The sequence below is a fragment of the Burkholderia sp. AU4i genome (assembly GCF_000466765.1).
In the GTDB taxonomy this organism is placed as follows: Bacteria; Pseudomonadota; Gammaproteobacteria; order Burkholderiales; family Burkholderiaceae; genus Burkholderia; species Burkholderia cepacia.
In genome coordinates, this window is record NZ_ASSI01000154.1 from 1 (window position 1) to 46,092 (window position 46,092).

Consider the following 46,092-nt stretch of genomic DNA (forward strand, 5'->3'; position numbering starts at 1 on the left):
TCGCATGGGCCGACTGGCCGCTCGGGTTAACGTCCGGCAAGTACGACGCGGTGATCTCGAACGTCGGCGTGACCGAAAAGCGCAAGGAGAAATACGATTTCACGACCTACCGGCTCGGGCTGCACGGCTTCTACGTACGCACCGGCAGCCCGATCGCGAGGATCGCCGAGCCGAAGGACATCGCCGGCCTGCGCATCATCACGGGCGCGGGGACGAGCCAGGAACGCATCCTCCTCGAGTGGAACAGGCGCAACGTGGCGCAGGGGCTGAAGCCGGCCGAGCTGCAATATTTCGACGACGATGCGACGTCGCGCATCGCGCTGCTGTCGGGCCGCGCCGATGCGGAGCTGAACCCGAACGCGTCGCTCGCGTACGAGGCCGCGCGCACCGGCAAGATCCGCCGTGTCGGCGTCGTCAATGCGGGCTGGCCGGCCAACGCCGACGTGGCGATCGCGACGCGGCGCGGCAGCGGGCTCGCGCCCGCGCTGACGCTGGCGACGAACGCGCTGATCGGCAGCGGCCGATACGGACAGGCGCTCGCGCGCTGGGGTTTGCAGAGCGAGGCGATCGCGCGGGCGGAAACCAATCCGCCGGGATTGCCGTCGTTCTGACGGCTCTCGCTACTCGACCACCCGAATGACATCGCCCCGGCATCCCTCAACGGGAATGCCGGGGCGAACCAAAGCAGCCTCCTGCGTCGCAACGACGCGATGCGCCTACGCAGGCACCGCCGCGTGATGTCGGTCGAGCTCCGCGACCTGCGCATGAATCGCCGGAATCAGGTGGCGCCCGTAATCGAGCGCATCGTCGAGCGGGTCGAACCCGCGAATCAGGAACGTCGATACGCCGAGCCGGCAATACGCCCCGAGCGCACGCGCGACCTGCTCGGGCGTGCCGACCAGCGCGGTCGAATTCCAGCGCGCGCCGGTCAGGTTCGCGACGCCCATCCACAACCGCTCGTCGAGCACGTCGCCCTGCGCGGCGGCGGCCATCAGCCGTTGCGAGCCTGCGTTTTGCGGCGCGTGGCCGTCGATCGGCTGGCCGTTCGCGAGCCGCGCCGCGCGCACGCGCTCGCGGATCGCCTCGGCCTTCTCCCACGCGGCCGCCTCGGTATCGGCGACGATCGGCCGGAACGACACGCTGATGCGCGGCGCACGCCCGAACGGCGCGGCGGCCGCATGCACGCGCGCGATCTGCTCGCGCACCGACGCGAGCGGCTCGCCCCACGTCATGTAGACATCGGCATGCTCGCCCGCCACCGCCAGCGCGGCCGGCGACGAGCCGCCGAAATAGATCGGCACATGCGGCCGTTGCGCGCCCTTCACGAGCGGCGACGCGCCCCGCAACCGGTAGAACGCGCCATCGTGATCGACCGGCGCGTCGGCCTGCCAGATCCGTTTCAGCACGTCGAGATACTCGCCGGTGCGGCGATAGCGCGCGTCGTGCGGCACGAAATCGCCGTCGCGCTGAAGATCGGTATCGTCGCCGCCCGACACGACGTTCAGCGCGAGTCGGCCGCCGCTGAACACGTCGAGCGTCGCGATCTGCCGCGCGGCGGCCGACGGCACGATCACGCCCGGCCGGTGCGCGAGCAGGATGCGGATGCGTTCGGTCGCGGCGGCCGCGAACGACGCGACGATGAAGCCGTCCGCCGCGTTGCTGAAATGGCCGACCAGGATCTGGTCGAAGCCGGCGGCCTCGTGCGCCTGTGCGAAGCGGCGCACGTAGTCGGGCTGGACGGCGGCGCCGCCCGGTACGTCGACCTCCGCGCCGGGCGTCGCGGTGATCATGCCGATGATGTCGACGGGCATGTCGAGGGTCCTTGTCGTTGTCGATCGGAAATGGCTGCGCGCTGCGGCACGCTCACTGCGCGGCGGCCGTCTTCTGCGCGGGCGCGGCGAACGCGCCCGCATACGAGCGGTCGAGCAGCTTCGCCGTGTCGTACGCGGCCGGAATCACGCCGGCCTTGTGCAGGAAGTCGGCGGTGTTCTGCGCATCCTTGGCGGCCGTGTCGTCGACGGGGCCCACGCGCTGGTGCGCATTGTTGAGCCAGCGGTACGCGACGTCCGGCTCGAGCTTCGCGCGCTTCGCCCACAGGTCGGCATACTCGTGCGGATGGCTGTCGACCCACTGGCGTGCGGCCACCACGCGCTTCAGGAAATCGGCGATCTCGGCGCGCTTGCCCGTTGCGGCCTGCTCGTTCGCGGCGACGAAGCTCAGCGCGGGCATCAGCCCCTGCGCGGTCGTCACGGGCCGGGCGCCCTGCCGCAGCGCGAGCGTGCTGACGAACGGCTCCCACAGCGACACGGCGTCGACCGAGCCGTTCGCGAGTGCGTTGGTCGCATCGATCGGCATCAGGTACGCGTACTTGACCGAATCCGCGCGCAGGCCGGCGTGTTCGAGCGCGCGCAGCACGAGTTGCTGGCTCCATGCGCCGCGCCAGACGGCAATGGTCTTGCCCTGCAGGTCGGCGACGGTGCGCACCGGCGAGTTCTTCGGCACGAGGATCGCAACGCCGTCGAGGCTCTGCCGCGACACCGCGACGACTTTCACCGGCGCGCCGCGCGCGGCCAGCGTGAGCAGCGCGGAATCGCCGAGGAAGCCGACGTCGATCGCATTGCCGTTCAGGCTTTCGGCGACGGGCGCGGCGGCCTGGAAGTGCTTCCACTCGATCGTGTAAGGCAGGTCCTTCAGCACGCCGGATGCCTCCATCGACGCCTGGATGTTGAAGTAGTTCTGTTCACCGACGCGCAGCGTGACGGTGTCTTTGGCCATGCCTGGCTGCGCGACAAGCGCCAGCAAGAGTGCCGTGACGATTCGGCTCAGCAACGTGATCTCCCGGAAGGTTGGCGGGCGCCCGCGCGATCGCGGCGCCACGTGATCCGCCGTGCCCGGCGGCCGGCGGAACGGATGGAACCGGTGAAGATACGTCGATCCTCACCATGAAACAAACGCAATATTCTTCTATGCAAAGATGCAAATGTTTTATGACGTGACCGGTATCGCCGGATGCCGCCCGCCGCCCGTCCGGGAGCCCGGTTCGAATGAATCCTCGACAGATATTTCGTGCGCGAAATAAATCCCGGACTATATTTCGCATACGAAATAACCATCCGGAACGAGGACGGCCATGACCTCCCAACCCATCGAGTTTTCCGCCGCCGACGGCTACGCGTTGCACGGCACGCTGTGGTCGCCGGACGCGGCGCCGCGCGCGCTGGTGCTGATCCATCCGGCGACGGCCGTGCCGGAGCGGCTGTATGCGGGCTTCGCGCGCTTCCTGACCGAGCGTGGTTTCGCGGCGCTCACCTACAACTATCGCGGCATCGGTGCATCGCGGCCAGCGCGCCTGGGTGCGCTGCAGGCCCGCATGCGCGACTGGATGGAGCTCGACGTGGGTGCCGCGACCGCGTGGGCACGGCAGGCCTATGAAGGGCTGCCGCTGCTGGCGGTCGGGCACAGCGTCGGCGGGCACGCGATCGGGCTGTCCGCCGCCACGCCGCACCTGCGCGCGGCCGTGCTCGTCGCCGCGCATGCGGGCAGCACGCGACTGATCACGCAGGCGGCCGAACGCGTGAAGGTGCGGCTGATCCTGCGTGTGCTCGGCCCGCTGATGTCGGCGCTGCTCGGCTACGTGCCCGGCAAGCGGCTCGGGCTCGGCGAAGACATGCCGGCCGGCGTGTTCCGCGAATGGAGCCGCTGGACGACGCTGCCGCATTATTTCTTCGACGATCCGACGCTCGGTGCGGCCGAGCGCTTCGCGAAGCAACGGTTGCCGATTCTCGCGCTCGGCTTCGACGACGATCCGTGGGCGAACCCGGCTGCGATCGGCCTGCTGGTAAGCTATCTGACCCGCACGCCGGTCGAACGCCGCCAGATCGATCCGCGCGCGGCGGGCAGCGGCCCGGTCGGGCACATGGGCTTCTTTCGCAGTCGGCCCGGCGCCGTGCTGTGGCCCGACGTGGCCGACTGGCTCGCGCGGGCACTCGACGCACCACGCACCGCGGGCCGCCCCTCCCTTTCCATTGCAGCCGGGAACCCAGCTTGAGCGAAGACCGACGACTGTTTTTCATGTTGAACATCGGCCAGCGGCGCGTGCAGCGCTGGATCGACCGCAAGGCCGAAACCGAGACGCGCGCGAGCGCCGCGCAGGCCGGCGCACTGTTCTGTCTCGCGAAGCAGGACGGCGCGCTGATCGGCGAAATCGGCGCCGCGCTGCAGCTCGCGCCGTCCGCGATGACGGGCCTCGCCGATCGCATGGCAAAGGCCGGCCTCATCACGCGTCACGCCGATTCGGACGACGGCCGCGCCACGCGGCTGTACCTGACCGACGACGGCCAGGCGGCGCTCAAGCGCGCACGCGTGCTGCTGCGCGAGCTGAACGGCAAGCTGTGCGACGGGTTTTCCGATGCCGAACTCGACGTCGTCGCGCGCTGGCTGCATGCGTTGCAGGATCGCTTTCCGGCCGAACGCTGAACCGCGCCGACCGCGCACCGCATCGGCACGAATCCGCGTAATCGATAGCGATTCCGATTCGTGCCTTCGATTCGCGCCTTCGATTCGTTTATTCGATTCGGTTTCCGAACTTTCTAGCGGAAAATCTTGCGTCCCGGAAGCGCTGTCTCGGCAACGCTTTCCGGCTACGTACTGTTACAAAAAATCGCCTCCCGCGCCGCATACCGATCGCCTACATTCAATCCACTTCGACGCATTCGCCGTATGCACGGACTGGCTTTCCCGTCGCGTCCCCGTGGACGCACCCGACAAGCAATGAAAACGAAGAGGTGTCTTGACCGACGTGCTGGCGGCATCCAGCACACGCGGATTGCGATGACCGAAATGGCTTCCTGAACGACACGATCCGACGCGCGGCACGGCATTCGTTGCCGCCGCGTACCGGTGCGCGACGTGCCGCTCGATGCCCGCCATCGCCGCCGCACGTCAACGAGGAGCTGTCCATGCGACGTTCGACCGTATCCCACCCGCTTGTCACCGGCCTGCCCCGCCTCACCCGCCTGTCCGCCGTGGCGGCCGTGGCAATGGCCGCCGCCGCGGCCGCGCATGCCGACCCCGTGGTCGTGTCCGGCCCGAGCCCGTTCGCCGCCTGCACCATCGGCGGCCCCGGCACGAACTACGTGAACGCCGAGGTCGAACCGTGGCTGTCGGTCAACCCGGCGAACCCGATGAACATGATCGGCGTGTGGCAGCAGGACCGCTGGTCGAACGGCGGCGCCCACGGGCTCGTCGCCGGCTACACGTTCGACGCGGGCGCGACCTGGGCCCGCACGCCGCAGCCGTTCAGCGCATGCGCGCCGGGCGGGCTGAAGTACGAGCGCGCGTCGGATCCATGGGTATCGTTCGGGCCGGACGGCACCGCGTATTCGGTATCGATCTCGTTCAACCAGTCGAACAATGCCAACGCGGTGGCCGCGTCGGTGTCGACCGATGGCGGGCAGACCTGGAGCAGTCCGGCCGTGCTGATCGCGAACGACGAACCGACGACGCAGTTCTTCAACGACAAGGAATCGGTGACGGCGAACCCGGTGAAGGCCGGCACGGCCTACGCGGTGTGGGACCGCCTCGAACTGCCGAACGGCAACCCGTACGCGAACCTGCACACGCACGCCTACCGCGGGCCGACGCTGTTCTCGAAGACGACCGACGGCGGCAAGACGTGGAGCGCGCCGAAGGTGATCGTCAACGTGCCGTCGCGTCAGCAGACGATCGGCAACCAGATCGTCGTCGATCCGAAGAGCGGCACGCTCTACGACTTCTTCGACCTGATCCAGCCGCCGTTCAGCAAGGCGGCCGGCAAGGTCGCGTTCATCAAGTCGACCGACGACGGCGCGACGTGGACGAAACCGCAGGTGATCGCGGGGCTGCAGACGGTCGGCGTCACCGATCCGAACACCGGCGAGCCCGTGCGCACCGGCGACATCATTCCGGAACCCGCGATCGATCCGGCCTCGGGGCAGCTCTACGTGGTGTGGCAGGACAGCCGCTTCAACGGCGGCACGTATGACGAGATCGCCGTATCGACGTCGAAGGACGGCGGCGCGACGTGGAGCACGCCGCAGCAGTTGAATACGCCGACCGGGCGCCCTGCGTTCAATCCGTCGGTGCGCGTCGACAACACGGGCGCCGTGATGGTCACCTACTACGACTTCCGCGACCTGCAGGCCGGCAACACGACGACGCTGCCGACCGGTTTCTGGCGCAAGATCTCGCATGACGGCGGCACGACGTTCGCCGACGAGCGGCGCGTCGGCGGCCCGTTCGACCTGAAGCTCGCGCCGAACGCGGAAGGCTTCTTCATCGGCGACTACCAGGGGCTCGACGTGATGCCCTCGTCGTCGTTCCACCCGTTCTTCGTGCAGACCAACGCGGGCAACCTGACGAACCGCACCGACGTGTTCTTCGCGCCGTGATGCACGCGTGAGCGCAGCGTTGCCGCGACGTCCGTCGCGTCGCGGCAGCGGGCCCGAATGCGCGTCAGTGCATGTCGGTGAGCACGATGCGACCGTCGACTTTCCCTTCGCGCAGCCGCGCGAATATGTCGTTGATGTTGGCGAGCCGGTCGCGATGGATATGCGCGCGCACCAGCCCGTCCGCCGCGAAATCGAGCGACTCCTGCAGGTCGCGCCGCGTGCCGACGATCGACCCGCGCACCGTGATGCCGTTCAGCACGCTCGAGAAGATCGGCAACGGGAAATCGCCCGGCGGCAAACCGTTGAGCGCCACCGTGCCGCCGCGCCGCACCATCCCGAGCGCCTGCGCGAACGCACTGCGCGACACGGCCGTGACGAGCACGCCGTGCGCGCCGCCGATTTCCTTCTGGATCACTTTCGCAGGATCGTCGATCGACGCATCGATCGTCAGCTGGGCACCCAGCTCGCGCGCGAGTGCGAGCTTGTCGGGCGAGATGTCGACGGCCGCGACGTGCAGGCCCATCGCACGCGCGTATTGCACGGCCACGTGGCCGAGCCCGCCGATACCGGAAATCGCGAGCCACTGGCCCGGGCGCGTGTCGGTGACGCGAATGCCCTTGTAGACCGTGACGCCCGCGCACAGGATCGGCGCGATCTCGTCGAACGCGACCTGCGCCGGCAGATGGCCGACGTAATCGGGATCGGCCAGCACGTATTCCGCATAGCTGCCGTTGACCGAATAACCGGTGTTCTGCTGCCCGTGGCAGAGGGTTTCCCAGCCGGTGTGACAGTACTCGCAGTGGCCGCAAGCCGTGTAGAGCCAGGGCACGCCGACGCGGTCGCCCTCGCGCACGTGCGTGACGCCCGCGCCGACCGCCGCGACGACACCCACGCCTTCGTGTCCGGGAATGAACGGCAGCGTCGGCTTCACGGGCCAGTCGCCGTCGGCTGCGTGCAGGTCGGTATGGCAGACGCCCGTCGCCTTGATGTTGACGAGGATCTGGCCAGGGCCCGGCGTCGGGATCGGCACTTCCTCGATGCGCAACGGTTCGCCGAACGCGTGCACCACGGCCGCTTTCATGGTTTGAGTCATGCGTCGCTCCTGTCTGGTCGATGACCGCGCCAGTATCCGGGCTCGAAACCGGAACGCATTGATACGCGTCAACGGGGCGGGAATCGTGCGCGCCGGTGGCGGATTCATGGTGGGACGTGTGACTCAAACCGCCGCTGCGCCGCCGGGTCGACGGCCTGCCTCTGCTTTCGCAGCCATTTCAGCCGTTTGTCGGAAACCCTGTGGCGGGTGGCCGTTTCGCTTGGAGTTTGAAATGATATAACATATCATTTCGTGATCTCGCCCACCTGAAACCGTTTCATCCGGGTGGCCGGGTTACGCCGAGTCATATCCAGACGGGTCACTGCGCGCCACAGACGCAACAATATATCGTATCCAGCCGTGACCCGCATGGCTCGCCTTCCGATCGAACTCCAACCCATTCCAACTGATTCACCGACCATGCGCGACCTCCCTCGTCTACCGCTTCGCCCGCTCTCGCCCGTCTCGCTGATGCTGTTCGCCGCCGTCGCGCACGCGCAGGCCGATGCGCCCGCGTCGCCGACACCGACGCAAACCACTGCGCTCGCGCCGATCTTCGTGACCGCGAACCCGCTCGGCGACACCGACCTGATCTCGCCGACCGCGCAACTGTCCGGCGACGCGCTGACGCGCCGCCAGGCCGATTCGCTCGGCGAGACGCTGAACGGGCTGCCCGGCGTGTCGACCACCACCTACGGGCCGATGGTCGGCCGCCCGATCATTCGCGGGATGGACGGCGACCGGATCCGGCTGCTGCAGAACGGCGTCGCGGCCTACGACGCGTCGTCGCTGTCATACGACCATGCGGTGCCCCAGGATCCGCTGTCGATCGAGCGCGTCGAAATCGTGCGCGGGCCGGCCGCGCTGCTGTACGGCGGCAATGCGGTGGGCGGCGTCGTCAACACGATCGACAACCAGATTCCACGCGAGGCGATCGAAGGCGTGACGGGCGCGCTCGACGCGCGCTACGGCGGCGCCAATTCGGTGCGCGCGGGCGCCGCGCAGGTCGAAGGCGGCAACGGCCGCTTCGCGTTCCATGTCGACGCGTTCGACCGCGAAACGAGCAAGCTGCGGATTCCCGGCTACGCGCGCAGCAGCCAGCAACGCGCGATCGACGGCCCCGACACGCCGCAACCGTACGGCAACGTGCCGAACAGCGACGGCCGCGTGCATGGCGGCGCGGTCGGCGCGTCGTACACGTGGGCCGACGGTTTCGCGGGCCTGTCGTACAGCGGCTACGAGTCGAACTACGGCTCCGTCGCCGAGGACGACGTGCGCCTGCGAATGCGCCAGGAACGGCTCGCGCTCGCCTCCGAGATACGCAACCTGAGCGGCCCGTTCACGAAGCTGAAATTCGACTTCGCGTACACCGACTATCGCCACAAGGAAGTCGACAACGGCGAAACGGCCACCACCTTTCGCAACCGCGGCTACGAGGCGCGCATCGAGGCGCGGCATCGCAGGATCGGCCCGTTCGAAGGCGCGATCGGCGTGCAGTTCGGCCAGAACACGTTCTCGGCGCTCGGTGACGAATTGCTCGTGCCGTCCACGCGCACGAACAGCGTCGCGCTGTTCGGTCTCGAGGAATGGCAGGTCGTCCCGGCGCTCAAGCTGAGCCTCGGCGGGCGCTTCGAGCACGTGAAGGTCGATCCCGATCCGGCCGGCGTCGAGAAATTCGCGGGCGCGCAGCCGCGCGACTTCAATGCCGGCAGCGTCTCGGCCGGCGCGCTGTTCTCGCTGACGCCCGTGTGGTCGGTGGCGGCCAACGTCGCATACACCGAACGCGCGCCGACCTTCTACGAGCTGTATTCGAACGGCCCGCACGATGCGACTGGCCAGTTCCTGATCGGCAACCCGAACGCATCGAAGGAAAAGGCCGTGTCGACCGACCTGTCGCTGCGCTATGCGAGCGGGCCGAATCGCGGCAGCGTCGGCGTGTTCTACAACCGCTTCTCGAACTACCTGACCGAGTACAACACGGGCCGCGTGGTGAACGACGACGGCGAACCAGTCGCGCCCGGTACCGACGGTTCGCTCAACGAGGCGATCTACCGTGGCGTGCGCGCCGAGTTCTACGGCATCGAGGCGGACGGCAAGTGGCGCGCCTTCACGCGGCGCGGCCATACGGTCGACCTGGAGCTGACGGCCGACTACACGCACGCACGCAACGTCGATACGGGCCAGCCGCTGCCGCGCATCGCGCCGCTGCGCGCGACACTCGCGGCCGACTACGGCTACGGCCCGTTCGGTGCGCGCGCGCAGGTCACGCATGCGTGGTCGCAGCATCGCGTGCCCGACAACGACTTTTCGACGGACGGCTACACGTCGCTCGGCGTGATGCTGACCTACAAGTTCCGCGTCGGTGCGACGCACTGGCTCGCGTACCTGCGCGGCGACAACCTGACGAACCAGGAAATCCTCTATTCGACCTCGGTCGTGCGCGGCCTCGCGCCGGAAGGCGGCCGCAGCGTGATGGCCGGGTTGCGCACCACGTTCTGACCCTCTCATGGCCCGCGGCGCCCGCCGCGGGCCGCCTTGCGGCGCCTCCACTCCGCCACGAATTTCCGCTTTCCGGACAATTCCGCCCATCGCGCATACATACCGACGACGCGCACCGGTTCCCTCCCCAATTAGAGCGCGAGGGAATTTCGTTTTATTCACCCATAAATAGAAACCAATTCATCAGACAATTATTAGCAAAAATATCTCTTTTGCGTCGCCCGATAAAACCGGTTTCAAATTCCACGTATAAACCTTTGAATCACGGGCGCCTCGGTTCTTTCTGCCCGGGTTCGAGCAAACCCGCCCGAAAAGGATTCCAGCGCTAAAAAAACTAATATCAGGGTTTTCGAAGGGTAAAGAATCATTCCGTATACCCGTTAATGCCGGCACGAGCCCGTATCTGGTCGAACAATAAATTCAATTCACCAACCACACGCGCAGGGGCACAACGTGAATATCGCCAGAATGAGCATCAAGACAAAACTCCTCGGCGGCTTCGGCCTGCTCGCCGCGGTCGTCGTGATCGTGTCGGGCGTGGCACTCAAGGCGCTATCCGATACGAACGCCGAGTTTTCCCGCTACATGAACGGCATCAACGCGCGGGCGAACCAGTCCGCGCAAATCCGAACCGCGGTCGACCGGCGCGCGATCGCCGCGCGCAACATCGTGCTCGTGACCAAACCGTCCGATCTCGAGTTCGAACTGGCCGAGGTGAACCAGGCGCACAAGGACGTGCAGGAACATCTCGCGAAGCTCAAGGAGATGATGGCGAACGCGACCGACACCTCCGATCGCGCGCGCGAACTGGTGGACAACATCGCCCGCATCGAATCCAGCTACGGGCCCGTCGCGCTGCGTATCGTCGGGCTCGCGCAGGCCGGCAAGAAAGAAGAGGCGACCGCCGACATCGACGACAACTGCCGCCCGCTGCTCGCGCAGCTCGTGCGCGCGACCGATGCCTACGCGACCTATACGCATGAACGCGAACTCGCGATCGCCCAGCAATTCGCGGATCGTTATGCGATGGAGCGCAACCTGCTGGCCGGCATCTGCCTGATCGCGGTCGCGCTCGCGGCCTGCGGCAGCCTGTGGCTGACGCGCAAGATCACGGTGCCGATCGGCTCGGCCGTGGACGTCGCGCGCACGGTCGCGAACGGCGATCTCGGCAGTCGCATCCACGTCAGCGGCAATGACGAAACCCGCGACCTGCTCGAAGCGCTGCGGACGATGAACGAGCGGTTGATCGGCATCGTCGGCCGCGTGCGCGATTCATCGAACAGCATCGCGCATGCCGTGAGCGAGATCGCGTCGGGCAACCTCGACCTGAGCCAGCGCACCGAGGAACAGGCCGCGTCGTTGCAGGAAACCGCCGCGACGATGGAGGAATTCACGTCGACGGTGCGGCTGAATGCCGAGAACGCGCAACAGGCGAGCGCGCTCGCCGCGAATGCGTCGGATGTCGCGCATCGCGGCAGCTCGGTGGTCGGCCGCGTGGTCGACACGATGACGGAAATCGGCCAGAGCTCGTCGAAGATCGCCGACATCACGGGCATCATCGAAGGCATCGCGTTCCAGACCAACATCCTCGCGCTGAATGCGGCGGTCGAAGCGGCGCGTGCGGGCGAACAGGGCCGCGGCTTCGCGGTCGTGGCGAGCGAGGTGCGCAGTCTCGCGCAACGCTCGTCGACGGCGGCAAAGGAGATCAAGGAACTGATCACCGCGTCGGTGCAGACGATCCGCGACGGTTCGGCACTCGCCGGCGAAGCCGGCAAGACGATGTCGGACGTCACGCAGGCCGTCGCGCGCGTGACGGACATCATGGGCGAGATCGCGGCCGCATCGGCCGAGCAGAGCCGCGGCATCGACCAGGTGAACCTGACGATCACGCAGATGGACGAGACGACCCAGCAGAACGCGGCGCTCGTCGAGCAGGCCGCGGCCGCATCGAAGTCGCTCGAGGCGCAAGGTCGCGAGCTGTCCGAAACGGTTGCCGCGTTCCGGATGCCGTCCGGCACGCACGTGACGTCGTCGGGCACGCACGCGCAAGAACCCGCCGCGCATCACTGGCAACCGGCCGCCGCGTAGCGGCTACCGCAAGGAGACGGCGATGCGCACGCTGATTCGCCGATCTGCCTGCGTCACGCTTGCGCATACCGCGCGATGGGCCGTGCATCGTCAACGTCCGGCTCGATCCGTTCGCACGCGCGCGTCGCACGTCTCCTTTTCCGGTTCGCTGCACGCGCGCGTGTAGCTCGCGCATCGGCGCAGCCGCGTCGTCGCCGGTCGTTTCTACCGACCGGCGCGGCATCGTGCGCCTATCCGGGAACGCGCATCGTCACGGACGATCGCGCGCGATGCCCGTCCTCCGCATGCCTTCGCGCACGCCGCGTTTGCAGCGTTGCGCAAGTTTCGGTCCCGGCCCTGTATCGCGCGTTGCCACACCGGCGACATGGAGATAACGCCGCGTTCGCACGCACGTCGCTCGCCGACGCAGACTTTTAAAACGAACGAATGACGAGTATGCTTAAAAAAGCACTCCGCGTTCGGACGGCGAATCGCGTGCCCTGACTCCCGTCCGATCGTATTGCGGCCTCATCGCTTCGCGCACCGCGAGCCGATGGCGGCGTCAGCTTCTCGCGCCACGGCCGCACGAACCTTCCCCCAACAATCGTCAGGAGAGCTGGTGAGCCGACTCGTCGTCGTATCCAATCGCATTGCAGATCCCCGTAAAGCCGCAGCCGGCGGGCTCGCCGTTGCCGTGAAAGACAGCCTGCAGGAATCCGGCGGCGTCTGGTTCGGCTGGAGCGGAAAGCTGCGCGGCAGCGACGACCAGCCCGCGCATGGCGACGACGTGCAGATCCAGAACGTCGGCGGCATCCAGCTCGCGACGATCGATCTCGACCCGCAGGACTACGACGCCTACTACCTCGGTTATTCGAACAACGTGCTGTGGCCGGTGTTTCACTACCGGCTCGATCTCGCGCAGTTCGACCGCCGCTTCGCCGACGGCTACCGGCGCGTGAACCAGTTGTTCGCGCGCAAGCTGCGCACGCTGCTGCGTCCCGACGACACCATCTGGGTCCACGACTACCAGCTGATTCCGCTCGCCGCCGAGCTGCGCGCGATGGGCTGTACGAATCCGATCGGTTTCTTCCTGCACATCCCGATGCCGCCGCCGCCGATCATGGCCGCGATCCCGGAACACGAATGGCTGATGCGCTCGCTGTTCGCGTACGATCTCGTCGGCTTCCAGACCGAGTCGGATCTGCTCCACTTCGAGCATTACGTCGAAGCGGAAGCCGGTGCCGCGCGGCTGCCGGACGGCCGGCTGCGTGCATTCGGCCGCACGCTGTCGGCCGGCGCGTTCCCGATCGGCATCAACGTCGACGAGTTCGAGTCGCTCGCGCGCGACCGCGACGGCCTCGACATGTTCGAACGCATGCGCGACGAATACTCGCGCCGCCAGTTGCTGGTCGGGGTCGACCGGCTCGATTACACGAAAGGGCTGCCACAGCGCGTGCATGCGTTCCGCGAGTTGCTCGAACAGTATCCGGAGAACCGCGACCGCGCAACGCTGATCCAGATCGCCGCGCCGAGCCGCGAGGATCTCGGCGCGTACGACGACCTGCGGCGCGAGATGGACAGCCTGTGCGGCGCGATCAACGGCGACTACGGCGAGCTCGAATGGATGCCGATGCGCTACATTCACCGCACCGTCGCGCGCAAGCGCCTGCCGGGCCTCTATCGCGCGAGCCGCGTCGCGCTCGTCACGCCGCTGCGCGACGGGATGAACCTCGTCGCGAAAGAATTTCTCGCCGCGCAGGACGCGGCCGATCCGGGCGTGCTCGTGCTGTCGCGTTTTGCCGGCGCGGCCGAGCAGCTGAAGTCGGCGCTGCTCGTCAACCCGTACGACACGCAAGGCACCGCGCAGGCGATCCAGCGTGCGCTCGCGATGCCGCTCGAGGAACGCCGTCAGCGTCATGCGGCGCTGATGGCGATCGTGCGCAAGACCGACGTGCACTGGTGGCGCACGCGCTTTCTCGACGCGCTCGCCGAAGCGGCCGAAGTCGCGGCCGCGGCCGAATCCTGACGCGCGCTCACACGTCCGTCGCCGCGAATTCGAGCGCCGCGCCGCTCGCATCGCACAGGTCGACCGACACCGGTATGCCTTCTCGCAGGCTATCCGTCAGCACGCAGTACGCATCGAACTGATCGAGCACGCGCGTCGCCGCCGCGAGATCGGCCCATGTCCTGCCGATCGACAGCCGTACCGACATCGCGCCCACGCGCACTCTGCCCGCTTCGTTCCGCACCATGTCGACATCGATGTGCGCGGCAATCGGCTGCGGATCGACATGCTGCTTTTCCAGCGCGAACAGCAGGCTCGCCGCGAGACAGGTCGCGACCGCCGCGGCCAGCAACCGGATCGGGTTCGGTCCGCGTCCTTCGCCGAGCGGCGGCGGTTCGTCGGTGAGCACCGGCGACAGCGTCGTGCCGGCAAACACCACTTCGAAACAGAAGCGCGCCTGCTGCGCGACATCGACCGATATGTGCGCCTCGCTCATGGCGACTCCGCGCGGATCAACCGGGAAAGGAATGCCGGCACGCAGTCGCATCGATGCGCGCCGCCCGCAGGTTCGCGGCACCTTCAGCGCTCGGGTTCGCGTGGCGGCCTGTATGCGACGAAATCGCGCTCGACCGCGGACGCGTGCTCCGTTTCGATCGCACCGCCGCGTGCGCCGGCTTCGTCGTCCGGTGCCGGTGCCGCCGGCGTCGCGGACGACGGTTCGACGCGCCCGTCGATCAGCGCCTGCAGCGCTTCGCGCTCGAGCACCTCGGATTGCAGCAGCCGTCGCGCGATGCGTTCGAGCGCATCGCGGCGCTCGCCGAGCGTCATCGCGACCCGCGCATGCGCATCGGCGAGCAGCGTGCGCACCTCATCGTCGATCATCCGCGCGGTGTGCTCGCTGCAGCGCCCGTCGCCCGCATGCCACGCGCCGGGCATGCCCTGGCGCACATCGCCGTCGTCGAACGTCGCGAGGCCGATCTTCTCGCTCATCCCGTACTGCATGACCATGTGGCGCGCCATCGCGGTCGCGCGTTCGAGATCGTTCTGCGCGCCCGTCGACACGTCGCCGAACACGAGCTCCTCGGCAACGCGCCCGCCGAGCAACGCATCGATCCGGTCGAGCAGTTCGCTCCGGCGCAACACGTAGCGATCCTCGGTCGGCACCTGCTGCGTATAACCGAGCGCCGCCACGCCGCGCGGAATGATCGACACCTTCTTCACCGGGTCGCAATGCGCGCGGCTTTCCGCGACGAGCGCATGGCCGGCCTCGTGATACGCGATGGTCAGCTTCTCCTGCGCGTTCATCACGCGGCTCTTGCGTTCGAGGCCCGTCAGCGCGCGATCGATCGCCTCGTCGAAGTCGGCCATCCCGATCGCCGGCTTGCCGAGTTCGGCCGCATGCAGCGCGGCCTCGTTGACGACGTTCGCGAGATCGGCGCCGACGAAGCCCGGCGTGCGCGATGCCAGCTCGCCGAGATCGACGTCGGCCGCGAGCTTCACGCGCTTCACATGCACGCCGAGAATCTGCCGGCGGCCGTTCACGTCTGGCCGGTCGATCGCGATGTGGCGATCGAAGCGGCCCGGCCGCAGCAGCGCGGGATCGAGGATCTCCGGCCGGTTCGTCGCGGCCATGATGATCACGCCGGAGCCGGCCTGGAAGCCGTCCATCTCGACGAGCAACTGGTTGAGCGTCTGCTCGCGTTCGTCGTTGCCCGACATCGGGCCGACGCCGCGCACCTTGCCGAGCGCGTCGAGCTCGTCGACGAACACGATGCACGGCGCCTTCTGCTGCGCCTGCTCGAACAGGTCGCGCACGCGCGCCGCGCCGACGCCGACGAACATCTCGACGAACGCCGAGCCGCTGATCGAGAAGAACGGCACGGCCGCCTCGCCGGCCACCGCGCGCGCGAGCAGCGTCTTGCCGGTGCCCGGCGCGCCGACGACGAGCACGCCCTTCGGAATCTTGCCGCCGAGCCGCTGGTAGCGGTCGGGGTTGCGCAGGAACGCGACGAGCTGCTGAAGCTCGGCCTTGGCTTCGTCGATGCCCGCGATATCGTCGAACGTGATGCCGGTTTCCTGCTGCACGTACACGCGCGCGCGGCTCTTGCCCATCCCGGTGAAATCCTGCAGCCCGCCGCGCTTGCGCAGCATCATGTTCCAGATGAACACGAACAGCACGAGCGGCAGCAGCCACGAGGCAAGCGATGCCATCCAGCTCGTGTCGGGCGTGCCGTGATAGCGGATGCCGGCCGCGGTCAGCGTGTCGGTCAGGTGTTCGTCGCTCACGCGGTTGGTCGTGAACCGCCACGGCGCGCCGGCCTGCTGCACGGCCGAGGCGTCGGACGCCGGCAGCATCGCGCCGGCCTGCGGCATCTTCAGCGTGCCCGAGATCGACGCGGGGCCGACTTCGAGATCGTCGACGAGCCGTGCGGCGACGAGCCGGTGGAAATCGCTGTACGCGATCGACGCCGACGACGGACGCAGCATCAGCAACTGCGCGGCGAACAGCACGAAGAAGCCCGCCGCGATCAGCAACCCCGGGTAGTCGAATTTCCTGTCCATGGCATCCGGCCGGACGTGCGCGCTACGCTGCGCTGCCGCGGCACGGCGGACGTGCGTGGCTGCGCGCGCAGCCCGCGCGCGGTATCGGCGGCCATGCGGCAGCGGTAGTCGTGCGTGCCATCTCGCCTCGCTCCTGCGCATCAACGATGCCGCGACAACGCCGTCGGCCGGCATCGCCGGGCAATCCTCGCCCGGGCGGCACGCCGCGACGCGCCGCCCCTGATTCAAGTCTAGTTCGCGCGAGTGCGTCGCGCATCGCTCGCGGCGCGACGGGAATCGTCCGACAAACACCTTTCATCCGTCCCCGTTGCCGCGTTATAGTCGCGTTCGTGACATTTTTGTGACAGATGCATCGCACGCGCCGATACGCCATACGGGCCGTTGCCTTCCATCGTTCGGCACGGCAGCCTGTGCGATACCGCCGTGCATCACGCCCCGTCCACCCGCCCATTCGAGGAACCCACGACGTGAACGACACCCCCGATCGCCCCGACGACCTTCCCGCCGATCCCGACCGCCGCCGCGTGCTCGGCGGCCTTGCCGCGCTCGGTGCGGGTGTCGCGCTCAGCGGCTGCGAAACCACCGGCGCGCCGCGTTCCGCCGCCGACCTGCGCGTCGACGAAGCGTTGCGCCAGCGTGTGCGGCACATCGTCGTGATCTACGCGGAAAACCGCAGCTTCGCGAACCTGTACGGCGATTTCCCTGGCGTAAGCCATCCGCTGAGCGAGGTGCGGCCCGAGCACGCGCAGCAGCTCGATCGCGACGGCAAGACGCCGTTGCCCGTGCTGCCGAAGATCTGGGGCGGGCTCGTGCCGCAGGCGCAGGAAGTCGACGGCAAGCGCTACGCGATCGCCGAGCGCGACATCGACAAGCTGCCGAACGCGCCATTCCGGATCACGGACGCGCAGGGCAAGCCGCTGCCGAACGGCGTGATCACGCGCGACCTGTGGCACCGCTTCTACCAGAACCAGATGCAGATCGCGGGCGGCCGCAACGACCAGTTCGCCGCGTGGGCCGATTCGGGCGGCCTCGTGATGGGCCATTACCGCAATTCGGCCGACACGCTGCGGCTGTGGAATCTCGCGCGGCAATACACGCTGTGCGACAACTTCTTCATGGCGGCCTTCGGCGGTTCGTGGATGAACCACATGTTCCTGATCTCCGCGCAGCCGCCGCTGTATCCGGACGCGCACAAGCATCCGCATGCGGCGAAACTGCTGTCGAAGGTCGAAGGCGACGATCCGGCCGGTACGCGCCTGAAGCTCGCCGACGATTCGCCCGCGTCCGCGCTCGACGGCCCGCCGAAGTTCGCGGGCGACGGCCCGCTGACGCCGGACGGTTATGGCGTGAACACGATGGCGCCGCCGTATCAGCCGAGCTACGTGCCGCCGCCGGATCCGGGCAACGCCGCGTACGCGGACCCGGCCGACCATCGCGTGATGCCGCCGCAGGGTTATGCGACGATCGGCGACCGCCTGTCGGAAAAGAACATCGACTGGGCGTGGTACAGCGGCGCGTGGCAGTACGCGCTCGAGCATCGCGACACGGGCACCGTGCCCGATTTCCAGTACCACCACCAGCCGTTCAACTATTTCGCGAACTACGCGCCCGGCACCGAGGCGCGCAGCAAGCACCTGCGCGACGCCGGGCTCGGCGACGAGCCGTCGACCAACCACTTCATCGCCGACATCGACGCGGGCCGCCTGCCGGCCGTCACGTTCTACAAGCCGCAGGGCAACCTGAACATGCATGCGGGTTATGCGGACATCGAAGCCGGCGACCGTCACATCGCGACGGTGATCGACCATATCCGGCGCGGGCCGCAATGGGACAACACCGTGATCGTGATGACGCACGACGAGAACGGCGGCTGGTGGGATCACGTCGCGCCGCCGGTGGGCGACCGCTGGGGCCCCGGTTCACGGATTCCGGCGCTCGTGATCTCGCCGTTCGCGAAGAAGGGTTTCGTCGATCACACGCTGTACGACACGAACTCGATCCTGCGCTTCATCAGCCGCGTGCACGGGCTCGCGCCGCTCGACGGCGTGGTCGCGCGCAACAAGGCGTTCGCCGCGCGCGGCGCGACGCCGCCGGGCGACCTCACGAACGCGCTCGACCTCGGCTGACGGCGGGTTGGCCTGGTTGGCGGCTGAGCGGCTGAGCGGCTGAGCCGCTCAAGCACCTGGGCACTTGGGTGCCCGAAACGACGACGCCCCGGGCAAGACGATTGCCCGGGGCGTCGTTCATTTCCACCCTGCCAACGCTACGCGGCGTTGCGCAGCGCGTCGCACCCCGCCTGCGCGGCGTGACGGCCGGCCTGCCGGCCGAAGAACGTCGCGTCGGCCAGCGACAACCCCGAGCTGTACCCGGCGCCCCAGCGCGGCAGCCCGCAGGTCGTGCGGCCGGCCGCATAGAGCCCCGCCACCGGTGCGCGTGCCGCGTCGACCACCTGCCCGGTCGGCAGCGTGTCGAGCCCGCCGAGCGTGAAGTGCGGATAGAACGCGTAGTCGATCCGGCAATCGAGCGCGACGAACGGCGGCTCGATCAACGGCTGCAGCCATTTCCCGGCCTTGTGGAACAGCGGATCGGCGCCTTCGGCAGCATGGCGGTTGTAGACGTCGACTGTCGCCGTCAGCGTGCCGGCCGGCATCTGCAGGTCGCGTTCGACTTCCTCCCACGTTTCGCCGGCCGCCGCGATGCCGATCCGCGCAATCGCGGGCGGCTCGCGGTACGTCGCCTGGTCGACGAGCAGGTAGATGCGGTCGCCGGCCTGGTGGAACGCGTGATGGCCCGTGCGGCCGTGATAACCGTCCTCGTTGATGAAGCGCTGGCCGCGCGCGTTCACGAAGATCCCCCGGATCAGCGATTCGGGCGCGTAAAACGGCAGGCTGACGAAACCCTGGTCCATATGGATCGCCGCGCCGCCCGCGCTCTGGCCGAGCAGGATGCCCGAGCCGTCGTCGCCGGGGCTGCCGATCGGTTCATCCGAGCGCAGGAACTGCGGCGCATGCCGGCGCACCATGTCGCGATTCATCGCGAAACCGCCCGCGCACAGGATCACCGCGCGACGCGCACGCACGCATGCCGTCTCGCCATACGCGCGCAGCACGACGCCGCGCACCGCGCCGTCGTCGTCGACGATCAATGCGAGCGCGCGCGTGTCGTAACGCGTCGCGACGCCGAGCGCCGCCACGCGTTCGGCCAGCACGCGCATCAGCATCTGCCCGCCGCCCCAGCCCGGCCATTGCGGCGTGTGCCCGCGCGGGCACGGCTTCGCGGCCTCGCTGAACGGCCAGGCTTCCTCGCTGCCCGACCAGATCAGGCAATCGTCGGTCTCCGGTTCGACGATCCGCTCGGCAATGAACGTGTTCTTGTACGTGAGGCCCTGCTCGACGAGCCAGTCGTGGTGCGCCAGGCTTTCGTTCGCGTAGAGCCGCACCTTCGCCTCGTCGGCGTCGCGCCCGCCGGCCAGCATCAGGTAGCGGTACAGATCCTCGGTGTCGTCGGTAAAGCCGGCCTGCCGCTGTGCGGGCGTGCCGCCGCTGCCGCCGAGGTAGATCTCGCCGCCCGACAGCGCGCTCGTGCCGCCGTAGCTCGACGCGCGCTCGACGATCAGCGTGTCGGCGCCGGCGCGCGCGGCTTCGATCGCCGCACAGGCGCCGGCCGCGCCGAAGCCGACGATCACGACATCGTGTTCGGCATCCCAGCGATGCACGTCACGAATGTTCAGGGGGTGAGTCAGGGAATAGTCGGATGACATGAGGAATGGGTCAGCGTGTAGGAAACCTGAGGGAAGCGATGGAAAGCGGTGGACGCGGTGAGGGCCGACAGGCGGCCCGTTGCCGACGTTGCCGCCGCAATGCCTGAATGCCGGATCGGGCGTGCGACGGTGCGCGTGCACGACGCACGCGTCCCGTGCCCGGTTGAAGCCGCGACCCGCATCAAACGGGATCGGCCCGCGCGATGCTTACGACGTGGCCGTGGCGAAGGGCGTTGGTACGCCATCACGCCATCGCGCCGCCACGGCTGCCGGCCTGCGCTGTGCGCGGCCGCGCGGACGTCACATGCCGCGCAGCGCGGCGAAACCGAAGTGCGACGGATCGATCGGCACGCAGCCGGCCGGCAGCCCGTTCGCGTCGACCGAGCGGCATTGCAGGATGCCGGCCGCATACGGCGGCGACGGAACCTGATCGGCGCCGTATCGCGCCATCGCCATGGCAGCGAACGTGCCCATCGCCAGTACGCATAGCTTGCGAGTCGTCAGTCTCATGATCGTCGTCCCCTCCGGTTGTCCGCTGGTGCGGTTCGTGTCCGGCGTGCATCGCATGCGGCACCGGATGACTGCACGGTAGCCAGCGCCCGGCCGTCGGCCATCGTCCATTTCGACTAGGGGCAAACGCTGAGCGACGGGCGCAAGGCGTGTCGCATCGCAGCATCGTGCGCGATGGCTTCGTACACGCGGAGGAGACGCGGCGCGTTGCGCGCCAGTCGCGGCCGGCCGCGCCAATCGTCAGACGCCTGTCGCACGCCGATCGCTGCGCCGCACCATCCGGGCACGATCGCGCGGCACTCGGCGCCCGGCCCCGGTGTTTTCCCCGACGCTCGCCCTGCTCCGTATGGATGATGAGCCGCCATCGGTCCGATGCGAACCTTCGCCTCGACGTCGCAATGCCGCCGCGTCCGCACTCGCGGCGCGGCCGACTCTTTCCGTTCTTCCACGGGAGCCCTGCATGACCGATTCGAATCCCCGCTACGCGCTGTACGAACTGGCGTGCCGCTACGCGCAAGCCGTCGACCGGCGCGACTGGCCGCGACTCACCGCCCTCTTCACGCCCGATGCACAGCTCGCCGGCCCCGGCTTCCGCTTCGACGACCGCGACGCGATCGTGACGGGCATGCGCGTGATCGAGCGCTACGAAGCGACCCAGCATCACGTGCACAACCAGCTCGTGACGCTCGACGGCGGCGAGGCCGACGTCGAGACCTATGGCGTCGCCTGCCACGTCTACGTGCGTGACGGCGTGAAGCGCAAGCTCGACTGGGGGCTGCGCTATCGCGACCGCTGCGTGTTCGACGGCGGCACGTGGCGTTTCGCCGCGCGCACGCTGCACGTCGACTGGTCGCAAGACCTGCCGCTGGAGGGCTGAACGATGCGCACCGCTGCTCCCCTCGACGGCCGCACCGCACTCGTCACGGGCGGCGCCGGCGGCATCGGCGCGGCCTGCGCGCACGCGCTCGTCGCCGACGGCGCGGCCGTCGTGCTGATGGGCCGCCGCCGCGACGCGCTCGAACGCACGCAACGGCAACTGACCGACGCGGTGCCCGGCAGCCGCGTCGCGATCCACGCGGGCGACGCCTGCGACGAAGGCGACCTGCAGGCCGCGCTCGACTGCGCGTGGGCGCTCGACCGTCGCCTCGACATCGTCGTGCCGACGGTTGGCGGTGCGGGTTTCCGGCCGCTGCTGCTGCACGACGCCGACACCTTCCGCGCCGAAATCGACCTGAACCTGCACAGCGCGTTCGCCGCGATCCGTCACGCCGCGCCGCGGCTCGCCGACAGTGGCGGCGGCGCGATCGTCTGCATCTCGTCGACGGCCGCGCGGATCAATTTTCGCTGGCTGTCCGCGTACTGCACCGCGAAAGCTGCGCTCGAAGCGCTCGTGCGCGGCGCGGCCGAGGAACTGGCCGGCGCGAAGATCCGCGTGAACGCGGTGCGTCCGGGCCTCACGCGCTCCGAAGCAACGGCGCCGATGTTCGACAACCGCGCGCTCGTCGACAGCTTTCTCGAGCAGATCCCGCTCGGCACGCTCGGCGAACCGGAAGCGATCGCGCATGCGGTGCGCTATCTCACGGGCCCCGAGTCGGGCTGGGTGACCGGCCAGAGTTTCGCGGTCGACGGCGGCCACGAACTGCGCACCAACCCGCGCGTCGACGACACGATCGCGCAGATCTACGGCACGGCCGCGCTCGACGCGATCAAGGCCGGCCGCGCACCGGGCGCCGCATGAGCGCTCGCCTTCTTTCAACGTCAAGGGAATACGACCGACCATGAATCGAGTCGCAAACATGGTCGCGCTGGTCACCGGTGCGGCAAGCGGCGTCGGCCGCGCGGATGCGCTGCTGCTCGCCGCCGAAGGCGCGCGTGTCGTGCTGACCGACATCGACGAGGATGCCGGCCGCGCGCTCGCGCGCGAGATCGGCGACGCCGCACTGTTCGTCCGCCACGACATCGCCGACGAGGACGGCTGGCGACAGGCGATCGCATGGACGCTCGACCGCTTCGGCCGCCTCGACGTGCTCGTCAACAACGCGGCGATCTGCCCGGTCGGCTCGATCGAGGACACGAGCCTCGACACGTGGCGGCGCGTGATGCGCACCAACGCCGACGGCTATTTCCTCGGCTGCAAATATGCGATTGGCGCGATGAAGGGCAACGACACGCCGGGTTCGATCGTGATGATGTCGTCGGTCGCCGCGCTCGGCGGGCTGCCGATGATGTGCGCATACACCGGGTCGAAAGGCGCGGTGACGGCGCTCGCGCGCAGCGTCGCCGTGCACTGCAAGCGCAGCGGTTACCGCATCCGCTGCAACTCGATCCATCCGGACGGGATCTGGACGCCGATGACGCAGGCGCTGATGCCCGATCTCGACCCGGCCGCGCTCGGCATCGGCAGCGATCCGATGGCACGCATGTGCGACCCGCGGGACGTCGCGAATCTCGTGCTGTTCCTCGCGTCCGACGAATCGCGTTTCGTGAACGGTGCGGAGCTGCGGATCGACAACGCGCAACTGGTGTCGTCGCTGTGACGCGACGCACTGCCCTCCCGTTCAAAGGAGTTCATCGATGATTTCATTCAACGGCAAGACCGTGCTGGTCACCGGCGGCGGCGCGGGCATCGGCCGTGCGTGTGCGGAAGCGTTCGGCGCGGCCGGCGCGCGCGTCGCGGTAGCCGAGATCGACCCGGCCCGCGCACAGGACGTGCGCCAGGCGCTCGAGGCGGCGGGCGTCGACGCGCTCGTCGGCACCGTCGACGTCACGCGCCGCGACCAGGTCGATGCGTTCGCACGAACCGTCGACGCGCGCTTCGGCGGCCTCGACGTGCTCGTCAACAATGTGGGCGATTTCCTGCAGATCGTGAAACCGTTCGACGACTGCACCGACGACGACATCGCACGGCTGTTCGACGCGAACCTGCGCCAGGTGTTCGTCGTCACGCGCGCGATGCTGCCGTTGCTGCGCAAGCGCGGCGCGGGCGGCAGCATTGTCGGCGTGTCGTCGATCGAAGGCTTTCGCGCCATTCCGAACTGCACCGTGTACGCGTCGTTCAAGGCCGCGCTGACCGGCTTCACGAAAAGCCTCGCGCTCGAACTCGGGCCGGCCGGCATTCGCGTGAACCAGATCGCCCCCGAAACCACCGAGACGCCGCAGGTGCCCGTCAGCGCGATGGTCGCGGCCGAGCATCGCGAGCACATCCCGCGCTGGATCCCGCTCGGGCGCTTCGGCACGGCCGGCGATATCGCGGGGGCCGCGCTGTTCCTCGCGAGCCCGCTCGCCGCGTGGGTCACCGGCACGACGCTGCACGTCGACGGCGGCGCGCTCGCGGCGGCCGGCTGGTATCGCGACCCGAACGGCTTCTGGACCAACATGCCCGTCGTCACGGGCAACGGCTTCAATTTCTGAGCGGCACCGCCCGCCTGTTCATTTCACGCGGCACGAAAGCGCCGCTACCGGAGACACCATGAAGATCCTGATCGTCGGCGGCACCGGCCTCATCGGCGGCCATGCCGCGCTGCACCTGCACACGCAGGGCAACCGCGTGACACTCGCCGCACGCAAGCCACCCGCCCCCGGTAGCGCACTCGCGCAGTTCGACGTACTGCTGCGAGATTACGTGGCCGGCAACTTCACGCGCGACGATCTCGCGCCGTTCGACGCGGTGGTGTTCGCGGCCGGCAACGATATCCGCCACCTGCCGCCCGGCACCGACGAAGCCTCGCACTGGGAGCGCGCGAACGTCGACGCGGTGCCGCGCTTTTTCGCGCTCGCGCGCGACGCGGGCGTGAAGCGCGTGGTGCTGGTCGGCAGCTTCTATCCGCAGGTCGCGCCGGCGCTCGTCGACACGGTGCCGTACGTGCGCTCGCGCCATCTCGCCGACGAACGTGTCCGCGCGCTCGCGACGCAGTCGTTCGCCGTCTGCAGCGTCAACGCGCCGTTCGTCGTCGGGTCGGTGCCGGGGCTGCGCAACGAGATGTTCGCTGCCTACACCGGCTATGCGCAAGGCCAGTTCGCGGGGCTGCCCGTGTTCGGGCCGGCCGGCGGCAGCAACTTCATCTCGACGCAATCGCTGTCGGAAGCGATCTGGGGCGCGCTGCAGCGCGGCGAAGCAGGCAAGGCCTACCTCGTCGGCGACGAGAACCTCAGCTTCGCCGACTACTTCGCGGCCTTCTTCCGCGCGGCGGGCAATCCGCGGGACGTCCCGTCGCTCGACCAGGAGCATCCGCTGTTGCCCGACATCGCGATCTACACGGGGCGCGGCAACGTCGTGTCGTACGAGCCCGATCCCGCCGACAGCGCGCTGCTGCGCTACCGGCGCGGCGATGTGCAGCGTGCGGTCGACGAAGTCGTTGCGCATTGCCGCGCGCAGTAGGCGAACGGCGCGTGTGCGGAACGGATGCAAAAACGTCCCGCCGCCGGCAACGAATGCCGGCGGCGGGACGTCGGAGCGACAACGTCGATGCGGGCCGTCAGGCGCCGATACGCTGCTCGATCTTCTTCATCGTGTCGGTCATTTCAGCCGGCAGGCGCAGCTTCAGCATGTCGAACAGCGCCGCATGCAGTTTCAGCTCCTCACGCCATTCGTCGGCGTTCATCGACGTCACCGCGTCGAACTGCTCGCGCGTGAAATCGAGGCCGTCCCAGTGCAGGTCCTCATACGCCGGCGACACGCCGAACGCATGCTCACCGCCGCCGCCCGTGCCTTCGAGACGGTCGAGCATCCACTTCAGCACGCGCATGTTCTCGCCGAAGCCCGGCCACACGAACTTGCCGTTCGCATCCTTGCGGAACCAGTTCACGCAGTAGATCTTCGGCAGTTTCGCGCCGGCGCCTTCGAGCTGCTTGCCGAGCTTCAGCCAGTGCGCGAAATAATCGCTGACGTTGTAACCACAGAACGGCAGCATCGCGAACGGATCGCGGCGCACGATGCCCTGCTGGCCGACCGCCGCGGCGGTCGTCTCCGAGCCCATCGTCGCGGCCATGTACACGCCTTCAACCCAGTCGCGTGCCTCGGTCACGAGCGGCACGGTCGTCGAACGACGGCCGCCGAAGATGAACGCGTCGATCGGCACGCCGGCCGGGTTTTCCCAGTCGTCGTCGATCGACGGGCACTGCGCGGCCGGCGCCGTGAAGCGCGAATTCGGATGCGCCGCCTTGCGGCCCGTCTCCTTGCCGATCTCCGGCGTCCACGGGTTGCCCTGCCAGTCGGTCAGCTTCGCGGGCGGCGTGTCGGTCAGCCCTTCCCACCACACGTCGCCGTCTTCCGTCAGCGCGACGTTCGTGAAGATCACGTTTTTCGTGAGCGTCGAGATTGCGTTCGGGTTGGTCTTCACGCCCGTGCCCGGCGCGACACCGAAGAAGCCGGCTTCCGGGTTGATCGCATACAGTCGGCCGTCGCGGCCCGGCTTCAGCCACGCGATGTCGTCGCCGATCGTCGTGACCTTCCAGCCATCGAAGCCCTGCGGCGGAATCAGCATCGCGAAGTTCGTCTTGCCGCACGCGGACGGGAATGCGGCCGCGACGTGATACTTCTTGCCGGCCGGCGACGTCACGCCGAGGATCAGCATGTGTTCGGCGAGCCAGCCCTGGTCGCGCCCCATCGTCGATGCGATACGCAGCGCGAAACACTTCTTGCCGAGCAGCGCGTTGCCGCCGTAGCCCGAACCGAAACTCCAGATCTCGCGCGTCTCGGGAAAGTGCACGATGTACTTGACCGGGTTGCACGGCCACGGCACGTCCTGCTGGCCGGCTTCGAGCGGATGGCCGACGCTGTGCACGCACGGCACGAAATCGCCGTCCTCGCCCAGCACGTCATACACCTCGCGGCCCATGCGCGTCATGATCCGCATGTTCACGGCGACGTACGGGCTGTCGGACAGTTCGACGCCGACGTGCGCGATCGGCGAGCCGAGCGGGCCCATCGAGAACGGCACGACGTACAGCGTGCGGCCGCGCATCGAGCCGCGGAACAGGCCGTTGAGCGTCTCGCGCATTTCGGCGGGCGCGATCCAGTTGTTGGTCGGGCCGACGTCGTCGCGCGATGCCGCGCAGATGAACGTGCGATCCTCGACGCGCGCGACGTCGGACGGATCGGATTGCGCGAGATACGAGTTCGGGCGCTTCGCCGGGTTCAGCCGCTTGAGCGTGCCCTGGTCGACCATCGCCTGGCACAGCGCGTCGTTTTCTTCCTGCGAACCGTCACACCACACGACACGCTCGGGCTCCGTGAGCGCCGCGATGCGCGACACCCAGTCGATCAGCTTGCGATGTTTGACGAAAGCCGGCGGAGCGATCAGCGGGCCGTGTGTTGCTTCGGCCAGATTGTTTTGCGACATGAGGGTGTCTCCAGATTATTGGGCGAGGATGGGGGATGCGGGGCGAGCCCGCGAGATGGGGGATGCGATTGGAGCGCAGGGTGCGGCGGCGCGCAGGACGGGACACGCGAGCGGAGCGCGTGTCGATGCCGCGATGCGTGCGAGAGAAGGTGACGTCTCGTTAGAAGGTGCGAACGCGAGTTTCGCCATGCAAGCAACCTGCCGTACAACTCCATGGCGACCAGCATACCATCGCCGTTATTCGGCAAACGTTGCGTTGCAACAAGAAACAACTATGTCGGCGATCCGGCACGCCAGTTGCCTGTGAATTATTTTTACAATGCCATTGCGCGCGTTTCTGCGGCGAAACGGCCAGGACGGCCGTCCAACAAGGGTTTCGCGGAAGCGGCAAATCCGGCCCGCCGCGCCCGCGTTTGGCCAGCGAGCGCGCGGGCCGTGCGAATTCACGTTTTCGCTAGTCAGGCAAACCCTGAATTAGGTTGCGTACACAAACATCCGACGAGAACGTGCGGCAGGCCCACCTGCTCAAAACGGCGCGCCCGGCAATCCGGGGTAATACGCGCCTGCCGCCATCCCGCCGTCGACGGCCAGTTCGGCGCCGTTGCAGTAGGATGCTTCGTCGCTCGCGAGGAACAGCGTCGCGCGCGCGATTTCATCGGGCAGGCCGACGCGTTGCAGCGGCACGTTCGCATAGTGCTTGTTGATTTCCTCGAGCGGCGCGCCGGTCGGGTTCGACATCGCGGTGTTCACCCCGCCCGGATGGATCGAATTCACGCGCACGCCCTGATGGCCGAGTTCGAGCGCCGCGACCTTCGTCAGCCCGCGCACGCCCCACTTGCTCGACACGTACGCGGCCAGTGCGTTCACGCCGCGCAGCCCGTCCACCGACGAGATGTTGACGATCGACCCGCTTTTCTGCGCGATCATGCGCGGCGCGATCGTCCGGATCCCGACGAACGTGCCGACGAGGTTGATCGACACCGCACGCTCGAAATCGCGTTTCGACAGCTCGGTGATGCCGCCGAACGTCAGCACGGCCGCATTGTTGACCAGCACGTCGATACGGCCGAACTGCTCGACCGTCGCTTCGGTCACGCGCACCCAGCTCGCTTCGTCGGCGACGTCGAGCCGCATGAAGCGCACCGCGTCACCGAGCTCGCGCGCGAGCGCTTCGCCTTCCGCATCGAGCACGTCGCCGATCACGACGCGCGCCCCCTCCGCGACGAACAGCCGGCACGTCGCCGCGCCCATGCCACGCGCACCGCCCGTGACGATCGCTACCTTTCCTTCCAGTCGACCCATGTCGTCCTCTCTTCGATTCCGGTTTGCCGGCCGCCGCGCGCAGGTGTGCACGCGCGTGCCGGGTCATGATCGGCACGCGGCCGGTGCCGCGCGCCTGTGCCGTCGGCCCGCGTCGTCAGCCCCAGTACGCCTGCCCGCCGTCGAGCGGCAGCGTCGCGCCCGTCAGGTACGCCGCATCGCGGCTCGCCAGAAACACGATCGCGCGCCCGATGTCCTGCTCGCAGTCGCCTACGCGGCCGAGCGGAATCGTGCGGAAAAACGCGGCGGCTTCCTGCGGGTTCGCGTCGACCCAGCCTTTCAGGCCCGGCGACAACGCATGCGGTGCGACCGCGTTCACGCGGATCCCGTCCGCGCCCCACTCGCAGGCAGCCGCGCGCGTCAGCGCACGAATCGCCTCCTTGGTCGCCGCGTACGCGCCGTAGCCGGACGCATCCCAGCGCACCGCGGCCGACGAAGCGAAATTGACGATCACGCCGTCGCCCTTCAGATGCGGATGGCACGCGCGCATCATGCGCAGCGTCGCGATGGGCCCCGACTCGAGCCCCGCGTGGAAATCCGCATCGGTGACGTCGAGCAGGCGGCCGAGCGGCACGACCTGCGCGTTGTTGATCAGGATCTGCACGCCGCCGAAGCGCGCAACGACGTTGTCGACGCACGTCACGATCTGCGCGGCGTTCATCACGTCGCACACGAACGGCTCGGCCACGCCGCCACGCGCGCGAATCGCCTCGCAGGTCGCAAGCAGCTTGTCGCGGGTACGACCGACCACCGCGACGTGCGCGCCTTCCGCCGCGAGCGCCTGCGCGACGCCCTGGCCGACGCCCTGCCCCGCGCCCGTCACGAGCGCGACCTTGCCTTTCAGGATGCCCATGTGCGCTCCTCAGGCGACGATCGCCGGATGGGCCTGCACGGGCCCGCCGAGCAGTTCGCGGTACGACGGCGGCTGCTTGCCGTCGAGATCGGCGATGCCGTACCGCAACGCGGCTTCCGCGCCGACGAGCACCTGCCCCGACAACGCCATGCGCTGCGGATCGCCGTGAATCGCGTGAATCACGCGGCCCGTGAATTCCGGACTTTCCGCGACGAGCGAGAATTCCTTGTACAGATCCGGGTGTTCTTCCCACACGCGCGTCGTGCGCTCGGTGCGCAGCGGGCCCATCCAGATCGACACGGCCGCGACGTCGAACGGCTTCAGGTCGACGGCCATGTCCTTCGCGAACTTGTCGACACCGGATTTCTGCGCGCCGTAGGCCGCCCCGTGCATGTAACAGCTCGCGCCGAACGACGACGTGAACGCGATCAGCCCGCTGCGACGCTTCACCATCAGCGCCGCCGCGTGCCAGCTCGCGACATAGGCCGAGCGCAGGCCGACATCGAGGATGTTGACGAGGTCGAGCGACTTCTCCCAGAACGGGCCCGGCAGGATCAGTTGATCGTGCAGGTAGGTCGCGTTGTTGACGAGAATGTCGAGCCGCCCGCTTTCACGTTCGACGCGCTCGAACAGCGCCTTCACCTGCGCGTCGTCCGCGTGGTCGCATGCCACCGCGATCCCGCGGCCGCCGAGCGCATCGATCTCGCGTGCGGTCTCGTGGATGGTGCCGGGCAGCGGCGCATCGCCTTCGTTCTGCGAGCGGCCCGTGACGTAGACGGTCATGCCGGCCGCACCGAGCGCGCGCGCGATACCCTTGCCCGCGCCGCGCGATGCGCCCGTCACGACGGCGACCGGCGCATCGTGGTTCTGTGTCATGTTCGATGTCTCCTGTGGAATGTGCGTCATGTGCATGGCGCTGACGTGCGTCAGGCGGCCGGCGGCTGCGCACCGGCGAACAGCACGCCCGGCGCATCGCCTTCGTAACGGACCGACAGCGTCGACGTGACGACGCAGCGCGTGCCCGCGATCTTCCATTCGCCGTCGACCTTCCGGTATTCGTCGTCGTAGTACGCGCCGAGCTGCGTGAGCGTTCGCGCGTTCGTGTCGATCATCTGGTAGTGCAGGCCCCACGTGCCGCGCGCATGCACGTCGTCGAGCACGTCGATCTCGGGATTCACGCCGTGATGCATCTCGACGATGTGCGGATGGCAGCCGAGTTGCGCGAATACGTCGACGAGCGCGTCGCGCGTGTCGAACGTGCCGATGCGGCCGTAGTCGATGCGCACTTGGCCGGGCACGAAGCAGTCGCGCATCCCTTGCGGATCCTTGCGGTCGCAGCACGTGAAGTAGCGCGACTTCAGCCGGCGGATCGCGTCGGCATCCTCGAGCCGGCGCACACGCGCTTCCAGCGATTCGATGAGGGTCATCCTGTCTCCTAGTTCGGTGCAGGCGCGGTTCGATGGCCGCGTCGATGCCACGTTACCGCCGCGCGATGCGTCGGCCATCACCCGTTCGGATGAAACCGGCGATTCGTCCTCGCAGCGCGGCGCGCACGCGGACGGCGCGTTCGTCCGAACAGACGATGTGATGCAGGCGGCTTCGTTCCTACCATCGAACGACACCCCCACGAGACCCGGCGATGGACGACACGACCCGCACGCTCCATGAATACGAGCAGATCCGACAGTTGAAGTACCGGTATTTCCGCGCGGTCGACACGCACGACTGGGCGCTGCTCGCGGATTGCCTGACCGAAGACTGCGAGGCCCGCCTGTACGGCGGCCGCTACGTGTACGACGGCCGCGACGCGTTCGTGTCGAGCCTGCGCGAGCTGATCGGCAAGCCGACCTTCCTGACGATGCATCACGGCCATCACCCCGAGCTCACGCTGGTCTCGGCCGATCATGCATGCGGCGTGTGGTTTCTCGAGGACCACGCGATCAATCTCGAGGACAACTACCTGCTGCACGGCACTGCGTTCTACGACGACCAGTACGTGAAACGCGATGGCGCGTGGCGCATTCATGCGACGCGCCACGAACGCCTGTTCGAAACCGTCACGTCGCCGATTCCGCCGTCGTTCACGCTGACCGCGAACCGGTTCGCGCCGGACGCACACCCGTCGGCCGGATCGCCTGAAATCGCTTCCTGAACCCCGGCGGCAACGCCGCCGATCCCGTCATTACCCTCTGGAGCCGGAGCAATGGAGAAAGTCATTTACGTGTTGTGGCGCGACGCGCAGGCTGCGCCCGATCAGTGGAGCCGCTCGGTGCGCGCGACACTCGCCGACAAGCTGCTGTCGCTCGGTGCGCACGGCGTGCAGGTGAACGTCGCGGATGCGGACGTCGCGCCGGCCGCCGGCCTGAAGCAGACCAACACGCACCCGGGCATCGACGGGATCGTCGCGGTGTGGGTCGATAGCGCGAACGCGATGTTTCGGCAGCCGTTCGACGACGCGGTGCGTGCGGTCGTCCCGCACATGGCTGCGTATCTCGTCACGGAGTCGCAACCGATTCCGAATACGCGCTTTCCTGCACGGCCGGGCGAGCGCACCACGGGCTTCTCGCAGCTCGCGTTCCTGAAGCGGCCGCCGCGCCTCACGCACGAAGCATGGCTCGACGTGTGGCACGGACATCACACGTGCGTCGCGATCGATACGCAGGACAATTTCCTGTATGTGCAGAACGTCGTCGTGCGCGCGCTCACGCATGCGGCGCCCGGTTACGACGCGATCGTCGAGGAGTGCTTTCCCGCCGCGGCGATGACCGATCCGCACGCGTTTTTCGATGCGGTCGGCGATGACGAAAAATTCCAGCGCAATGTGGCCGAGATGATGGACAGCTGTGGACGCTTCATCGACTTCGACAAGATCGATGTGGTGCCGACGAGCCAGTATGTGGTGAAGGCAGTGCGGGGGTGAGTTCGGGAGGGCGTGGGAGGCGATCCATTTCGGTGAAATTCGGTGTGGTGTCCCTTTGCTGGCCGGCGGCATGCAATTGCGTGGCACCGGCCTACTTCGATCCCAAATGTCCAATGTCTATACCCGCGTTATGCGATCGCCCTGAAGCGTCAGAGATGGATACGGTTCCAATCGATACGATATCGATTACATGCCAGCCCCGTTATCCTGAACCGGGGATGATCGGCCAAGGCGCTTCGTCACCCGTGCGAATGCCCGCCGACAACGTTTCGCTTCGCGGCTTACCCTTGTTATCAGGTCGTCCTGAGAACAATCGAGACGTGCGATCCAGACAGCACGCATATCGCATCGCCATTCCTCTAGACAAAGCCTGAATCGTTTCCTATTCTCCCTCTCAACATCGGCATTTTTTGCTCGCTCCGGCCTTAACAATCAGTCAAATGTCGGACGACATTTCGTCCTGAAAAAAACCAAAAAAGAAGGGGGAAGTCAAAAATGGCGAAGAAACTTGCTGCCTGGCTCATTTTTGTTTCGAGCGTCCCCTTCGTTCTTTCGTCCTGCACTTCCGTTTATTCAGTCAAACGTCCGGACGACTCCTCACCGATTTACGGCATTCCCTATTCCCTTCCGCAGAAAATATATATCGTCTCGGCCAAGTACACGATCACTCAATGTGAATTACTGAAAAATGGGTCGCTCCATATCCAGGTAAATAAACAGATCACCATCACATCCGAGACACAGCCCGATCCCTCGGAGCGTTACTACATCCCCTATTCATCGCTCAGAAATTTCTTCAAAGATACGGATCTGACGGTAGAGAATTTCGACAATTCGACGCTGAAGTCGATAAATGCCACGATCGCGGACAAGACCGGCCCCACAATCACAGCTTTGGTTGGAACCGCACTACGGGTCGCATCGCTGGCTGGCGGTGTGACGCTGACCAACGCCGGGGCGCCCCCGACCACCCAGGACATGTGCAAGGCCGACGTGCTCAAGGCTTTGAACGCGCAAGCCAAATCGCAAGCTCAAGGCTCTGGAAAAACCAAGGGTGCCGCGAAACCCGCAACTGCCAGTGCCACCGATACTGCTTCCGCAACGCAGGCAGCCAGCGCGCAAGACAGCAATTCCCCCACGACCTTCAGCACGGTGTTCGTGTGGCGGCCTCAACTGAGCGATACGCCCGATCCTAAACATCCCGAAATTTCCGGGCACTTCTACCCCAGGCGGATCCTGGATAGATGGCTTACCCCACGGGGTTATAAGGCACTGAATAATAGAGACCAGAATGAGGACACGATCGAGATTCCGGCCGGACAGGATGACGTGATCGTCAAATCACTGCGGACCGAACTTCGCATCGACCCGGTCGTGGCGCAGAAAAAAGTGAACATCGATAGCGCGTCCACCCAAGGAATCATCCTTCGCGAGCCTGCCTACGGCCTCCTGCAAGCATGCGACGAGGCCTGCCCCAATCCCATGCCCGGTGGTTCCGAATCGTCCGGGTACAGCACCCACGGTGTATTTCACGTGAGCGAAGAAACGGTGCCTCAACTCGGCTCCTATGTGATCCTCCCGCTCCGAAACAGAATGTTCGAGACTCAAACCGCGACGATCGCACTGTCGTCGGATGGCGCCATCAACAAGCTTGGACTGAAGTCGAACGCGACCGTACCGGATGCTGCCAGCACCGCCAACACCGATCTCGATGCGCTCCAGAAGGCGCGTGATGCTCGCGCGAAAGCCCGCACGGATGCAGCCGCCGCCGAGGCGAACGCGGCGCAGGATGCGGCCAAGAAGGTCACCAATGACAACAAGGCCATCTCCGAGTGCCTGAGCGCGCAAAAGGCTGTCCGCGATGCAAACGGAACCGTCGTGGGGAAATGTCAATGATGGCGGAAAGCGCGCCGCGTCCCAGAAGATTGACAACAGCGGCAACGCTGCTCGCGGCCGTATCGCTGAACGCGCACGGTCAGGCCGCGGATGAGAATGCGCGGGTGACGCACGCCGTCATACCGCTTGTCGCAAGAGCACTCGGCAAACCTGATGCAACGGGCGCGGCACTGCCCGCATCTGCCGCACTGCCCGCTCCCGTGATGAATACGTTGACTGCGTTTCTTCGGACACGAGTCAACGTCGAACAGATCGCGAACGGCACCATACCACGCGATGTCAAGCTCGACTTCGATGATGAAGTCAAAACCCGAGCCGCACTGCTGACGTTGGCGAACGCTGCGGGTAATTGCGGCACGCTCCTGGCCTCTTCACGATCGACGTTGGCCCTTGCAGCGGCAAGCGTCGAGGTAGATCCGGATCTCAAGCGTCGCATGACGCAGCAGTACAGCATTCCGGCGCTGGCCGCCCTTCACCTCGGGGGGCCGGAGATTCAGGTGATTTGCCCGAACACCGGCAAAGACCCGAAGTACGTCCCGCCACTTGTCGGCAAACACGATATACATCCAGCCAACAGCCACGTGGCAACGCCTTACGAGTTTTCGGGCTTCGATGACGTCGTGGCGATCAGCCTGGACGGAAAATACCAATGCTCGGGAACGTTGGCGACCCGCAAATGGATCATTACCGCAGCGCATTGCGTGACGGATGAGGCCAACAATCAGAAGCTTGCGCCCGATCGCCTCCGGTTCTACAAGTACGGCGAGACCGGGAAGGACGGGTTCTCCACGACGGCGCTGGACGGTTCGACGGTCTCTATCAAGGGACGAAAGGCGCGCGGCATCACACAGATCTTCGTCAGTCCACGTTGGGCCGCCACGCCGGCGAAAGCTACACCCGATGCGGTCGCGGACCAGGCGATTCTGGCGGTCGATTATGACGGAGCGCCGACTGAACACATCGTGTCGCTGACTCGAAAGTCACCCCCGGTCAACACACCGATTTCGATCATAGGTTATGGATTCACCGGTTCGATCAACGATGTTCCCGGCGACAACCCTCAGTTGGGATGGAATTCCTTGTCGGAGTCGACACGGAATCCGGGCAGCGGCGGATGGATATATCTACAGCCAGCGGGCGTCGGCACCAATTGCATTGGAGATTCAGGAGGCGCAATATTCTCCGGGCATCTCAATGGCGCTCAGAACGAGACGCATGAACTCGTCGCCATCGTGAGCCGGATGGTCTATGCCGGTGCGTTCGACGGACCTGCGCAGCAAGGTAGCGCCGCGAATTGCGTTGGTCAGGCAAGCATCAACTCTCTCATTACGGAGGAATCGAGACAGTTTCTATGCGACGCGGCACACAATGACATTCACGGATGTTGATGCCAGTATTTCGTCGGGAAATGTTCGGAGGCACTTGCTGATATTCGCGTTGCCGCCCGGCAGCGACGAGCGAACCGGATTCGACCACGACTATCCCCGACTCGCCGCCGCCGCATGCACGAACGCCGAAATTGCCGCCACCACGCCATCCGCCAGCGGCAGATCCGGGTTCGAATAAGCGGCGAGGTTTTCCTGCAGCGCCGACGTGCGAACCGTCTTGAGCACATGATTGGCGTCGGCGATCAGCGCCATTTCGGCCCGCGGATTGGCGTGCTTCAGAAGTTCCGCGTCCTGTACGGTGACCTGGATATCCCGCGCCCCCTGCACGATAAGCACGGGCTTCACGTAACCGGCCACGAGCGCTGCCGGATCGAGGGTCAACTCGCTCATCAGGAAGCGCTGGACTTGCGGCCTGAACAACGGCATGAGTGCCGGGTCGATCCTGGCCGCGTCTACCCGTTCACCTGCCTCCAGGGATTCGAGGATCGACATTGCATTGGCAAGAATCGGCGCATTTGCCGGGTTCGATTGCAGTTGTTGCCTCAACACGGGCCCTAGCGGGCGCCCTGCCGTCGATACCAGGATCAGGCCGTCGATGTCGTCCATTTGCCGGGCAGCCGACAACGCCACCCATCCGCCCTCGCTATGCCCCAACAGCCACACGCGGGAAGCTCCCGTCCGCGCGCGAATGGCGGCGAGCCACGAACGGACGTCGGCCGCGTACTCGTCGATCGTGACGTCATCGGCATCCGGTATCGCCGACGCGCTGCCGTACAGGCCGCGCTTGTCGATTCGAACCGACGCGATTCCTTCATCGCGCAATCCTTCCGCGAGCAATCGGTAGGTCGACGGCTGAATCCCGTTCGGCGCGTTACCGTTCCTGTCGGTCGGGCCCGAGCCCGGCACGATCAGCACCACCGGGGCATCGCCGGAACCCGGGGACAACAGCGTGCCTTTCAACGGGCCGGCCGGGCCCCGCGCTTCGATTTCCGTCTGCATGGCTTGTAAAGGATCTCTCGAATGAAGGGCGCAAGCCATGGTGATGCTTGCGAACATCGCCGTCGCCATCGGCCCCGGCCGCGCATGAAGCCCTCGACGTCTGCCGGGGATGGCCACGACGTCCTGGCAACACGGCGATCAATTGCCAACGACGGAAGCAGCTCGTTCAAGCCGTCGTGCCTGACCGACGCCTGTCCGATGCAATTGACCGAGGCCGCCCCGTTCTTACTCGTCAGTCACCCGTGAACCGGCGCGGCTGATACGTATTCCCGTTCCAGGTAAAGCGCGCGGACTTGCCCGCCCCAGCCTTTCCCTTGGGGCGCACAAGGAGGTCGTAGTGCCCGTTCGTCATGTGAGGACTGAACGAAAGCACGTAATGCGTCTCCGTCGTATTTTCCGCATCACAGGAATCCTGCTGGGCATCGCCCGGCTTCCCGCGTTTTCCGTCGTTCTTCTCCTCACATTCCGCCGCCCCGTCCTTGTCATAGGTCGACCAGTCGGTAAGCGCGGAGAAGACGGGCGTCACGCGACCATCGCGATAACGGTACAGGTTCAGTATCCCGGTCGAATCGCTATGTGCGGTCGACGTGTAGTTGTTGCCAAAGAGCACGCCGAAGGCGGTTTCCTGCGCGCTGATGCGGTAGGGAATGACGTCCATGGCCAGGAATGGACTCCATAACATCGGTGACGTATCGACGCGCTCGCTCCGATCGCTCGCGAGCAGGCGGAACCCTTGCCCGTCGCGGGTCAGCACACCTGTCCACAACTCCGCGTCGACGGTCTCGGTCGGGCGCTGGACCAATGCGGCCACGACCCAAAGCGGCCCGGAAGCCGATGGACCATGCGTCCATGGTGACAGCGCGACACCCTTGACACTGTCTGCCGGGGCCGGGTCCGTGCCCATCAGGGTACGCAACGCAGCTTGTTGCTGCTCGTCGTCGGTCACGTTGCTCGACGCAAACGCGCAGTGCGCAACCAGCGCCAGGACGAGCGTCAGCACCGTCTGGATGGAAAAGCCGAGTCTCCTGCTTCGTCGGGCGCGTGAGTATCGCCGCCCAAAGAATGAAGCATCTCCGCGCGCTTCCTGCATGCCGATCACCATTGCCCGTTTCTCCTCGTAGATACTGTTTCCAGCCAGTTGCAAGCAAGTTTCGTCGCGTCAACGTCTCTGCGCCTGACTCGACGGGCTTCGACCATTCGAGCCGATGGCGGAGACGTCGAACCGCATCGCAGCGATCGGCGCGAGATCGCGCCGCGCGTCGACCAGCGTCGCCGTGCAGCGTTTTCCGCTTTCTGAAGTTGCCCCGATCGACGCCGACGCCGTGCCGCCGCAGCGATTCAACTCATGGCGCCTTGGCCAAAGCCAGAACGGCCATCACCGCATCGTCCTCGATTCCCTTGATATCCGACGGGAACCGGTTTCTTTGCGGTATCAACACGATGAGCCCCTCGATCTGCGCGGTAACCAGCGCGGCTCGCCTCGCGAGCGCGGCGTGTGACAGCGCCGGGTTCACGGCCTCGATGAATCCGGCGATCACGCGCCGTTGAAACCCGTATCCCTCTTCGAGCATTTTCCGCGCAAACTCCTGAGTCTGTGCCAGTGCCCAGAAGTTCACGAACAGGCTTTGCGTCCGGGGCTGCTTGCCGTCCTCGAGCAACAGCCTGACCACTTTCTCCAGGCGGCCCTCGGCGGTCAGCGACGTGTCCGCGCTGACACTGTCGTACGTATTGGCGTAGGCCTCCATCGTCGCGGAAAGGATGGCCTCGAAGATGTCTTCGCGAGTGGGGAAGTAATGTTGCAGGTTCGACAGCGCCAGGCCCGCCTTCGCCGCGACCTTCCGCATGGTCAGCCCACCATAGCCTTCGACGACGAAGATCTCGATCGCGCTGATCATGATTTTATTCACCGTGTTCTTGCCGCGTTCGGTCAACACGCGTTCGTTATCGAGAGCCGCCCTCTTCAAGAAATCCTCCTGCTGCCCCATGAGCGAATGCCCGGCCGCATACCAACCGCACCGCCCCCGCTCGATACACCGGGAGCGGATATTTAGGTTGGTCGACCTGATTTTGTAACGCATCGATACCCGACGCCGGATCGCGCCGATCGACTCGAATTTGCCGCCGGCTTCCCGGGTGCCCGCTCTGCGGCGGGGGCCGAAACGCCGAACCTGACGGCGACATTCTACGCAGGTTTGGGAATCCGGGCAGACGAGAGGGTATCCATCGGCAAGCGGGCCTGTTCCCTGTCCGATGTCCGTATACAAGCGGAATCATTGCTCATCTTCCACTTGTCTAGCCTCTCCTGCAAAACAGCCCACTGTGGCAACGAGCGCGCTTCCTCACGTAGTTCGAGAAACTGCCGATCCACGCCCCCGGCCTCACAGCGCTGAACCGGATGGCGGCAGCCGCGATCCGCCATCCGCTTCGCGCGTTCATCGCCGATGTTGCACAAATAGGTCATGTGACATATTATCGTCTGCCCGCACCGGCGACGGCATACGTCGCAGATTGCCCGGCATCGCTTAAAACGGGCTTCGGAGAATCGCTTCCTCTCGGGAAGCCGCACGGACGTTTTCGCGTGCGGGACTGCTGGCGTGTTCAGCGATTGAGTACGTAACCCCTTTTGTCCCGGCCGTCGATGTCAGCCGGCCCTTGATTATCAGGATTACTGCATGCTTTCCAGAAGCGATCGACATGCCTGCATGGCCGGGAACCGATTTTCCCTGCCGGGCTCCGGCCATACACAAGCGGAAAATTTCGATGCCGACTGACGCCTTTATCGCCGGATTTCGTCACGAGATCCAGAACCGCGCGTTCGCCCTGCGTGCCATTGGAAGACTGGCGGGGCGCCTCGACGGCGATCCCCGCCAGCGTCTTTGGGCAGCCTATCTGAAGCTGGAAGCGTTCAATGCGCCGATTTACCGCGCTGTGGCGACCCGCTGGGGGATGGATGCTTCGCCCACGCTGGCGACTCGGCTGAAGGCATGGGTAGTGAGTTCAGTCCCGACGTGTCTGCTGAAGCCCTTCCTGAAGTACGTGTACGCGGAGACTATCGCCTACTGCGAAGCGTTGCGCCGCCTTCGAGACATCGGCCCCTCCAACGCGCGCGACTTTCTCGACTACATGGTCGATCAGGAGGAGTTCCAGATCGACATGATGAGGCGCTCGTTGAATGGTGACGATGCCGTGCTGGCAAGCCACATCGATACGTTCATTCAGCAGCACAAGAGAATAGCTACGGATTCCACAATCAATAGCCGGCGTCAGCAGGCGTGAGCCTCTGTCACCCGTGAAATCGGCCGCTTCGCCCTCGCAGTCATTCATCGGGCAGCGGCCGGATCTCCCCACATGCGAGCATCGCGATGGCAGTCGATCAAACACCCCTGCTTCAGGCCAGGTCATTCTGGCAGCAAGCCTACGGAGAATATTCGCCCAATCCAGCGCTGATCGGGGATCTCAAGGTCGATGTCGCCATCATCGGCGGCGGCTTCACCGGGCTGAACACCGCGTTTCAATTCAAGCGGGACAATCCCAACGCTCGAGTCGTCGTGCTGGAGGCCGCCATCGTGGGATTCGGTGCCAGCGGTCGCAACGCCGGGTTCAGCACGAAGATGTTCGGTCTGGAGCCGGAACTGGTCCTGCTACGCTGGGGCAAGCAAAAGATGATCGATGCTCATCGCTACCTGCAGCTCGCCGTCGCGCATACCCGGCAGCTCATCGACGAACACGGTTTTCAGTCCGACTACTGCCATGGCGGCCTGGTTCGCGCGAGCTACACGAAACAGCAACTGGGCCGCATGCAGAAGACGTTCGAATTGTTCCAGAAGCTGGGCATCGACACGGACATGACGTGGCGCAGCGCGCACCAGTTCCGGCAGGACTTCCATTCGGAACGTTTCGCGGGCGGCATCTACGAGTCGGACACCGGATACCTCAACCCCTGCAAGCAGGTCCGGTCGCTGAAGGCGCTGGCGATGTCGAGCGGGGTCTCGATCCACGAGCTGACACCCGTCACGAATCTGGAAAGAACACCGCGGTCGGTACGCATCGCGACGCCGCACGGCCGGATCGAGGCAGACAGGATCGTCGTCGCGACGAATGCCTATTCTCGCGACGTTCCCGGGCCGCCGAACCTGAAAGCGCGTCAATATCCGCTCTGGACGTATCAGGTCGTCACCGAACCCTTGAGCGCGGCTCAATGGGACAGCATCGGCTGGAAGGAGCGGCAGTCCTTCGGGGACAACCGGCAGATGCTGCACTATTTCAGGCCGACGGCCGATGGCCGCATTCTCATGGGAGGCGGCGACGCGATCAGCTACCGGACGGACGCGATGGAAGAGGTTCTCGCGCCCGCCGCCTGGCGGCATTGCGAGGCACACCTGAAATGGATCTACCCGCAGCTGCGGAATACGCGCATCGACTATCGATGGGGCGGCCCGGTTTCCGTGACGATGGACATGGTTCCGGAGATCGGTTTCATCGACGACGAACGCATCATCTACTCGGGTGGATGTTTCGGTCACGGCGTCGCCCTGACGCACCTCAACGGCCGGACGATCGCGGACATGCTGAGCGGGAAGCAAACGGCCTTGACGGACTTCTGGATCGTGAACCGCAAATCGATGTCGATGAAGAGCGACACGCTGTCGTTCCTGTTCGGCAGGGCGGCCCGTCAAGCGCTGAAGACCTGGGACCGATGGGAGGAGCGAGGATTGACGAAGTAACGGCGGAGGATCCGCGCGTTCCCGCCCTGGCCGGCGGCATGACGCTGGCGCCGGCCCCCCGTCGCGATTCCCCTCGCCCGAAATCCTCATTCTTCAACGGGCCGCGCGCCGGCAATTCCCCGGCGCTCATCAACATTGCGCAACGCAACTGTTTGTCGATCCCCTTTCCACCCGCCGCGCCCTCCACGCCCCACTCGCGCGGACCTTTGTCACGCCCATGACAAAACGTCTATAATTGGACAATCCATCGACTGGCTCGCTGCAGCATTCGCCCTGGCGCGCCTCGATTCCTCGGCCCTGCCTGCCCGGAACGACATGAGCGACTACCCCGTTTTCGACACGCTTTGCGATCTGCTGAACACGTCCGGCGCACGATTCCGCGTGCTGGAACATCCGGCCGAGGGAAAATCCGACGCGATCGCCGCACTGCGCGGCACACGCCCCGAACAGGGCGCGAAGGCGATGCTGTGCACGTTCAAGGACGGCGGCGACGCCACCGCCCTCGCGGTGATTCCCGGCCACCTGAAGATCGATTTCCGCAAGGTCGCCGATGCGGTCGGCCGTCGCAAGGCGACACTCGCATCGCCCGATCTCGCGGCCGCCGTCACGCGCTGCGTGATGGGCGCCGTGCCGCCGTTCGTGTTCGACGCCGGCGTGACGCTCGTCGTCGATCCCGCTCTGGTCGAACAGAACACCGAGATTGCATTCAACGCGGGCCGCCTCGACCGCTCCGTCGTACTCGACTCGGCCGACTACGTGCGGATCGCGCAGCCGCTGCTCGCCGACATCACGCGGCCGCAAGCGGCGGACGGCGAGTAACCCGCCCGCCGCCGGTCGCCCATCTCCCGACGCCGTCGCATCGATCCGAACCCCGAACGCGAAACCACCATGACTACCACCCGGAACAAGGCGCCGTCCGAGCAGGCATCGCTGATCGAACAGGTGCAGCGCATTGCCGAAGGGCTCGGCGCGATGTTCGCGCCGTTCACCGAGGTCGTGGTTCACGACCTGCGCACGCCGAAGCACGCGATTCTCGCGATCCACAACAACCTGTCGGGACGCGCAGTCGGCGATCCCGCGACCGAGCTCGGCCTCGCCCGCATCGCGGATGACGATTTCCCGCAAGTGCTCGCGAACTACCCGAACCGCTTCGCCGACGGCCGCACCGCGAAAAGCACGTCGATCGGCATCAAGGATTCGACCGGCCGCTACGTGGCCGCGCTGTGCCTGAACGCCGACACCACGCTGTTCCGCGGCTTCCAGGGCATGCTGAACCAGTTCTGCAGCACGGACGGCGAAGCCGTCGCCGAAACGCTCGACCCGGCCGGCGCGGACGCGATCCGGCAACGCATCGACGCATTCGCGATGCGCCTCGCGACGACGCCGCGCGAACTGAAGACCGACCAGCGCCGCGAGCTGATGCAGGCGCTGAAGGCCGACGGTTTTCTCGAAGTGCGCCGCGCGATGGAAATCGTGTCGCAGCATCTCGGCGTCTCGCGCGCGACCGTCTACAACGATGCGAAATGATTCCGGATTCCGGCGCGCCGTGCGCGCGGCGTCCCTGTTGACTGACCTTTCCGACCCCAAACGACCATGAACGCTCCGACTCTCCCCACGTACGACGACGTTGCCGCCGCCGCGGCCCGGCTCGAAGGCCATGCGCACCGCACGCCGGTGATGACGTCGCGGACGATCGACGAAGCGCTCGGCGCGCAGGTGTTCTTCAAGTGCGAGAACCTGCAGCGCATGGGCGCGTTCAAGTTCCGCGGCGCGTTCAACGCGCTGTCGCGCTTCGACGCGGAGCAGCGCCGCAACGGCGTCGTCGCGTTCTCGTCCGGCAACCATGCGCAGGCGATCGCGCTGTCGGCGCGCATCCTCGGCATTCCCGCGACGATCGTGATGCCGCAGGACGCGCCGGCCGCGAAGATCGCCGCGACGCGCGGCTACGGCGGCAAGGTCGTGACCTACGACCGCTACACCGAGGATCGCGAGCAGATCGGGCGCGATCTCGCGGCGCGGCACGGGCTCACGCTGATCCCGCCCTACGACCACCCGGACGTGATCGCGGGCCAGGGCACGGCGGCCAAGGAACTGTTCGACGAAGTCGGCCCGCTCGACGCGGTATTCACGCCGCTCGGCGGCGGCGGGTTGCTGTCGGGTACCGCGCTCGCCACGCGCGCGCTGTCGCCGCACGCAACGCTGTACGGCGTCGAGCCGGAAGCCGGCAACGACGGCCAGCAATCGTTCCGCTCCGGCGCGATCGTGCATATCGACACGCCGCGCACGATCGCCGACGGTGCGCAGACGCAGCACCTCGGCAACCTGACGTTCCCGATCATCCGCCGCGACGTCGACGACATCCTCACCGCGACCGACGCGGAACTGGTCGACTGCATGTGTTTCTTCGCCACGCGTATGAAGATTGTGGTCGAGCCGACCGGCTGCCTGTCGTTCGCCGCCGTGCGACGGATGAAGGACGCGCTGCAGGGCAAGCGCGTCGGCGTGGTGATCAGCGGCGGCAACGTCGATCTCGAGAACTTCTGCACGCTGGTGTCGGCGTCGGCCTGACCATCGCGGCGCGCATGACCATTCCGTGATCCGCGCCGCATCCCGCCGCATCGCTCCTTCACGCCGCGTTAAGTTTCGCGCCCTAGACTGATTACGTTGTCCCGCAGTCAGTCGCGCAATCCGTCGCGCAGTCAGTCGTGAAGGAGCCACCATGAAAACGCACGCGATCGTCGCCGCCGCCCTGACGGCCGCTTCCCTTTCGGCGTTCGCTCAACCGGGCGTCACGTCATCCGGTTTTCCCGCCACGTCGCCGCACGACGCCGTCGCGCAAGCGACGCACCGCTCGCCCGCCGCGTTGCCACACGCCGGCTTCATGCTCGCGAAGATCGATCAGAACAATACGCCCCCCGATCGCGGCGGCGACCCGAGCGGCCGCACGCATTCCGGCATGCACATGTGACGGCCCGCGCCGGGCGCCGCTGCCGCCCGGCCCTCAGAACGACGGCAACGACGGATCGCGCGCGGCCAGAATGTCGTCGGTGCGCCGCTGCAGCGCGCAGTCGATCGTCTCCGGTTGCGGAATCAGCCAGTAGCGCCCCGCACGGATGCCGTCGAACACCCGCTCGGCGAACGCGTCGGGCGTGAGCCCGTGCGCGTTCAGCATCGAGCGCATCGTGTCGACGAAGCCGCGCACTTCGGGCCGGTCGTGCACCGCGCCGAACGGGTCGTTGAAGATGCCCGATTGCACGGGGCCAGGCGCAAGCAACGACACGCCGACCGGCGCACCGAGCATCTTCAGTTCTCCGTACAGCGATTCGGTCAGCGCGACCACCGCGAATTTCGTCGCCGAATAAGGCGACATCAGCGGGCTCGGCAGGAACCCGCCCACCGACGCGGTATTCACGATGCGCGCCGGCACGTTGCGTTCGAGCATCCGCGGCACGAAGCTGCGGATCCCGTTCAGCACGCCGTGCACGTTGATCGCGAAGCTGCGCTCGAAGCGCTCCGGCGTGATTTCCCAGCTGAAGCCGGTCGCCATCACGCCCGCATTGTTGAACAGCAGGTCGACGCCGCCGAAGCGCTGCCACGCGGCTTCCGCCAGCGCATCGACGGCTTCCGGCCGGCTGACGTCGGTCGGCACGCACAGCACGTCGGTGTCGAGCGTCGCGGCGAATGCGTCGAGCTTCGCCGGGTCGAGATCGGCCAGCACGACGCGCATGCCGAGCCCCGCAGCATGGCGTGCAAGCCCGCTGCCGATGCCGCTGGCCGCGCCGGTGATCACGGCGGTGCCGCCGTCGAAGCGAATCGGGTTCGTCATGTCGATCAGAGTCCTGTGGGGTCGATGTGGGGATGCGCATACGTGGGAATCACCGGCGGCGGCAGCACCGTGCGGCCGTCGAGCGAATGCACCGCGAGCTGCTGCGCGAGCGGGAAATGCAGGCTGTGCGTGACGAGGCCGGTGCGTTCGCGCGCCGGCAGGCTGCACAGCGCGAGCGCGGTTTCCGCGAGATACGCGACATCCTCGGTCGGATAGCCTTCGGGGATGTAGCGTGCGGCGCCCGGCGTGCGGATCGCCGTGCTCGGCGCGACGAGATTCACCGCGATGCCGTCGGCTTCGAGTTCGGCCGCGAGCCCCTGCGTGAAGCGCGACAGCGCCGCCTTCGCCGCCGCGTAGACGGTCGCACCGCCCGCACGCGAGAAATCGTCGAACGGGCGCAGCGGCGGCAGCGCCGTCACCGAGCCGACGTTCACGATCCAGCCGGCGCCGCGCGCACGCATCAGCGGGATCGCGGCCTGCGCCAGCGCGAACGGAATCCGCAGATAGTGTTCGATCGTCGTGTCGAACATCGTCATCGGCATCGCGTCGACGCACGCATAGTCCGCCACGCCCGCGTTGTTGACGAGGATGTCGAGGCCGCCGGCCGCCTGCGCGGCGCGCCCGACGAGCGCGTCGCGCTCGGCCACGTTCGACAGGTCGGCCGCGAGCGCGATCGCGCGACCGCCCGCCTGCTCGATCAGCGCGACCGTTTCGGCGAGCGTGCCGGCGGTCGTGGCCGATTGCGCGAGGCTGCGCGCCGTCACGACGACGGTCGCGCCTTCGGATGCCAGGCGCTGTGCGATCGCACGGCCAATGCCGCGGCTTGCGCCGGTCACGAGCGCGCACTTGCCGGCCAGTACGCCGGTTCGGGTATCGGTCATCGTTGTCTCCTGTGATGGGC

Annotated in this window: 41 protein-coding genes; 23 read left to right on the plus strand and 18 right to left on the minus strand. The window is 66.6% G+C overall.

Annotated features, from left to right (window positions below):
* Positions 1-611 (plus strand): transporter substrate-binding domain-containing protein (locus tag L810_RS30725; protein WP_042976795.1); only part of this gene is annotated, 611 nt, incomplete at its 5' end.
* 105 nt (positions 612-716) lie between these two features.
* Here the strand turns inward: L810_RS30725 and L810_RS30730 are convergent.
* Together L810_RS30730 and L810_RS30735 are read right to left on the minus strand one after the other, a co-directional pair.
* On the minus strand, positions 717-1,811 hold the full coding sequence (locus L810_RS30730) for an LLM class flavin-dependent oxidoreductase (protein ID WP_021162129.1): 1,095 nt from the start codon (positions 1,809-1,811) through the stop codon (positions 717-719).
* 52 nt (positions 1,812-1,863) lie between these two features.
* A complete protein-coding gene (locus tag L810_RS30735) occupies positions 1,864-2,775 on the minus strand; it encodes an ABC transporter substrate-binding protein (RefSeq protein WP_051392341.1) in 912 nt (303 codons plus the stop codon).
* Between the two features lie 355 nt (positions 2,776-3,130).
* Here L810_RS30735 and L810_RS30740 point away from each other — a divergent pair, with 355 nt between their 5' ends.
* The 3 genes from L810_RS30740 to L810_RS30750 all read left to right on the plus strand — a co-directional run bounded on the left by L810_RS30740 (position 3,131) and on the right by L810_RS30750 (position 6,428).
* Complete coding sequence (locus L810_RS30740; RefSeq protein WP_021162131.1) at positions 3,131-4,048, plus strand: alpha/beta hydrolase family protein; 918 nt, start codon at positions 3,131-3,133, stop codon at positions 4,046-4,048.
* Positions 4,045-4,476 (plus strand): MarR family winged helix-turn-helix transcriptional regulator, encoded by a 432-nt coding sequence (locus L810_RS30745; protein ID WP_021162132.1) that lies wholly within the window; start codon positions 4,045-4,047, stop codon positions 4,474-4,476. Before L810_RS30740 ends, L810_RS30745 begins: the two co-directional genes overlap by 4 nt.
* Before the next feature lie 482 nt (positions 4,477-4,958).
* Positions 4,959-6,428: a sialidase family protein gene (locus tag L810_RS30750; RefSeq protein WP_021162134.1), complete on the plus strand. Its 1,470-nt coding sequence runs from the start codon at positions 4,959-4,961 to the stop codon at positions 6,426-6,428.
* Between the two features lie 64 nt (positions 6,429-6,492).
* On the opposite strand, the gene adhP is transcribed toward L810_RS30750, so the two are convergent.
* Positions 6,493-7,521 (minus strand): alcohol dehydrogenase AdhP, encoded by a 1,029-nt coding sequence (adhP, locus tag L810_RS30755; RefSeq protein ID WP_021162135.1) that lies wholly within the window; start codon positions 7,519-7,521, stop codon positions 6,493-6,495.
* 420 nt (positions 7,522-7,941) lie between these two features.
* Between adhP and L810_RS30760 the strand changes: the two genes are divergently transcribed.
* The 3 genes from L810_RS30760 to otsA all read left to right on the plus strand — a co-directional run bounded on the left by L810_RS30760 (position 7,942) and on the right by otsA (position 14,113).
* On the plus strand, positions 7,942-10,020 hold the full coding sequence (locus tag L810_RS30760) for a TonB-dependent receptor (protein WP_021162136.1): 2,079 nt from the start codon (positions 7,942-7,944) through the stop codon (positions 10,018-10,020).
* Positions 10,021-10,488: 468 nt separating this feature from the next.
* Positions 10,489-12,108: a methyl-accepting chemotaxis protein gene (locus L810_RS30765; RefSeq protein ID WP_021162137.1), complete on the plus strand. Its 1,620-nt coding sequence runs from the start codon at positions 10,489-10,491 to the stop codon at positions 12,106-12,108.
* 598 nt (positions 12,109-12,706) lie between these two features.
* A complete protein-coding gene (otsA, locus tag L810_RS30770) occupies positions 12,707-14,113 on the plus strand; it encodes an alpha,alpha-trehalose-phosphate synthase (UDP-forming) (RefSeq protein ID WP_021162139.1) in 1,407 nt (468 codons plus the stop codon).
* A 7-nt stretch (positions 14,114-14,120) separates the two neighbouring features.
* Here the strand turns inward: otsA and L810_RS30775 are convergent, their stop codons facing one another.
* Together L810_RS30775 and ftsH are read right to left on the minus strand one after the other, a co-directional pair.
* Positions 14,121-14,588 carry an OsmC family protein gene (locus tag L810_RS30775; protein ID WP_021162140.1) on the minus strand — a complete coding sequence of 156 codons (468 nt, stop codon included), beginning with the start codon at positions 14,586-14,588 and terminating at the stop codon, positions 14,121-14,123.
* Between the two features lie 83 nt (positions 14,589-14,671).
* Positions 14,672-16,654: an ATP-dependent zinc metalloprotease FtsH gene (gene ftsH / locus L810_RS30780; RefSeq protein ID WP_042976800.1), complete on the minus strand. Its 1,983-nt coding sequence runs from the start codon at positions 16,652-16,654 to the stop codon at positions 14,672-14,674.
* 467 nt (positions 16,655-17,121) lie between these two features.
* Between ftsH and L810_RS30785 the strand changes: the two genes are divergently transcribed.
* A complete protein-coding gene (locus L810_RS30785; RefSeq protein ID WP_042976802.1) occupies positions 17,122-18,780 on the plus strand; it encodes an acid phosphatase in 1,659 nt (552 codons plus the stop codon).
* A gap of 137 nt (positions 18,781-18,917) precedes the next feature.
* Here the strand turns inward: L810_RS30785 and L810_RS30790 are convergent, their stop codons facing one another.
* Both L810_RS30790 and L810_RS30795 read right to left on the minus strand, forming a co-directional pair.
* Positions 18,918-20,414, minus strand: coding sequence for an FAD-dependent oxidoreductase (locus tag L810_RS30790; RefSeq protein WP_042976804.1), 1,497 nt, complete (start codon positions 20,412-20,414; stop codon positions 18,918-18,920).
* A gap of 300 nt (positions 20,415-20,714) precedes the next feature.
* Complete coding sequence (locus tag L810_RS30795; protein ID WP_027791660.1) at positions 20,715-20,924, minus strand: hypothetical protein; 210 nt, start codon at positions 20,922-20,924, stop codon at positions 20,715-20,717.
* Between the two features lie 460 nt (positions 20,925-21,384).
* Here L810_RS30795 and L810_RS30800 point away from each other — a divergent pair, with 460 nt between their 5' ends.
* Genes L810_RS30800 through L810_RS30820 form a run of 5 tightly spaced genes read left to right on the plus strand, consistent with a single transcriptional unit; the run spans position 21,385 to position 25,302 of the window.
* A complete protein-coding gene (locus L810_RS30800; protein WP_021162145.1) occupies positions 21,385-21,801 on the plus strand; it encodes a nuclear transport factor 2 family protein in 417 nt (138 codons plus the stop codon).
* Between the two features lie 3 nt (positions 21,802-21,804).
* A complete protein-coding gene (locus L810_RS30805; protein WP_021162146.1) occupies positions 21,805-22,662 on the plus strand; it encodes an SDR family NAD(P)-dependent oxidoreductase in 858 nt (285 codons plus the stop codon).
* Between the two features lie 40 nt (positions 22,663-22,702).
* Entirely contained in the window at positions 22,703-23,461 is a 759-nt protein-coding gene (locus L810_RS30810; protein ID WP_042976807.1) for an SDR family oxidoreductase, read from the plus strand.
* 37 nt (positions 23,462-23,498) lie between these two features.
* The gene (locus L810_RS30815) at positions 23,499-24,335 is read left to right on the plus strand and encodes an SDR family NAD(P)-dependent oxidoreductase (protein ID WP_021162148.1); all 837 of its coding nucleotides are present in this window, start codon (positions 23,499-23,501) and stop codon (positions 24,333-24,335) included.
* Positions 24,336-24,393: 58 nt separating this feature from the next.
* Positions 24,394-25,302 carry an NAD-dependent epimerase/dehydratase family protein gene (locus L810_RS30820; protein WP_021162149.1) on the plus strand — a complete coding sequence of 303 codons (909 nt, stop codon included), beginning with the start codon at positions 24,394-24,396 and terminating at the stop codon, positions 25,300-25,302.
* Positions 25,303-25,399: 97 nt separating this feature from the next.
* On the opposite strand, the gene L810_RS30825 is transcribed toward L810_RS30820, so the two are convergent.
* From L810_RS30825 to L810_RS30845, 5 genes are all read right to left on the minus strand, one after another.
* Positions 25,400-27,265, minus strand: a complete 1,866-nt coding sequence (locus L810_RS30825) for a phosphoenolpyruvate carboxykinase (GTP) (protein ID WP_021162150.1) — start codon at positions 27,263-27,265, stop codon at positions 25,400-25,402.
* A gap of 525 nt (positions 27,266-27,790) precedes the next feature.
* Positions 27,791-28,567 carry a glucose 1-dehydrogenase gene (locus L810_RS30830; RefSeq protein WP_021162152.1) on the minus strand — a complete coding sequence of 259 codons (777 nt, stop codon included), beginning with the start codon at positions 28,565-28,567 and terminating at the stop codon, positions 27,791-27,793.
* Positions 28,568-28,682: 115 nt separating this feature from the next.
* Positions 28,683-29,438: an SDR family NAD(P)-dependent oxidoreductase gene (locus L810_RS30835; protein ID WP_021162153.1), complete on the minus strand. Its 756-nt coding sequence runs from the start codon at positions 29,436-29,438 to the stop codon at positions 28,683-28,685.
* A 9-nt stretch (positions 29,439-29,447) separates the two neighbouring features.
* Complete coding sequence (locus L810_RS30840; protein ID WP_042976810.1) at positions 29,448-30,314, minus strand: SDR family NAD(P)-dependent oxidoreductase; 867 nt, start codon at positions 30,312-30,314, stop codon at positions 29,448-29,450.
* A gap of 50 nt (positions 30,315-30,364) precedes the next feature.
* Positions 30,365-30,865: a nuclear transport factor 2 family protein gene (locus L810_RS30845; protein ID WP_021162155.1), complete on the minus strand. Its 501-nt coding sequence runs from the start codon at positions 30,863-30,865 to the stop codon at positions 30,365-30,367.
* Between the two features lie 212 nt (positions 30,866-31,077).
* Here L810_RS30845 and L810_RS30850 point away from each other — a divergent pair, with 212 nt between their 5' ends.
* The 4 genes from L810_RS30850 to L810_RS30865 all read left to right on the plus strand — a co-directional run bounded on the left by L810_RS30850 (position 31,078) and on the right by L810_RS30865 (position 35,642).
* Positions 31,078-31,590: a nuclear transport factor 2 family protein gene (locus L810_RS30850; protein ID WP_021162156.1), complete on the plus strand. Its 513-nt coding sequence runs from the start codon at positions 31,078-31,080 to the stop codon at positions 31,588-31,590.
* Positions 31,591-31,641: 51 nt separating this feature from the next.
* On the plus strand, positions 31,642-32,358 hold the full coding sequence (locus L810_RS30855; RefSeq protein ID WP_021162157.1) for an EthD domain-containing protein: 717 nt from the start codon (positions 31,642-31,644) through the stop codon (positions 32,356-32,358).
* 495 nt (positions 32,359-32,853) lie between these two features.
* On the plus strand, positions 32,854-34,254 hold the full coding sequence (locus L810_RS30860; RefSeq protein WP_021162158.1) for a hypothetical protein: 1,401 nt from the start codon (positions 32,854-32,856) through the stop codon (positions 34,252-34,254).
* Positions 34,251-35,642 carry a trypsin-like serine protease gene (locus L810_RS30865; RefSeq protein ID WP_162175301.1) on the plus strand — a complete coding sequence of 464 codons (1,392 nt, stop codon included), beginning with the start codon at positions 34,251-34,253 and terminating at the stop codon, positions 35,640-35,642. The genes L810_RS30860 and L810_RS30865 overlap by 4 nt, the downstream gene beginning before the upstream one ends.
* 90 nt (positions 35,643-35,732) lie before the next feature.
* On the opposite strand, the gene L810_RS30870 is transcribed toward L810_RS30865, so the two are convergent.
* The 4 genes from L810_RS30870 to L810_RS47615 all read right to left on the minus strand — a co-directional run bounded on the left by L810_RS30870 (position 35,733) and on the right by L810_RS47615 (position 39,102).
* Positions 35,733-36,698: an alpha/beta hydrolase gene (locus tag L810_RS30870; RefSeq protein WP_021162160.1), complete on the minus strand. Its 966-nt coding sequence runs from the start codon at positions 36,696-36,698 to the stop codon at positions 35,733-35,735.
* 175 nt (positions 36,699-36,873) lie between these two features.
* On the minus strand, positions 36,874-37,785 hold the full coding sequence (locus L810_RS30875) for a hypothetical protein (RefSeq protein WP_155836406.1): 912 nt from the start codon (positions 37,783-37,785) through the stop codon (positions 36,874-36,876).
* A 199-nt stretch (positions 37,786-37,984) separates the two neighbouring features.
* Positions 37,985-38,626 carry a TetR/AcrR family transcriptional regulator gene (locus tag L810_RS30885; RefSeq protein ID WP_021162163.1) on the minus strand — a complete coding sequence of 214 codons (642 nt, stop codon included), beginning with the start codon at positions 38,624-38,626 and terminating at the stop codon, positions 37,985-37,987.
* 197 nt (positions 38,627-38,823) lie between these two features.
* The gene (locus L810_RS47615; RefSeq protein ID WP_155836408.1) at positions 38,824-39,102 is read right to left on the minus strand and encodes a hypothetical protein; all 279 of its coding nucleotides are present in this window, start codon (positions 39,100-39,102) and stop codon (positions 38,824-38,826) included.
* A gap of 299 nt (positions 39,103-39,401) precedes the next feature.
* Between L810_RS47615 and L810_RS30890 the strand changes: the two genes are divergently transcribed.
* The 6 genes from L810_RS30890 (at position 39,402) to L810_RS30915 (ending at position 44,333) form a co-directional block, all read left to right on the plus strand.
* Entirely contained in the window at positions 39,402-39,917 is a 516-nt protein-coding gene (locus L810_RS30890) for a hypothetical protein (RefSeq protein WP_021162164.1), read from the plus strand.
* A gap of 86 nt (positions 39,918-40,003) precedes the next feature.
* Complete coding sequence (locus L810_RS30895; RefSeq protein ID WP_021162165.1) at positions 40,004-41,365, plus strand: NAD(P)/FAD-dependent oxidoreductase; 1,362 nt, start codon at positions 40,004-40,006, stop codon at positions 41,363-41,365.
* A gap of 315 nt (positions 41,366-41,680) precedes the next feature.
* Positions 41,681-42,184, plus strand: a complete 504-nt coding sequence (locus L810_RS30900; protein WP_021162167.1) for a YbaK/prolyl-tRNA synthetase associated domain-containing protein — start codon at positions 41,681-41,683, stop codon at positions 42,182-42,184.
* A gap of 69 nt (positions 42,185-42,253) precedes the next feature.
* On the plus strand, positions 42,254-42,892 hold the full coding sequence (locus L810_RS30905) for a helix-turn-helix transcriptional regulator (protein ID WP_021162168.1): 639 nt from the start codon (positions 42,254-42,256) through the stop codon (positions 42,890-42,892).
* Positions 42,893-42,958: 66 nt separating this feature from the next.
* Complete coding sequence (locus L810_RS30910) at positions 42,959-43,933, plus strand: threo-3-hydroxy-L-aspartate ammonia-lyase (protein ID WP_021162169.1); 975 nt, start codon at positions 42,959-42,961, stop codon at positions 43,931-43,933.
* 151 nt (positions 43,934-44,084) lie between these two features.
* Positions 44,085-44,333 (plus strand): hypothetical protein, encoded by a 249-nt coding sequence (locus L810_RS30915; protein ID WP_021162170.1) that lies wholly within the window; start codon positions 44,085-44,087, stop codon positions 44,331-44,333.
* A 33-nt stretch (positions 44,334-44,366) separates the two neighbouring features.
* Here the strand turns inward: L810_RS30915 and L810_RS30920 are convergent, their stop codons facing one another.
* A complete protein-coding gene (locus L810_RS30920; protein WP_021162171.1) occupies positions 44,367-45,191 on the minus strand; it encodes an SDR family NAD(P)-dependent oxidoreductase in 825 nt (274 codons plus the stop codon).
* A gap of 5 nt (positions 45,192-45,196) precedes the next feature.
* Complete coding sequence (locus L810_RS30925; protein ID WP_021162172.1) at positions 45,197-46,072, minus strand: SDR family NAD(P)-dependent oxidoreductase; 876 nt, start codon at positions 46,070-46,072, stop codon at positions 45,197-45,199.
* Between the last annotated feature and the right edge of the window lie 20 nt (positions 46,073-46,092).

Coding starts and splice junctions, on each gene's coding strand:
- L810_RS30860 (WP_021162158.1), top strand. CDS start 32,854: ATGGCGAAGAAACTTGCTGCCTGGCTCATTTTTGTTTCGAGCGTCCCC.
- L810_RS30765 (WP_021162137.1), top strand. CDS start 10,489: ATGAGCATCAAGACAAAACTCCTCGGCGGCTTCGGCCTGCTCGCCGCG.
- L810_RS30895 (WP_021162165.1), top strand. CDS start 40,004: ATGGCAGTCGATCAAACACCCCTGCTTCAGGCCAGGTCATTCTGGCAG.
- L810_RS30730 (WP_021162129.1), bottom strand. CDS start 1,811: ATGCCCGTCGACATCATCGGCATGATCACCGCGACGCCCGGCGCGGAG.
- L810_RS30915 (WP_021162170.1), top strand. CDS start 44,085: ATGAAAACGCACGCGATCGTCGCCGCCGCCCTGACGGCCGCTTCCCTT.
- L810_RS30870 (WP_021162160.1), bottom strand. CDS start 36,698: ATGTTCGCAAGCATCACCATGGCTTGCGCCCTTCATTCGAGAGATCCT.
- L810_RS30820 (WP_021162149.1), top strand. CDS start 24,394: ATGAAGATCCTGATCGTCGGCGGCACCGGCCTCATCGGCGGCCATGCC.
- L810_RS30805 (WP_021162146.1), top strand. CDS start 21,805: ATGCGCACCGCTGCTCCCCTCGACGGCCGCACCGCACTCGTCACGGGC.
- L810_RS30830 (WP_021162152.1), bottom strand. CDS start 28,567: ATGGGTCGACTGGAAGGAAAGGTAGCGATCGTCACGGGCGGTGCGCGT.
- L810_RS30735 (WP_051392341.1), bottom strand. CDS start 2,775: ATGGCCAAAGACACCGTCACGCTGCGCGTCGGTGAACAGAACTACTTC.
- L810_RS30910 (WP_021162169.1), top strand. CDS start 42,959: ATGAACGCTCCGACTCTCCCCACGTACGACGACGTTGCCGCCGCCGCG.
- L810_RS30790 (WP_042976804.1), bottom strand. CDS start 20,414: ATGTCATCCGACTATTCCCTGACTCACCCCCTGAACATTCGTGACGTG.
- L810_RS30900 (WP_021162167.1), top strand. CDS start 41,681: ATGAGCGACTACCCCGTTTTCGACACGCTTTGCGATCTGCTGAACACG.
- L810_RS30845 (WP_021162155.1), bottom strand. CDS start 30,865: ATGACCCTCATCGAATCGCTGGAAGCGCGTGTGCGCCGGCTCGAGGAT.
- L810_RS30905 (WP_021162168.1), top strand. CDS start 42,254: ATGACTACCACCCGGAACAAGGCGCCGTCCGAGCAGGCATCGCTGATC.
- L810_RS30920 (WP_021162171.1), bottom strand. CDS start 45,191: ATGACGAACCCGATTCGCTTCGACGGCGGCACCGCCGTGATCACCGGC.
- L810_RS30815 (WP_021162148.1), top strand. CDS start 23,499: ATGATTTCATTCAACGGCAAGACCGTGCTGGTCACCGGCGGCGGCGCG.
- L810_RS30750 (WP_021162134.1), top strand. CDS start 4,959: ATGCGACGTTCGACCGTATCCCACCCGCTTGTCACCGGCCTGCCCCGC.
- L810_RS30760 (WP_021162136.1), top strand. CDS start 7,942: ATGCGCGACCTCCCTCGTCTACCGCTTCGCCCGCTCTCGCCCGTCTCG.
- L810_RS30835 (WP_021162153.1), bottom strand. CDS start 29,438: ATGGGCATCCTGAAAGGCAAGGTCGCGCTCGTGACGGGCGCGGGGCAG.
- ftsH (WP_042976800.1), bottom strand. CDS start 16,654: ATGGACAGGAAATTCGACTACCCGGGGTTGCTGATCGCGGCGGGCTTC.
- L810_RS30865 (WP_162175301.1), top strand. CDS start 34,251: ATGATGGCGGAAAGCGCGCCGCGTCCCAGAAGATTGACAACAGCGGCA.
- L810_RS30890 (WP_021162164.1), top strand. CDS start 39,402: ATGCCGACTGACGCCTTTATCGCCGGATTTCGTCACGAGATCCAGAAC.
- L810_RS30775 (WP_021162140.1), bottom strand. CDS start 14,588: ATGAGCGAGGCGCACATATCGGTCGATGTCGCGCAGCAGGCGCGCTTC.
- L810_RS30795 (WP_027791660.1), bottom strand. CDS start 20,924: ATGAGACTGACGACTCGCAAGCTATGCGTACTGGCGATGGGCACGTTC.
- L810_RS30840 (WP_042976810.1), bottom strand. CDS start 30,314: ATGACACAGAACCACGATGCGCCGGTCGCCGTCGTGACGGGCGCATCG.
- L810_RS30925 (WP_021162172.1), bottom strand. CDS start 46,072: ATGACCGATACCCGAACCGGCGTACTGGCCGGCAAGTGCGCGCTCGTG.
- L810_RS30855 (WP_021162157.1), top strand. CDS start 31,642: ATGGAGAAAGTCATTTACGTGTTGTGGCGCGACGCGCAGGCTGCGCCC.
- adhP (WP_021162135.1), bottom strand. CDS start 7,521: ATGACTCAAACCATGAAAGCGGCCGTGGTGCACGCGTTCGGCGAACCG.
- L810_RS30810 (WP_042976807.1), top strand. CDS start 22,703: ATGAATCGAGTCGCAAACATGGTCGCGCTGGTCACCGGTGCGGCAAGC.
- L810_RS30850 (WP_021162156.1), top strand. CDS start 31,078: ATGGACGACACGACCCGCACGCTCCATGAATACGAGCAGATCCGACAG.
- L810_RS30825 (WP_021162150.1), bottom strand. CDS start 27,265: ATGTCGCAAAACAATCTGGCCGAAGCAACACACGGCCCGCTGATCGCT.
- L810_RS47615 (WP_155836408.1), bottom strand. CDS start 39,102: ATGACCTATTTGTGCAACATCGGCGATGAACGCGCGAAGCGGATGGCG.
- L810_RS30740 (WP_021162131.1), top strand. CDS start 3,131: ATGACCTCCCAACCCATCGAGTTTTCCGCCGCCGACGGCTACGCGTTG.
- L810_RS30885 (WP_021162163.1), bottom strand. CDS start 38,626: ATGGGGCAGCAGGAGGATTTCTTGAAGAGGGCGGCTCTCGATAACGAA.
- L810_RS30800 (WP_021162145.1), top strand. CDS start 21,385: ATGACCGATTCGAATCCCCGCTACGCGCTGTACGAACTGGCGTGCCGC.